Raw genomic sequence first — 53,611 nt, 5'->3', positions numbered from 1 at the left:
TGCGCGCGCTGGCGCTCAACGAGGCGATGGATCCGCTGACCGAAGCGCTGCTGATGTTCGCAGCGCGCCGCGATCACCTGCTGCAGGTGATCGAGCCGGCGCTCGCGCGCGGCGAGGTCGTGCTGTGCGACCGGTTCACGGACGCCACCTTCGCCTACCAGGGCGGCGGCCGCGGCTTCGACATCGCGGTGCTGGAAACGCTGGAGCGCTGGGTCCAGTCCGTGCCGGCGCTGCCGGCGGGCCGCTTGCGGCAGCCGGACCTGACGGTCTGGTTCGACCTGCCGCCCGCCGTCGCTGCGCAGCGCCTGTCCGGCGCGCGCGTGCCGGACAAGTTCGAGGCGCAGCCCCAGGCCTTCTTCGAGCGCGTGGCCGCGGCCTACGCACGGCGCGCGCAGCAGGATCCCGGCCGCTTCCTGCGCGTGCAGGCCGACCAGCCGCGCGAAGAGGTGTGGACCGAACTCGAGTCCGGGCTGCGGTCGCGGGGCATCCTCACATGAACGCGCCCTGGATCCAGTCGCAAGTCCGGCAACTGCTGCAGCAGCGTGGCCACGCGTGGCTGCTGCACGGTCCCTCGGGGCTGGGGCAGTACCGGTTGGCGTTGTCGCTGGCACAGGCGTGGTTGTGCGACCAGCCGACCGCCGAAGGCGGCTGCGGTCACTGCGACAGCTGCCACCAGCTGGAAGTCCGCTCGCATACCGACCTCGCCGTGCTGATGCCCGAGACCATCATGCTGGAACGCGGTTGGCCGCTCTCGGAGAAGGCGCAGGCCGACATCGACGACAAGAAGCGCAAGGCCAGCCGCGAGATCCGCGTCGATGCCATGCGCGATGCGCTGGAATTCGCGCAACGCACCAGCGGCCGGGGCCGCGGCAAGGTGGTGCTGGTCTATCCCGCCGAGCGCATGAATGCGGTCACCGCGAATGCGCTGCTCAAGACGCTGGAAGAGCCGCCGGGCGACGTGCGCTTCGTGCTCGCGACCGAGGCCGCGCACCAGTTGCTGCCCACGATCCGCAGCCGTTGCCTGGGCCACACCCTCACCTGGCCGGGCACCGAAGAGGCGGTGGCGTGGCTGCAGGAAGAGGGCGTCGCCGCCGCAGCCGCAGCCGGCCTGCTGCGGGCGGCGGGCGGCCGTCCGGAAGACGCGCTGCGCCTGCACGCCGCCGGACTGGACGCGCGTGGCTGGTCGCAATGGCCCAAGGCGTTGGTTCGGGGCGACACAGCGCTGCCGGCCGACTGGAGTCCTGGACAACTGGTCGAAGCGCTGCAAAAGCTCTGCCACGACCTGCTGGCCGTACGCACGGGCGCGCCGCCACGCTTTTTCGAGGCCGCGGACCTGCCGGCCGGCGGGTCGGTGGCGGCGCTGACGGCGTGGTGGCGCAGCCTGTCCGAGACTTCCCGCACGGTAGAACACCCGTTCAACGCGGGACTGATGCTGGAAGACCTTGTGGCGCAGGCGAGGACGGCCCTACACTCGAAAGCCTGAGCCATGAGCACCGCCGCCGCCCCGAACACGCCACGCCCCAGCGTCATCCAGCTCGCCATCAAGGAGAAGGCTGCGCTGTACGCCGCGTACATCCCGCTGTTCGCCGACGGCGGCGTGTTCATCCCGACCACGCGCGACTACAAGCTCGGTGACGACGTGTACGTGCTGCTGTCCTTGCCGGACGACCCGCAGCGCTATCCCGTCGCCGGCAAGGTGGCCTGGGTCACGCCGGCACGCGCTGCGGCCAACCGTACCCAGGGCGTGGGAGTGCGGTTTCCGGCGGACGACAAGTCCAAGCTGCTCAAGGTGAAGATCGAGGAAGTCCTCGGCGGCCACCTGAGCTCCGAGCGTCCCACCCAGACCATCTAGCCCGCGTGCGGCCGGGAAACCGGCGCACCTAGAATCGGGGACCGCCAGCAGCGCCGCCCGGCACCGCCGTGCGGCGCCTTCGCATTGGACCCATGTTCGTCGATTCCCACTGCCACCTGAGCTTCCCCGAGCTCGCCTCCCAGCTGCCACAGATCCGCCAGGCCATGGCCGAGGCGCAGGTCGATCGGGCCCTCTGCATCTGCACGATGCTGGAGGAATTCGCTTCGGTCCACGCGCTGGCGACCGGCTACGACAATTTCTGGGCCTCCGTCGGAGTGCATCCGGACAGCGAGGACATCGAGGAGCCCACGGTGGATCGCCTGCTGGAGCTCGCTGCGCTGCCCAGGGTCGTCGCGATCGGCGAGACCGGGCTGGACTACTACCAGATGGAAGAGCGCAAGGGCGGCCGCAGCGTGGCGGACCTGGAGTGGCAGCGCGAGCGCTTCCGCACGCACATCCGCGCGGCGCAACGTTGCCGCAAGCCGCTGATCATCCACACGCGGGCGGCCTCGCACGACACGATCGCGATCCTGCGGGAGGAGGGCGAGGACGGCTCGCCCGGGGCAGCCGGCGGCGTGTTCCATTGCTTCACGGAAACCGCGGAGGTGGCGCGCGCCGCGCTGGACCTGGGCTTCCACATCTCGTTTTCCGGCATCCTGACCTTCAAGAGCGCGGCGGACCTGCGTGAGGTGGCGCGCTTCGTGCCGCTCGATCGCATGCTGATCGAGACGGACAGCCCGTATCTCGCGCCGGTGCCGTACCGCGGCAAGGTCAACAACCCGTCCTACGTTCCCTTCGTGGCCCGCCAGATCGCGGAGCTGCGCGGCCTGTCCGCCGAGGCGGTGGGCGAGCTCACCAGCCGCAACTTCGAGGCGCTGTTCACGGGCGTCCAGTCATGAGAAACCGCATCCGCTTCATCGCCGCCCTCGTCCTTGCGTTCGCGCTGCCGTGGTCGTGGGCGGGCTCGTACGACGATTTCTTCGTCGCGATCACGCGGGACGATCCGCAGGCGGTGACCGAGCTGCTGCAGCGCGGCTTCGATGCGAACACGGTCGATCCGAAGGGACGGCAGGGATTGTTCCTGGCCTTGCAGCTCGGCTCGCTAAAGGCCGCCGACGTGCTGATCGCCTGGCCGAAGACCCAGGTCGAATGGCGCAGCGCCAAGGACGAAAGCCCGCTGATGATCGCGGCGTTCAAGGGCTACAAGGAGCAGGTGCGCAAGCTGATCGCGCGCGATGCGGATGTGAACAAGCCGGGCTGGACGCCGCTGCACTATGCGGCCACGGCCGGCCATGTGGACATCATCGCGCTGCTGCTGGACGAGAACGCGTACATCGACGCGGAGTCGCCGAACAAGACGACGCCGCTCATGATGGCCGCCATGTACGGGTCGACGGCGGCCGTGCGGGCGCTGCTGGAGGCCGGCGCCGATCCGACCCTGCGCAACCAGCTGGGCCTGTCGGCCGTCGATTTCGCCCAGCGGGGCAAGCGCCCGGACGCGGCCGAACTCATCGCGGCCGCCATCCGCAACCGCCAGCCCAGGGGCAAGTGGTGACCGAAGCGCCTCCCGCGGGCCTCAGGCGCTCGCGGCGACGCTCACTTGGTCGTGCAGCCGTTGATCAATTCGACGCCGGGCGACATCGAGCTGGTGTCGGCACGGCAGCGCGCCAGGTCGGCATAGTGGCCCTGGACCAGCACGCCGGGCGGCGTATAGCGCAGGGTCGCGCGAGCCTGCAGGCCCGGTGCGGGGCCGGCCTGGCAACGTGCGGCGCGGCCGGCGACGGATTCGACCTTGCGGCAGAACTTGTCGTCGGGATAGTCGAACTGGCGGATCGCGTTCCCGTTGGAGTCCCAGTACACGAGGTGCTTGCCGGGTGGATTGGCGGGGATGTTCGGCGCCGATGCGCAACCCGCGAGGACGGCGATGGCGGCGACGACGGAAAGTCGCGTGGCGAGCTGCATGGAGTCTCCCTTGTGGTGTGTGCAGCGCGGCCTTGTGCAGGCCGGCGAGCGGCTTTTTACAAGAGATCGGCCGGTTCCGGGCCTCACCGTAACTGTCGGTCTCACTGATACGATGCGTATTATGTCAAATCAAGAAAACGAACTGGCAGCGACGGTCCAGGAAGGCACGGTGCTCTGGACGCCCTCTGCCGAACAGGTCCAGGCGACGCGGCTGGCCGAGTACCAGCGCTGGCTCGCGCAGGAGCGCGGCCTGCGGCTGGACGACTACCCATCGCTCTGGCAATGGTCGGTGGACGAGTTGGACAGTTTCTGGCGGTCTGTCTGGGACTTCTTCGAGGTCCAGGCGGATGGTGCGCCCGTGCCCGTTCTCGGCTCGCGGCAGATGCCGGGTGCGCGCTGGTTCCCGAACACGCGGCTGAATTACGCCGAACACGTGTTCCGCAACGCGACCGACCAGCGACCTGCGATCGTCGCGCGCAGCGAAGCCGGCGTGCGCGAGGTGTCCTGGCGCGAGCTGCAGGACCAGGTCGGCGCACTGGCGGCCCGGCTGCGTGCGCTGGGCATCCAGGCCGGCGACCGCGTCGCCGCCTACCTGCCCAACCAGCCCGAGACGGTCGTCGCGTTCCTGGCCTGTGCCAGCATCGGGGCCATCTGGTCCAGTTGCGCGACGGACATGGGCCCGTCGGTGGTCCTCGACCGGCTGCAGCAGATCGAACCCAGGCTCCTGCTCGCCAGCGACAGTTACCGCTACAACGGCAAGACGCACGACCGCGCCGCAGTGGTCGGCGACTTGCTGCGGGCCTTGCCTTGCGTGCGGACCGTGATCCACGTGCCGGGGCCGCTCGCGCAGGAGCGGGTCGTGGACTGGCGCGATCGCATGGACTGGCGCGCTGCCATCGCCGAACCCGCTGAGCTGCGCTTCGAGCGCCTGCCGTTCGACCATCCGCTGTGGATCGTCTATTCCTCCGGCACGACCGGCCTGCCCAAGGCGATGGTGCACGGCCACGGCGGCATCGTGCTGACGCACCTGAAGACGATGGCGCTGCAGCACGACGTGCGTCCCGGCGACCGCATGATGTTCCTGGGCAGCACGGGCTGGATCGTCTGGAACCTGCAGGTGGGCGCCTTGCTGCTGGGCGCGACGGTGGTGCTCTATGACGGCAATCCCGCGTGGCCGGATGCGCAGGCGCTCTGGCGCTTCGTCGACGAGCAGGGCGTCACCCTCCTCGGCTGCGGCGCGGCCTACCTGGCCAATTGCATGAAGGAGGGCGTGCGGCCCGGCGAGTTCGCGCGCTTCGAACGCCTGCGGGCGATCAACTCCACCGGCTCGCCCCTGCCCATCGAGGCCTACCTGTGGGTCTACGCAGCCGTGAAGAAGGACCTCTGGCTGGCCTCCATCAGCGGCGGCACCGACATCGCTTCGGGCTTCGTCGCCTGTGCGCCTTCGCTGCCGGTCACTGCGGGCGAGATCCAGTGCCGCGAGCTCGGCGTGGCGGCGTACGCCTTCGACGAGGGCGGCCACGCCGTGGTCGACGAGGTGGGCGAGCTGGTCGTGACCCAGCCGATGCCTTCCATGCCGCTGTTCTTCTGGGGCGACGCGCAGGGCCAGCGTTACCGGGAAAGCTATTTCGAGACCTTCCCCGGTGTCTGGCGGCACGGAGACTGGATCCGTTTCACCGGGCGCGGCACGGCGGTGATCTATGGCCGCTCGGACAGTACGATCAACCGCTTCGGCATCCGCATGGGGACGGCGGAAATCTATCGCGTGGTGGAGGAACTGCCCGAGATCCGCGACAGCCTGGTGGTGGACCTCGAATACCTCGGACGCCCGTCCTTCCTCGCTTTGTTCGTCGTGCTGCAGCCGGGCCACGCGCTCGACGAGGCGCTCAAGAAGAAGGTGCTGGCGCAGATCCGCACCAAGGCCTCGGCGCGGCATGTGCCCGACCAGGTCTACGCCATCGCGGAGGTACCGCGCACGCTCACGGGCAAGAAGATGGAAGTCCCCGTGCGCAAGCTGCTGCTGGGCGCCGCACCGGGCAAGGTCGCCAGCGCGGACGCGATGGCCAACCCCGCGAGCCTCGACTTCTTCGTGAAGCTGGCGCGCGAGCTGAATCCCGCGTGATGCAGCTCTCGGCCCTGCGCGAACGCTTGCGTGCCGCCGGTGCAGGGCCGGTGCACGAGCAGCGCGTGCTGCGCCTCTGGAGCAATGCCCTGCCCCAGTCCAGCGGCAAGCGCAGGCCCGAGCACTTCCTGCCGGCCGCCCTGCTGGCCGCCCTGCCCGCCCTGGAATCCGAGCTCGCCGGGCTGGCGCGGCTGCGCTCCGCGCATCCGGCCGACGACGGTTCGGAGCGCTTGCTGGTCGAACTCGCGGATGGCCAGACCGTGGAGAGCGTGCTGCTGCCGCGGGATGGCCTGTGCATCTCCTCGCAGGTGGGCTGCGCCGTGAAGTGCGTGTTCTGCATGACCGGCCGCGACGGGCTGCTGCGGCAACTTGGGAGCGCCGAGATGGTGGCGCAGGTGGCGCTCGCGCGCACGCGCCGCCCGGTGAAGAAGGTCGTTTTCATGGGCATGGGCGAGCCGGCCCACAACCTGGACAACGTGCTGGAAGCCATCGAACTGCTAGGGACGGCGGGCAACATCGGCCACAAGAACCTGGTCTTCTCCACGGTGGGCGACCCGCGGGTGTTCGAGCGCCTGCCGCAGGGACGGGTCAAGCCCGCGCTGGCGCTTTCCCTGCACACGACCCGGCCGGAGCTGCGCGAGCAACTGCTGCCGCGCGCGCCTCGCATGACGCCACAGGAACTCGTCGACGCCGGCGAACGTTACGCGCGTGCCACCGGTTATCCGATCCAGTACCAGTGGACGCTGCTGGAAGGGATCAACGACGGCGCGGACGAGATCGAAGGCATCGTGCGCCTGCTGTCCGGCAAGTACGGCGTGCTGAACATGATTCCGTTCAACCGCGTCGACGGCCTGGATTTCCGCCGACCGAGCTGGGAACGCGCCGCGGAGATCGCGCGCACGCTGCATCGGCGCGGCATCCTCACCAAGCTGCGCCAGTCCGCGGCGCAGGACGTGGAGGGCGGCTGCGGTCAGTTGCGTGCACGTCATGACGCCCCCAGCGCGCCCCAAGAGCGGACGCTGCACTGGCAGCCAGGCGCGCGCGACGCCGGCGGGCTTGCCCGATAATCGACCGGCCATGAACCTGCCCAGGACCAGCCGCCGTGCCGCCGCGCTCGCGCTCGCGTGGTTCGTCCTCTTCCTCGGCGTCGCGGGCCTCTCGCCCGTGTTGCACGCTTCGCCGCTCGACCCGATCTGCTCGGTGGCGGCCGCGGGCCAGGATCTCGGTCATCGGGGCAACGACGGCGCCCCTGGCAGCACGCACACGCTGAAGTGCGCGTTGTGCATCGGCGTCCTCGCGCCGCCGGCGAACTCCGCCACCGCTCTTGCGCGCAGCGCACCGCTGGCCGGCGCGCCGACGCTGCGCGGGGCAGACCGCGTCGCGGTCCGCGCCAGCGCTCCCCTGCCCGCGCGCGGGCCTCCCACTCTCGCCTGATCCGCCACGGCCGGCTGCACACGCGACCGGCCGATAGCGCGCACCGCCCATTGCGACGTCGAAGTCCGCGAATTCCTCGCGGCGCCGCGTCAAACCGCATTCATTCAAGAAAGATCAGTCCATGAAGAAGACCTGGATCGCTGGCGCCCTGCTCTGCGCCGCATTCGCCTCGTTCGCGCAGTCCGCCCCCAAGCTCACGATCGCCCACGCGTGGGCCCGCCCCACCGTGCCGGGCCAGCCGACCTCCGGCGCCTACATGACGCTGACCGCGGGCGAGCCGCTGGTGCTCGTAGGCGCGAGCACGCCGGTGGCCGGCATGGCCGAAGTCCACCAGATGAAGATGGATGGCGACGTCATGCGCATGGGCGGAGTCGATGGCATTGCGCTGCCTGCCGGCCAGCCGGTCGAACTCAAGCCGGGCGGCTACCACATCATGCTGATGCACCTGCATGCGCCATTGAAGGCCGGCACGAACATTCCGCTGACCTTGACGCTGAAGAACGCCAGCGGCGCCCAGGTGCAGGTGCAGGCCTCGGTGCCGGTGAGCGCGCAGCCGCCCGCCCACTGAGCGGCGCCTAACGTTCCCGGCCGCTTCAGGCCGCGTGCAGCCAGGCGCTCACCTGTTGCTGCAACTCGGCCAGCGGCGCGAGCGCGTCCACGGCCAGCACCAGCGGCTCTCCCACGGGCGACTCCAGCGTGGCGAACTGGCTGTCCACCAGGGCCGCCGAAAAGAAATGCGCGCCGCGGGTGGACACGCGCTTCTGCGCGTCCTCGCGTCCGATCTCCAGGAAGACGAAGCGCAGCCCCGGCGCGGCCGCGCGGAGCTGCTCGCGATAGGCGCGCTTCAGCGCCGAACAGGTCAGCACCACGCCTTCGCCATGCGCTGCGAGCTGTTCGCCCAGCACGCGGAGCCAGTCGGCACGATCGCCGTCGGTGAGCGGCACGCCGCCGGCCATCTTCGCCCGGCTGGCGGCGCTGTGGAAGTCGTCGCCTTCCACCAGCGGCAGGTGCTCCGCCCGGGCGACGGCGGCGCCCACGGTGGACTTGCCGCAGCCCGCCACGCCCATGATCACGATTCGGTGTCCCACGGGCCTATCGTAACCGCCGGGCTTGCGTACGGGCGCAAGTCCGGCGCTTGCGCCAGATCAAGCTCGCGCCGACGCGCAGGCCCAAGAATCAGTCTCACAGACTGCCGGTCCTGCCATGAAGCCGATTGCCCCCTCTCCTGACCTCACCAGCCAGCTTGCCGCGCAACTGCGCGAACGCAGGCAGGAACTGCAGTCGCTGCTGCATGCCGCCGCCGAAGCCGCGAAGGCCGGGGACGCGCCCGCCGACGTCGTCGACTTCAAGGATGTCGCCGCGATCGACTCGCGCGCACAGGTGGACGAAGTCGCCCAGACCCACGCCATCGAGGAGCTCGAACGCATCGCCGCCGCCCTGCGGCGCGTCGACGCAGGGACCTACGGTCAGTGCGCGGACTGCGGCGAGGCGATCGACGAGCGACGCCTGCGCGCGCTGCCGGCCACGCCGTTCTGCACCGCCTGCCAGGCCATCCACGAGCGCCCGGCCTTGGGCCGGCGCTGAACTCCCGGGGCACGCTCAGTCGCGCCGCGCCTTCCCGTGACGCCCGCGACCTCGCTCACTGCGGCCTGCCCTGCCGCGCCACCTCGTCGTGCTTCATGCGCAGGTACTCGTCCCGCTGCACCTCGTGCAGTTGCCGCGGATACTTCTCCGTCGCGTCGAACCAGGCCTTGAGCCGGTGTTCCAGCTGCTGGCCGGCGGGAGCCTCCAGCGAATCGAGATACGCGTCGATCGCCAGGTAGTAGCGCATCGTGTTGCGCTCCACCACGCCGCGCATGCCTCCGACATAGCCGTCCTCGCCTTTGCCCTCGGGCGCCCGCGTGAAACCCACCTTGTCTCTTGCGATCGTGCCCAGGTACAGCTGCATGGCGAACTCGCTGGCTCCGCCGTAGCTGGTGGCATAGGCCATGTGGAGGAACGTGTGGTTCGCGTCCAGGGGGATGGCTTCGGCGAGCAGGCGATAGTTGCTGGTGTCGTACGGGCCGTCGGGCGCCTCCATGCTGGCCGCGACATAGTCGGGGCGGACCACCGGCTCCTTCCAGTTGAAGTCCAGCTTCGAGGCCGACGACAGCGACTGCGGCACCTTCTTGCCGACGCGCACGTCGAGCCGCGTCGCGCCCGGTCCGGCTTGCGTATGGCAGTACTTGGTGTTCAGGTGCAGGATGAGGATGTCGCACCACTGGACCGGATCGGACAACGCAGAAGAAACCCGGGCGAACGGATGCTCGAGCACCGCGTACACCTCGCCGTCGATGCGGCGCGAGGCTTCGTCGGAGCGCAGGACCAGCGGCCCGCCGAAGGCGTTGCGCGCGAGCTGGGGCGCCAGGGCGGTGTGCTGGGCCTGCAGCCCGGCGGCGCCGAGCGCGTTGGCCGCCGAAGCGAGGGAAGGAATCAGCAGCGCCAGCAAGAGCGCCGCCCACGTCCAGGATTTATGCATTCCTGCACCATAGGCGCTCGACGTCAACCGGGGTTGACGCCCGTCAATTCCCTCCCTGCCGAGCCGGCTTTGCCGGCTCATCCCGAATGACCGGTGCGCGCGGGATCGGTCGGGCGTCGCGTCTCCTGCAGCACGCGGATGACCTCCTCGTCCTCCAGTTGCGGGAAGGAAGCGTAGAACTGGCCCACCGCGGCGAACCGGCGCGGTACGGAGAGGCAGACCACCTCATCCGCATGGCTGCGGGCCAGCTTCAGGGCTTCTTCCGAAGCGACCGGCACCGCGCACACCAGCCGCGCAGGCCCGCGCTGGCGCACGGCATGGAGGGCCGCCACCATGGTCGCTCCGGTCGCCAGGCCGTCGTCGACCACGATGACGGTGCGACCGGCTGCCGGGATGGATGCGCGACCGGGCGTGTACAGCTCGCGCCGCCGCCGCAGCTCCTCCAGCTGCAGGAGCTTCTGCTCCGTGATGTACGCGCTGTCGGCACCCACCGCGTTGGCGTGCGGCGTCAGGTAGACCCAGCCGGCTTCGTCCACGGCGCCGACGGCGAACTCGGGCGCACCGGGCGCATGCAGCTTGCGCACGAGCACCAGGTCCAGGTCCCCGTCGAGCCGACGGGCGATGCATGCGGCGATGGGCACCGCGCCCCGCGGAATCGCGAGCACCAGCGGATGCTGGCCGCGATAGGCTTGCAGCGCGTCGGCCAGCTGCTCTGCGGCGTCGATGCGATCCTGGAACATGGGCTGCTCCTTCGCCGGCGCTCGCCGGTAACCGTAAGGTACACCCTGCCCGTGCCGCAGCCAACCGTTGCGGCACTCTGGCCGACCGCCGTCGGGCTTCGCACCGCACAGTCGCGCCGAACTCGCTTACGCTAGCCAACCATCCGCGCTGCGGACGCAAGCAGAACGTCGCCGAGGACGCATGAACACGATCATCCTGGCCCTGCCGGGCGCCGAACGCCTGGCGCAGTCGCTGGCCGTACACCTCCACTGCACCGCCGCGACGCTCGAGGTGCACAGATTCCCCGACGGAGAAGCCGTGGTGCGCCTGCCGACGAGCGTCGCCGGCCAGCGGACGCTGCTCGTGGCCCACCTGGACCGCCCCGACGAGAAGACGCTGCCCCTGTTGTTTGCCGCCGATGCGGCGCGCGAACTCGGTGCCGGCGAGCTCGGGCTGGTGGTGCCCTACCTGCCGTACATGCGCCAGGACGCCCGGTTTCGCCCGGGCGAAGCGATCACGTCACGCACCTATGCGCGCCTGCTCTCCTCCACGTTCGATTTCCTGGTGACGGTCGATCCACACCTGCACCGCTGGCCCAGCCTGGATGCCATCTATTCGATCCGGAGTGTGGTCGTGGCTGCGGCGCCGGCCATGGCGGTCTGGATCGCCCGGAACGTCGAACGCCCGATCCTCGTGGGCCCCGACAGCGAAAGCGAGCAATGGGTGGCAGACGTCGCCAAGCGCATTGGCGCGCCGTGGACGGTCATGCGCAAGGAGAGGCGTGGCGACCGCGACGTGACCGTCACGCCGTCGCAATCCATCGATCCTTCGGGCCGCAATCCGGTCCTGCTGGACGACATCGTCTCCAGCGGCCACACCATCGCGGCAGCGGCCGAAGTGCTGCGAGGCGCCGGGTGGAGCCAGCCGCTGTGCGTGGCCGTGCACGCGCTGCTGGATGGGGAAGGGGCCGACTTGCTGCGCCGCGCCGGCGTGAGCCGCGTCGTGAGCTGCGACAGCGTCCCGCACGCGAGCAACGGCATCCCGCTCGCGCCGCTGCTGGCGGATGGCGTGCGCAGCCTGCTGCCCGCCTGAGCGCGAGGCGCTCTAGGCGTGCGGCTCGCGCCAGGGCGTCGGCCCTTCGCGCGGCAAGTGCGGCGGATGCGGCATGTGGGCCTGCAGCCCCCGCAGTTGCTGTTCCAGGTGCGCGATGCGCTGGAGGTAGCCAAGCAGCAGGCTCACGGTGAACAGGTCGAGGTCGTAGTAAGCGCGCAGCCGGATCGCCTCCCGCAGCGGCGGAACGCAGCTGGCACTGAACTGGCGGACGTTCCCGGCCTCCGCGCCCACCGGCACGAGCGCGCCGTACTCGACCAGTTCCTGGATCTCCACGATGGTCAGGCTGCACATCTGCGCCAGTTCCCCCTGCTCGATGCGGCGCTGCGGGTCGAGCCAGGTCAAGTCGCTTTGTTCAGTGGCCATGCATGGGCTCCGTGGCAACGGTAGCGCGCGGATCGAACTTCGACTCGCGCTTGAGCTCCTCGAACAATTCGCGTTCACGCGCCGTCAGCGTGGCAGGCACTTCGATGTGCACGATGGCGTAGAGGTCGCCGCGGGCGCCGTGGCCGTTCGCCATGCCACGGCCCCGCAAGCGCAGCTTACGCCCGGACTGGGTGCCGTGGGGCACGGTGAGGAGCACCTGGCCGTCCAGCGTCGGGACCTCCACCTCCGCTCCCAGCGCGGCTTCCCAGGGCGCAAGCGCCAGGTCGAAAACGAGGTCGTGGCCGTCGGGCCGGAATACCGCGTGCGGCGCCAGCGTGATGTGCAGGTAGATGTCGCCGGCCGGCCCGCCATTGCGGCCGGGTCCGCCCTTGCCGCGCAGGCGCAGCCGCTGGCCGTCGGTGACGCCCGCCGGGACGGTGACCGCCAGCGTGCGCGTGCCGTCCTCGTGGGTGACGTCCAGGTTGATCGTGGTGCCCCGGTGCGCATCCTCCAGCGGGAGACGCACGGAGGTCTCGTAGTCACGCCCACGCAGCGGGACGGTGTGCGACGCGCCGGCGCCGCCGCGTCCCCGTCCGCGCGCCAGGGCGTCCAGCAGGTCGGCCAGGTCGAGATCGGAGAACGAGGCGTCGCCGAAGCCCCCGCCGGCGAATTCGTTTTCCCATTGCGGCGGCGGCCGGAATTCCTCGCCGCCGCGGCGGCTGCCCAGCGCGTCGTAGGCAGCGCGTTTCTCGGGGTCCTTGAGGGTCTGGTAGGCCTCGGCCACTTCCTTGAAGCGTGCCTCGGCCTCGGGTGCCTTGGAGACGTCGGGGTGGTGCTGGCGCGCGAGCTTGCGGTACGCCTTCTTGATGGCCTCCGCGTCGGCATCCCGCGGCACGCCGAGTGCCGCGTAATAGTCCTTGTACTTCATCGAAAGTCCTGGACTCCTGGAGAGTCCGGGTACTTTACTGGACGCGCAGGTCGAATGCTCGCTGCAGACCCGGCAGATCGGTGATTCGCACGTGCTTCTTGTCGACCTCCAGCAGGCGCTGCTGGGCGAAGGCGGAGAACGTGCGGCTGACGGTCTCGAGCTTCATGCCGAGGTAGCTGCCGATCTCGGCGCGGGACATGCGCAGGTGGAACTCGCTTGCCGAGTAGCCGCGCGCCTTCATGCGCTGGGAGATGTTCAGCAGGAAGGCAGCCAGGCGCTCCTCCGCGTTCATGCTGCCCAGGAGCATCATGAGGCTGTGCTCGCGCACGATTTCGCGGCTCATCAGCCGGGAGATCACGTGCTGCAGTTCGGCGCTGGTGGCGGCCAGCTCGCTCAGATGGGCGTACGGGATGGCGCAGATCTCCGCGTCTTCGAGTGCCACCGCGCTGCTCGCATGCTTGCCTGCGGCCAGCCCGTCGAGGCCGAGAAGTTCCCCGGCCATCTGGAAGCCCGTCACCTGCTCGCGCCCGTCCCGCAGGTTCAGCGTGGACTTGAAGGTGCCGCTGCGCACCGCGTAGATGAACTGGAAGCGGTCGCCCTCGTGATAAAGCGCCTGCCCTTCCTTCACGCGGCGGCGGGCGAACTTCAGGCCGTCGAGCCGCTCGAGGTCCACGCCGTTCAACCCGCACGGAAGGCACAGGTCCTTCAGGTGGCATGTCGAGCACAGCGCCCGCGTCGCCGCGGACTCGTCCCCGACGGCGCGCTGCGCGCGTTCGAAGAAGCGGATGGGGGCGGCGGTGGTGGCGGGGGTCGGGGTGGCGGTTTGCATGGTGGCCTCTATCGTCTTGGGGTCTGGGTACTCAATGAACGGCACGCCGGCCGGCTTTCGCGACGGCCTCTGCAAGCTGGTCGAACTCGGTGCTCTTGTCCAGGAACTGCGCCGCGCCCTCCTGGAGGTAGCGTTTGCGATACGCGGCGGCGGCGTTGTTGCTGAAAACGACGAAGGCGACGCCAGGATCGGCGGAACGCACGGCCTTCAGGACTTCGAGTCCGGTGCCGCCTTCGAGCTGGACGTCGAGCACCACGACGTCCGGATGCAATTGCAGGATGCCGGCGACGCAGCTGTCCGGGGTGGCGCCTTCACCGACGATGTCCATGTGCGCCGCGCCCAGGATGGAGTTCACGCGCTCGCGGATCTGCTGCGAGTCGTCTGCGAGGAACACCTTGATCGAACCGTTCGACATCATGGGACGAAGCATCTCGCAGCCTCGCGCTTCGCAACATCGGCCACGCCTGAAACACAGGCTCGGAGAACTCCGAATCGGGCCTGCCGCCGCGACTAGGGCGGCTAGGAATCGTCCTAGCCTGAGCCGCAAAGTCCGCTCTGGTTGACGGGCCTCAAGTGCCGTCGCGCAGGCTGCGCCAAGATGGATTCACCGCTTTTGGAGATCGACATGTACAAGCGCATCCTCGTGCCGGTGGACGGCAGCGAAACCTGCGAAAAGGCACTGGCCTCGGCCCTGCAACTGGCCAAGGAAAGCCAGGGGCGCGTGCACCTCGTGCATGTGCTCGACGAACTGGCCTATCTCACGGGCTACGAATACAGCGCCGACTTGCTGCAGGTCGCGCGCGACTTCGCCCAGAAGGTGCTGGTGGACGCCGCGGACAAGGCCCGCGCTGCGGGCGTCCCCGCCGACACGAAGCTGATGGAACTGCCGGGCGGCCGCCTGGGCGAGTTGATCGCCGGCGAAGCCCGCAACTGGGACGCCGACCTGGTGGTCGTGGGAACGCACGGCCGCCGCGGGGTGTCGCGCGTGCTGCTCGGCAGCGGCGCGGAGCAGGTGTTGCGCCTCTCGCCGGTTCCCGTGCTGGCCGTGCGTTCCAGCGAACCGGCCTGAGGCCCAGACCCACGGGCGGAGGGGCTCTGGCCGACGGACGGTCGGCAAGCCTCACCGTCCGTTACCAAGCTCTGCGGTTTGCGCGGCGCGTTCCGTGAACTCTGTCACTGCCCAGGCTTGCCAGCCTCGGCCGCTGGAGGGTACCTTCGGTTCACAAGAAACGTTGGCGAGAGCAAGTATGCGTTGGTTCAAAGGCAGTCTGCGTGACAGCATCTATGGTTTGCTGGGCAATCCCGTCCTCCCGAGCGACTCCGTCCTCGAGACCGGGACGGAGGACATCCGCGAGGCGATGCTTGCCCTGTTGGCCGAACCCGGCGGCCGCTCGTTCGCGAACGTGACGCGCCGCGTGCGTTACGCCCAGGACGTGCAGGCGCTCTGGTATCTGCGCGGTGACGTGCTCGCCGCCCTGGCCACGCTCCATGGAGAAGCCACGGCACGCCACAAGGTGCAGCGCCTCACCGCGATGTTCCAGGGGCTGCTGCCCGTCAGCCTGAATTCCCGGCCCAGCCCGCTCGTGAGCTGAGGGCGCACGGGCGAGCAGGAAAGCGCGGGACGGCCCGCGCTTTTTTCATGGAGCCGCTCAGTGCGTATGGCCCCAGAGCAGGAAAGCGTCCCGGCCTTCGGCGGCCAGCGTGACGTTCGCGCCGACCGGCAGGCAGACCTTGGTCGGCACGTGCCCGAACGGCAGCCCGGTCAGCACCGGCGCCTTCACTTGCTGGCGCAGCCAGTCGATCACCGTCTTCAGCTTGAAGCCCTTGTCGTGCGGCACCGGAACCCAGTTCGTGAAGTGCCCGAGCAGGATCGCCTTCTGCTTCTGCAGCACGCCCGTATAGAGCAACTGGGTCAGCATCCGCTCGATGCGGTACGGGTGCTCGTGCACGTCCTCCAGGAACAGGATGCCGCCCTTGACCTGCGGCATCCAGGGCGTCCCCGCGAGCGCGGACAGCACGGCGAGGTTGCCGCCCCAGAGCACGCCCTTCGCCTGCAGCGGCCGCTCGACGCGTTCGCTCGTGGGCAACTGCCAGCCCGTGCCCTCGCCCTGCCCGCTCGCGAGGTCCTCGAAGCAGGCCTGCATGATCTCGTCGGGCTCGGACTCCACGCCGAAGTCCTCGCCGACGGCCGGCCCCGACCAGCTCACCCGCCCGGTTTGCGCGAGCACGGCGTTCTGGAACGCCGTGAAGTCGCTCAGGCCCACGAACTTCATCCCGCGGTCGATGGCCTTCGCAATCTTCTTGTAGGGAAGCGCAGGCAGCAGGCGCGTGAGGCCGTAGCCGCCGCGGGTGATGATCGCGATGTCCGCGCCGCTGGCCGCCGCACGCTCGATCCCGGCGAGCCGCGTCGCGTCGTCGCCCGCGAAGCGCATGTGCGTGGCGAAAACGTCGGGGTCGAGTTGGACTTCGTGGCCCAGCGCCTTCAGGCGCGCGATGCCGCGCCGCACGGCGGCCGTGTTGCGCACGGCACTGGAGGGCGAATAGATGTAGATGCGTTGCGTCACGCCCGGAAGTATCCCACTGCCTCGCGTGCGATCTCCTCGCCGTGCTCCTGCACGAAGTGCCCCGCTTGCGGCAGCACCAGCGGCGCGGGGCAGTTGCGGATCTGCGCGCTCAGCGCTTGCATCACGGGAACCCCGAGCACCGGGTCCTGCGCGCCGATCGCCATCAGCGTCTGGCCTTTCCACTCGGTCGCGAGGAAGTGGCGCGCCTGGCGCGAGATCGCAGCGCCGTTCGCATCGGGGTGATCGGGCACCATGGCGGGAAAGGCACGCAGCGCGGCGCGGTGGCCCGCGTCCGGGAACGGCGCGTTGTAAGCGGCGCATTCTGCCGCGCTCATGTGCGGATTGCCGCGGGCGAACAGGCGCGCGACATCGAAGCCCGGGTTCTTCGCGTTCATCTCGCGCCAGGCGAGGAAGCCCGGCGACAGCGGCACGTCCCCCGTGCCGAGCGTCGTGTTCATCACCAACAGACCGCGGTAGCGGTCCGGGTCTTCCATCGGCAAGGTGAGCCCGAGCAGGCCGCCCCAGTCCTGCACGACCAGCACGATGCCGCGCAGGTCCAGCCGCTCGACGAACTCGAGCAGCACCTGCCGGTGCCATTCGAAGGTGTGCGCCGCATCGCGCTTGGGCTTGTCGCTCTTGCCGAAGCCGACCAGGTCCGGCGCGACCACGCGGTCGCCGTTGGCGAGCAGCACCGGAATCATGCGCCGGTACAGGTAGCTCCACGCCGGATTGCCATGCAGGCACAGCCAGGTGCGCGGCGCATCGCGCGGTCCCTCGTCCAGGTAGTGCATCCGCAGGCCCGCGAGCGACGGGAGATCGCTCACGTAGTGCGGCGCCCACGGATAGCCGGGCAGGTTCGCGAAGCGTTCGTCGGGCGTGCGCAGCGCGTCGTCGCGCAGGGCTTGGGCATTCATGCGGGCCTCCTGCCGGCGGCGGCGGAAGAACTCCGCGAGCAGGCTGCTGCCTTCATCGGCGAGCACGCCACCCGCGACCTCGGTCTGGTGGTTCAGGCGTTTCTGCGCGAACAGGTCGATGACGGAGCCCGCGGCTCCGGTCTTCGGGTCGGCCGCGGCGTACACGACGCGTGCGAGGCGCGCATGGAGCATGGCGCCGCTGCACATGGTGCACGGCTCCAGGGTCACGAACAGCTCGCAGCCGTCCAGCCGGTAGTTGCCGAGCGCCTGGGCCGCCGCGCGCAGGGCGCGGATCTCGGCGTGCGCGGTCGGGTCGTGGCTGGCCACCGGTGCGTTGTGCCCCTGCCCGATCACGGTGTCGCCGTGGACCACCACGGCGCCGACGGGCACCTCGCCGGCCGCGAGCGCGAGCCGGGCCTGCGCGAGCGCCTCGCGCATGAAGTGCGCGTCGCGCTCGCTGCCGGTCACTTCGGGTCGTCGGGCATCGGGCGCGCCTGCTGCATCGCGGCTTCGGCGGCCTTCTGGAACTGCTGCACCTGCTGCTGCGGCGTCGCCGCCGGGCCGCCGGGTGCGCCGGAGACCTGGGGCGCGACGCCTGCCGTCAACTGCTTCTTCGCCACCACGCCGACGATGGCGAGCACGAGCACCAGGCCCACGATACTGAACACCGCACGCATCATTTCCCCTCCATGCCGAGCCGCTCCATCCAGCCGGCGAGCTCCCGCTCGGCTTCGCCGCCGGCCCCGTAAGTCGCATGCTGCGCCGCATGCGCCTCGGGCCGGTGCTGGTTCAGCTTCAGCTTGCAGCTCCATTCCAGCACGTCGAGGCGGAAACCGACGATGCCGGCCAGCATCTTGTGCTGGAAATCCGGGCCGAGGCCTATCCACTGTTTCGCGTACGCCGGCTCGTTGTCGCCAATGAGCTTCTTCAGCAGGGCGTCCTTGCCCGCGTCGTCCTCGACGAGGGTGGCGCGCACCTTGCAATGCACGGTGAGGTAGTTCCAGCTCGGCACGCGCTGCAGGTCCGGGTAGACCTTGGGAGACAGGTAGGCGTGCGGTCCCATGAAGGTCGCCAGCGCTTCGGGGCGCGCCTGCAGGTAGCGCCAGTGCGGGTTGGGCCTGGCGCAGTGGCCCCACAGGACGAATCCGCCGGGGCCCTCTTCCAGGTGCAGCGGCAGGTGCGTGACGAAGGGGAAGCCCGTGTCGTCCGTGGAGATCAGGCTCGCGAACGCGTGCCCGCGCATGAGCGCCGCCGCGATGGCGGGGTCCTGCGACCGGAATTGCGGCGGCTGGTACATGGCGCCGATTGTGCCCGCAAGCGGGCGCCCCACCGCGGCCGCTTCAGCCGGGCGTGTGGATGCAGGGCTCCCAGGGCAGGACGTCGCAGCCGCAGTGCGCAGGCGGCTGCGCGGGACCGGTGCGAGGCGCCTTCGCCGGGGTGGTCGCCGGTGCGACCGCGGGCGCGCCCGGTTCGCGCAGCCAGCGCGCGAAGGCGCCGAGGTCCCGGTCCTGGACGTACCAGCACTTGCGGGCGGGATCCCAGCGGGCGCCGAGCGCCTTCGCCTCGTCCTTCTCGGCGAACGGGACGTTCAGGTTGGTGCGCATGGTGTCCCCGTCACTCCCACTCGATGGTCGCGGGCGGCTTGCTGCTCACGTCGTAGGTGACGCGGTTGATCCCGCGCACCTCGTTGATGATGCGGCTGGAGACCTTCTTCAGCAGCGCGTAGGGCAGTTCCGCCCAATCCGCGGTCATGAAGTCGCTGGTCTGCACGGCCCGCAGCGCCACGACGTAATCGTAGGTGCGGCCGTCGCCCATCACGCCCACGCTCTTGACCGGCAGGAAGACGGTGAACGCCTGGCTGGTGAGCTCGTACCAGGTCTTGCCGCTGTTGCCGTCGCGGAAGTTGCGCAGTTCCTCGATGAAGATCGCATCGGCGCGCCGCAGCAAGTCCGCGTACTCCTTCTTCACCTCGCCCAGGATGCGTACACCGAGGCCCGGGCCGGGGAAAGGATGGCGATACACCATCTCCGGCGGCAGGCCCAGCGCCACGCCCAGCTCGCGCACTTCGTCCTTGAACAGGTCGCGCAGCGGCTCCAGCAGCTTGAGCCCGAGCTGCTCGGGCAGCCCGCCCACGTTGTGGTGGCTCTTGATCGTCACGGCCTTCTTGCTCTTGGCCCCGCCGGACTCGATGACGTCCGGGTAGATCGTGCCCTGCGCCAGCCAGGCGACGTGGCGCTGGTGCGTCTGCTTGATCTTCGCGGCCTCGGCCTTGAAAACGTCGACGAACAGGCCGCCGATGATCTTGCGCTTGGCTTCGGGGTCGCTGACGCCGGCCAGCTTGCCCAGGAACAGGTCGGCGGCGTCCACGCGCACGACCTTCGCGTGCAGCTTGCCCGCGAACATGTCCATCACCATGTCGCCTTCGTCCAGCCGCAGCAGGCCGTGGTCCACGAACACGCAGGTGAGCTGGTCGCCGATGGCGCGGTGGATCAGCGCCGCAGCCACCGACGAATCGACCCCGCCGGACAGCCCGAGGATCACCTCCTCGTCGCCCACCTGCTTGCGGATGGACTCCACGGCTTCGGCGATGTGGTCGCGCATCACCCAGTCGGGTTGCGCCTGGCAGATGCCGCGCACGAAGCGTTCCAGGATGGCGTGGCCCTGGACGGTGTGCGTGACCTCCGGATGGAACTGCACCGCATAGAAGCGGCGCGCTTCGTCGGCCATGCCGGCGATCGGGCAGCTCTCGGTCGATGCCATCAGCCGGAAGCCGGGCGGCATCTCCACGACCTTGTCGCCGTGCGACATCCACACGTTGAGCATGCCGTGGCCTTCGGGCGTGGTGAAGTCGGCGATGTCGCGCAGCAGTTCGGTGTGGCCGCGTGCGCGGACCGACGCGAAGCCGAACTCGCGCTTGTGGCCGCTTTCGACCTTGCCACCGAGCTGGTGCGCCATGGTCTGCATGCCGTAGCAGATGCCCAGCACCGGCACGCCCAGCTCGAACACGGCCTGGGGCGCCTTGTCGGTGGACTCCTCGTACACCGAAGCATGGCTGCCGGAGAGGATCACGCCCTTCAACTTGCCGTCGGCCGCGTACTCGCGCACCCAGGCGTCGCTCACGTCACAGGGGTGCACTTCGGAATACACGTGCGCCTCGCGCACGCGGCGGGCGATCAGCTGGGTAACCTGCGAGCCGAAGTCGAGGATGAGGATCTTGTCGTGTTGCATGGCGGTTCAGAAGCTGAGGCAGACGATTCCGCAGGCGCGCGCCGCATCGAGAAGCTGGCGGTCGCGGGAGGCCAGCTGGCCGTTGAGCCGGAGCACCAGTTCCAGGTACGCGGCGTCGTAATAGGTCAGGTCGTGGGTTTGTGCAAGGCGCAGGATCTGCAGCTGGCGATGCAGGTCGGGCGCCGCATCGAACTGGAGCCGTACGGCCGCGAGCGCCTGCAAGGCGTCCTCGGCGGCGCCGGACACGATGCGGTTGCGCCGCTGCGCGACCAGCAGCATGTTGCCCATCTCCCACTGCCACAGCAGCGGGGCGTGGAATTCGGCGTCCTCCATGCAGGCATGCGCATAGAGCTGCTTGGCCGAGTCGCTCGATTCATCGGGCAGCACCCAGGCCGCGGCGGCGGAGGCGTCCAGGACGGTAGGCTTCACTTGCGATCCGTGTCCCTGAGGCTCTTCCAGTCGGTGTAGCCCTCGATCGCGGGCTGCACCTGCGCGCGCTGCTGGTACGCCTCGAGACGCGCGATGGCCTCGCGGTGCACGCGTTCACGCTCGCTATCGGAGGGAACCGCTTCCGTCTCCTTGACGATGCGGGCGATCCGCTTGCCGTGCCGCGTGATGACGATTTCCTCCCCCTCCTCGACGGCCTGCAATAGCGCCGAGAAGCGGTCCTTCGCCTGGTGGACGGGGATGGTCTGCATGAGTCTGGCCAGAAATAAAATTCTGGCCTGATCATAAAGGATCAGGCCAGACCGCGCAATTCTGGCCAGATCAGTCGGCCCGGTAGTTCGGCGCTTCCTTGGTGATCTGCACGTCGTGCACGTGGCTCTCGCGCATGCCCGCCGCCGTGATCTGGACGAACTCGGCGCGCTGGCGCATCTCCTCGGTGTTCGCGCAGCCGCAGTAGCCCATCGCCGCGCGCACGCCGCCGGCCAGCTGGTACACGATGGAGACGAGCGAGCCCTTGTACGGCACGCGCCCCTCGATGCCTTCCGGAACGAGCTTGTCCGCGTTCGGGTTGGTGCTGGTCGCTTCCTGGAAGTAGCGGTCCGCGCTGCCCTGCTGCATGGCGCCGATGGAGCCCATGCCGCGGTAGCTCTTGTAGCTGCGGCCCTGGTACAGGACGATCTCGCCCGGCGCTTCCTCGGTGCCGGCGAACATCCCGCCCATCATCACCGTGTGCGCACCGGCGGCGATGGCTTTCGCGATGTCCCCGGAGTAGCGCACGCCACCGTCCGCGATCAGCGGCACGCCGCTGCCCGCCAGCGCCGTGGCGACGTTGTCGATGGCGGTGATCTGCGGCACGCCGACCCCCGCGACGATGCGCGTCGTGCAGATCGAGCCCGGGCCGATGCCCACCTTCACCGCATCGGCGCCGGCTTCGATCAGCGCCCGCGCCGCGGAGCCGGTGGCGATGTTGCCGCCGATCACGTCCACCTGCGGATAGTTCTGCTTCACCCAGCGCACGCGTTCGATCACGCCCTTGCTGTGGCCGTGCGCCGTGTCGACGACGATCACGTCGACACCCGCCTTCACGAGCGCTTCGACGCGCTCCTCGGTGCCCTCCCCCACGCCGACGGCCGCGCCCACGCGCAATCGGCCGCTCGCGTCGCGCGCGGCGTTGGGGAAGCTGGTCTGCTTCGTGATGTCCTTGACCGTGATCAGGCCCTTGAGCTCGAAGGCGTCGTTGATGACCAGCAGGCGTTCCAGCTTGTGCTTGTTCAGGAGCGCCTTGGCCTCGGCCGCGCTGGTGCCTTCGCGGACGGTGATCAGCTTGTCGCGCGGGGTCATGATCTGGCTGACCGGTACGTCGTAGCGCGTCTCGAAGCGCAGGTCGCGCCCGGTCACGATGCCCACCACCTTGCCGCCATCGAGGACCGGGAAGCCGGAGATCCCCAGTTGCTCCTGCATCGCGATCACCTGCCGCACTGTGTGCTGCGGCGTGATGACCACCGGGTCGCGCAGGACACCGGACTCGTAGCGCTTGACGCGCGCGACTTCGGCAGCCTGCTGCTGCGCCGTGAGGTTCTTGTGGACGATGCCGATGCCGCCTTCCTGGGCGATGGCGATCGCGAGGCGCGCTTCCGTGACGGTGTCCATGGCGGCGGACACGAGCGGCAGGTTCAGCTGGATGTTTCGGGACAGCTGGGTCGCGAGGGAGGTGTCCTTGGGCAGGACCTGGGAGAACGCCGGCACCAGCAACACGTCGTCGAAGGTGAGCGCTTTTCCAAGAAGGCGCATTCTGATAGCTCCAAAAAAAGGATTGTACCCGCGTGCAATTTCGCACGGCACCGCTGGGGCTTGCGCGCCACGGAGAGGCAATTCGCCCTGCTGCTTCGCGGGCCTGCCGAGCTACACTGAAACGCATGAAAGCTGCCCGCATCGCCCTGCTCGCCCTTGCATGTGCCCTGCCCCTGGTCGCGTCCGCGCAATGGATCTGGGTGGACAAGGACGGCCGCAAGGTGTTCAGCGATCGCGCACCGAGCCCCGACGTTCCGACGGAACACATCGTGAAGGCGCCCAGGGGCGTGGCGCTGCCCGCGCCGTCGGCCACCCCCGCGACCGTCGCTGCAGCGCCTGCCGAAGCGGCAGCGGACAAGTCCGGCCCCACGCCCAAGCCGGCCGGCAAGGACAAGTCGCTCGAGGAGCGCAGGAAGCAGCTTGCCGCCGCCGAGGCCGACAAGAAGAAGGCCGAACAGGCAAGCTACGTGGCGCTGCGCAACGACAACTGCAACCGGGCGAAGGCGTCGAAGGCGGGCTTCGACACCGGCGCGCGCATCACGCGCTTCAACAGCCAGGGCGAACGCGAGTACCTCAGCGACAGCGACCGGGCCGCCGAAGTGAAGCGGCTGAACGACATCATCGCGCGCGACTGCACTCCTCAGTAACCGGGCTTGCTGCCAGGCCGCCGCGTCGCGAACAGTCCGGCGGCCCGCGCACCCTGCTTGCGGAAGCGCTCCCGGCGCGCCACCTTCGGGTCGGCCACCAGTTCCCGGTAGATCTCCACCCGATCGCCATCGCGCAGCAAGTGCTGCGGCCCGCAGCACCGACCCCACACGCCGACGTCGGGCACCGCCGTTGCGGGAACGGCGTCGCGCCAGCCGCTCGCGAGCACCGCGTCGCGCACGGTCGCACCCTCGGGCAGGTCCAGGTTCCATTCCAGCACCTCGCGCGGCGCAGGCGAGTACAGGACGCTCACGTGCACCGTCTTCACCCGTAGACCTGTTCGGCGCGCTTGACGAAAGCATCCACCAGGTTGCCGGCGATGCGGTCGAACACCGGGCCGACGAGCGCAGCGAGTGCCGCGTTCTTGAAGCCGTACTGCAGTTCGAGGGTCACCTTGCACGCCCGCTGGCCCGTGCCCAGCGGCACGAATTTCCAGCAGCCATCCAGGTTGGAGAACGGGCCGTCGACCAGTTTCATTCGCACCTCGCGCCCGGGCACATGCGTGTTGCGCGTGGTGAAGGTCTGGTGGATTCCGGAAATGGCGATGCCGATCTCGGCCTTCATGCCGTCCGGCTCGAGCGCAAGGACCTTCGACCGGTCGCACCAGGGAAGGAACTCGCAGTACTTCGCCACGTCGGTGACCAGCGCGAACATCTCTTCGGCGCTGTACCAGATGAGCACGGACTTGTGGACGGTTTTCATGGAGAATTGCGGACCCGCGCGGGATTGTAGAGAGCCGGCAGCGCCCTCACCTGTCAGCCGGATCCCTGTTCCGCCGTGCCGCCCGAGCGGCCCGCCTCGTCGACTGCGCGCGAGCCTGCAGCGCAGCCCCCAAGACCCATGTCCGCCAAAAAAGAAGCCCCCTCCCGCATCGCCGACAACAAGAAGGCCGCGTTCGACTATTTCTTCGAGGAGCGCCACGAGGCGGGGATCGTGCTGCAAGGCTGGGAAGTCAAGGCGGCGCGCGAGGGCAAGGCGCGGATCACCGAGGGCTACGTGGTGATCCGCGACGGCGAGCTGTTCCTGATCGGCTGCCACATCGACCCGCTGAAGACCGCCTCGACCCACGTCAATCCGGAGGCCGCCCGCACCCGCAAGCTGCTGATGCACAAGGACGAAATCCGCCGCCTGATCGGCAAGGTGGAGCAGAAGGGCCATACCCTCGTGCCCATCCAGCTGTATTGGAAGGCCGGCAGGGTGAAGGTCGAAATCGCCCTGGCGCGCGGCAAGGCCACCCACGACAAGCGGGACACGATCAAGGACCGCGAGGGCAAGCGCGAAGTCGAGCGCGCCATGAAGCAACGGCACCGCTGACCGGTCCGGCGGAATAAACCGCGGCAGCAAAGCGTTCATCCGGCAAGAACACCCACCGGAGAACACGATGCGCTTGCTGCCCCGCCTCGCCCCCGTTGCCGCCGCCCTGGTGCTCGCGGCCTGCACTTCCATGACCTCCGCTGGCACGCCAGCCACCGTCGCCGACGGCGTGCTGGTCGGCTCGAACGGCATGACCCTCTACACCTTCGACCGTGATCCCATGGGAGCGGGGAAGTCGATGTGCAACGGCGGCTGCGCGACCAACTGGCCGCCGCTGATGGCCACTGCGGCCGACACCGGTTCGGGCGACTGGTCGGTGGTCGTGCGCGATGACGGCAGCCGCCAGTGGGCCTGGCGCGGCAAGCCGGTGTACTACTGGGCGAAGGACACCAAGCCGGGTGACCGCACGGGGGACGGCTTCAACAACATGTGGCACGCGGCCCGTCCCTGAGCATGGCCAGGCGGCGTGGCTGGATGGTCGGACCCGTCCCGCGGGTCGCAATCTTCGGCCGGCCGGCGTGGCTTAGTCAACGGGTGGTCGACGCGCCTGTTTCGCGGCCGGCGCGGCTGGAGTAGGCTCACTCCATGCCCTCCTCCGCGCCGAACAGCCTCGTGGGGCACATCCCGGACCTGAGACGCTATGCGCGCTCGCTCACCGGAGACTCCTGGGCAGCCGACGACCTGGTACAGGACACGCTGGAACGCGCCTGCCAGCGCTGGAGCCTGTGGGCGGCCGGCAGCGACCTGCGCGCATGGCTGTTCACGCTGATGCACAACCTGTTCATCGACGGCGCGCGGCGGGCGGTTCGGCAGCAGGCCTCCAGCCGCGTGGACGTGGACGACGTCGCGCACGAACTCACCGCTCCGGACGGCATCCCGGACCAGGCGCTGGACCTGCAGCGATGCCTGTTGCGCCTGCCCGCGGAACAACGCGAGGTGCTGCTGCTCGTCACCCTGCAAGACCTCGGATACGAAGAGGCGGCACGCATCACGGGCGTGCCGATCGGCACCGTGATGTCGCGCCTCTCTCGTGCCCGCGCCCGCCTGCGCGACCTCATGGACGGCAAGCCCGTGCCGGCGGCACCGGCGGCGCCGGCCCTGCGGCGATTGAAATGACATGACTAACAAGGAAGACACCCCCCTGCAGCCCGGCGAGGCCGAACTGCACGCGTACGTGGACGGGCGGCTGGATGCGTCGCGCCGGGCCGCGGTCGAAGCGCGCCTGGCGAGCGACGCCGGCGCGGCGCAGCGGGTGCGCGCCTGGGCGGCACAACGCGAGGCCTTGCGCGCCTTGCATGCGCACCTGCTGGCCGAGCCCGTCCCGGAGCACCTGCTGCATGCCGCCGACCAGTTGAACGAGCGCAGCCGGCGCTTCGCCCGCTGGCAGCGCTGGGGCGGCATGGCGGCGTCGGTGCTGTTCGCGTTCGCGCTCGGCTGGGCCGGCCACGTGCAATGGGAGGCGCGGCTGCCTGGCGGAAGCGCCCGCCCCACCCTCGCGTTCGCCCACCAGGCGGCCGTCGCCCACGCCGTGTACATGCCCGAGGTGCGCCATCCGGTGGAAGTGGATGCGACGCAGCAGCAGCACCTGGTGCAGTGGTTGTCCAAGCGGCTGAACCGGCCGTTGAAGGTGCCCAACCTGTCCGCCACCGGCTACGAACTGGTGGGCGGCCGGCTGCTCCCGGGGGATGGCGGGGCCCGCGCACAGTTCATGTACCAGAACGCTGGCGGCGAACGCGTGACGCTCTACATCGGCGCGGTGGAAGGCGCGAAGCAGAAAGGCATGGAAGAGACCGCGTTCCGCTACGCCAAGGAAGGCAGCATCGACACCTTCTACTGGGTGGACCAGGGTTTCGGCTACGCCCTGTCCGGCAAGCTGCCCCGGCCAGTGCTGCTGCAGATGGCCGAGGTCGTCTACAAGCAGCTCTGAGCGGACGGCGCGGCTGCGCTCAGGCCCGCAGGCGCCAGCTGGCCAGCTCGTTGGCGACGAGCGCCCCGATCACCAGTGCGCCGCCCGCGAGTACCGCCTGGCCCGGGATCTCGTCGGCGCCGATCCAGGCCAGCAGGATCCCGAAGATCACCTCCAGCAGCGCGAGCAGCGCGATCTCCGGCGCCTTCAGAACGCGCGCGCACAGCACCGCCAGCGCGCACGGGATGGCGAGTTGCACCAGTCCCAGCAAGGCCAGCAGGCCGACGTCGTGCGCGGACGCCTGCAGCGGCATGGCCAACGGCAAGGTCAGGACACAGGAGATGGCCGCGCCGACCAGCACCGCCGGGACGAGGTCGACCTGTCGCCCGTGCGCGGACGAGCGCTGCGTCACGGTCCAATTCACGCCGGAAGCGACCGGCACGCACAAGGCGACCAGCGTGCCCGCGAGCTGGCCGCCCTGCAGCTGGGTGCCATACATCCAGGCGATTCCGGCGCCGGCCACGACGATCGCCGCCCAGGTGCGCGCGGGAATGCGGTTGCCGATGAAGACGCGGGAGATCAGCGCGGTGAGGAAGGGCGCGATGGCCATGGTCACCAGCACGTTGGCCACGCTGGTCAGCGTGAGGGCCACCATGAAGGCGGTGAACATCACGCTCCAGCAGACGCCCGAGAGCCAGAGCGCCCAGCCGCCGCGGCGGATGTTCGCGAACGCCGCCCGGCCCTGGAATGCGGGCAGGATGACCAGCAGCGACAGGGCGGTGAAGAAGCTGCGCCAGAACGTCACCTCGAAGCTGCGCGCATGCTCCAGGTGGCGCGTGATCACGCCGGCGATGGACCACATCGCCGTCACCGCCACCATGCCGAACACCGCTTGCGAGTGCGTGAGTTTCATTCTTCTTGTTTCGCGCCGGACGAATGCGCAAACGAACGCAGAGGACGCAAAGGATACGCAAAGGACGCAAAAGAAACCTGGAGGAAGATTTTCCTGGATTTCTTTGCGTCCCCTGCGTCCTTCGCGTCCTTCGCGTCCTCTGCGTCCCGTCGTTGGCGGTCCGCCCCCGCCCTTGCCCCTTTACGCCGCTTCGCGCAGGGAACGCTTGCGCTCGTGCTCCTTCAGGTAGCGCTTGCGCAGGCGGATCGTCTTGGGCGTGATCTCGACCAGCTCGTCGTCCTCGATGAACTCGACGCCGTATTCCAGCGTCAGGTCGATCGGCGGGGTGATCTTGATTGCGTCTTCCTTGCCGGAGACGCGGAAGTTGGTGAGCTGCTTGGTGCGCGTGGCGTTCACCACCAGGTCGTTGTCCCGGTTGTGGATGCCCACGATCATGCCTTCGTAGACCTTGTCGTTCGGCTTCACGAACATGCGGCCGCGGTCGTCCAGCTTGCCCAGGGCGTAGGTGAAGATCTCGCCTTCGTCCATCGAGATCAGCACGCCGTTCTTGCGGCTGGCGATCTCGCCCTTGAACGGCTCGTAGCCGTCGAAGATGTTCGAGATCAGGCCGGAGCCGCGCGTCAGGTTGAGGAATTCGTTGGAGAAGCCGATCAGCCCGCGCGCCGGGATGCGGTACTCCAGGCGCACGCGGCCGCGGCCGTCCGGCTCCATGCCCACCAGCTCGCCCTTGCGCTCGCCCAGGGCCTGCATGACGCCGCCCTGGTGCTGCTCCTCGATATCCGCCGTCACGAGCTCGATCGGCTCGCTGCGCACGCCGTCGATGTCCTTGAACACCACGCGCGGCTTGGAGACGGCCAGCTCGTAGCCCTCGCGGCGCATGTTCTCCAGCAGGATGGTCAGGTGCAGTTCGCCCCGGCCCATCACCTCGAACACGCCCTCTTCGTCGGTCTCGCTCACGCGCAGGGCGACGTTGGATTGCAGTTCCTTCTGCAGTCGGTCCCACAGCTGGCGGCTGGTCACGAACTTGCCTTCCTTGCCGGCGAAGGGCGAGGTGTTGACGCAGAAGTTCATGGTCAGCGTCGGCTCGTCGATCTTCAGCATCGGCAGCGGCTGCGGATCGAGCGGGTCGGTCACGGTCACGCCGATGCCGATGTCCTCGATGCCGTTGATCAGGACGATGTCGCCGGGACCGGCTTCCTTGACCTGCACGCGCGTCAGGCCCTCGAAGGTCAGCACCTGGTTGACGCGGCCCTTGACCTGCTTGCCGTCCGGACCTTCCATCACCAGGACTTCCATGGACGGACGGATCGTTCCCTGGTTGATGCGGCCCACGCCGATGCGGCCGACGAAGCTGGAGTAGTCCAGTGCCGAGATCTGCAGTTGCAGCGGCGCGGCGGCGTCGCCCGCGTGCTCGGGCACGTGCTTCAGGATGGTGTCGAACAGGGCGGACATGTCGGGGCCCCATTGCTCGCCCGGCTTCCCCTCTTCCAGCGACGACCAGCCATTGATGCCGGAGGCGTACACCACCGGGAAATCGAGCTGGTCATGGTCGGCGCCAAGCTTGTCGAACAGGTCGAAGGCGGCGTTGACCACTTTGTCGGGATTGGCGCCGGGCTTGTCCACCTTGTTCACGACCACGATGGGACGCAGGCCGAGGGCCAGCGCCTTCTTGGTCACGAAGCGGGTCTGCGGCATCGGGCCTTCCTGGGCGTCGATCAGCAGCAGCACGCCGTCGACCATGGACAGGGCCCGCTCCACCTCGCCGCCAAAGTCGGCGTGGCCGGGGGTGTCCACGATGTTGATGTGCGTGCCCTTCCAGCTGACGGCGCAGTTCTTGGCCAGGATGGTGATGCCCCGCTCGCGTTCGATGGCGTTGTTGTCCATCACGGTGTCCTGCACCTTCTCGTGCTCGGCGAAGGTGCCGGACTGGCGCAGCAGCTGGTCCACCATGGTGGTCTTGCCGTGGTCCACGTGGGCGATGATGGCGATGTTTCGGATTTGCGTCATACGTTCTCTGGCTCGGCCACGCCGAGGATTTGCTGGATTTCGATCGGGCTCAGCAGGCGCGAGGGGATCAGTTCCCCCGCCTTTGCGTGAGCGGTGCCGAGGAGCGCGCGCGGAGCCTCCCCGAAAACTGCAATTTGTTCTGCATCGCGCCAGGTACCGCGCCGGCGCAGGCCGCTGAGGAAGCGGGCCGCATCTTCCGTGCCCAGCGTGACCGGCACGTGACCGGGCAGCAGGGACTCCACCGGCAGCAGCCGGGACATCCTGTCTGACTCGGATAGCGCCTCGAGTTCCGCCAGCGTCAGGCACTGCGAAGCATCGAACGGCCCCGTGGCAATTCTTCGCAGCGAGCGCAGGTGCGCCCCGCAACCCAGCGCCTGGCCGATGTCCTCGCCCAGGGTCCGGATGTAGGTACCCTTGCTGACCTGGGCCACGATCTTCAGGAGCGTGGGCGCCACCAGGCTCAGCTGCAGCTCGAACACACGCACGGTCCGCGGCTCGCGTTCGATCTCCACGCCGGCCCGCGCGTACTCGTACAAGGCCTTGCCGTCCTTCTTCAGGGCGCTGTGCATGGGCGGGACCTGGACGATCCCGCCCGTGAACTGCGCCTGGACTTCGGCCAGGCGCTCCGGCGCGATCGCGGGAACGTCCCGCTGCTCGATCACGTCGCCTTCGCTGTCGCCGGTCGACGTGCGGACACCGAGCTCGGCGACCGCCTCGTAGCGCTTGTCGGCATCGAGGTGCAACTGGCTGAACTTGGTGGCCGCGCCGAAGCACAGCGGCAGCACGCCGGTGGCCATGGGGTCGAGCGTGCCGGTATGGCCGGCCTTTTCCGCCCGCAGCAGCCACTTGGCCTTCTGCAGCGCATCGTTGCTGGACAGGCCCAGCGGTTTATCGAGCAGCAACACCCCATGCACAGGGCGCCGCTGCACCCTGGTGCGTGGCGCGTTCACGGGCTAGTCGTCCTTCGACCGGGAGGAGACCGCCTTCGCGATCAGGGCGTTCATGTCGGCCGCGCGCTCGGTCGTGCGGTCGAAGTGGAAGTGCAGCGTGGGCACCGTGTGGATGTGCAGCCGCTTGAACAGGTGGTTGCGCAGGAACCCGTGCGCCTGGTTCAGGGCGTCCTCGGTCTCCTGGGGGTCGCCCACCAGGATGCTGAAGAACACCTTCGCGTGCGCGTAGTCCGGCGTGACTTCGACCGCATTGATCGTGACCATCCCCACCCGCGGGTCCTTCAACTCGCGGGCGATCAGCTCCGTCAGGTCCCGCTGGATCTGGTCCGCGATCTGGAAACCGCGATTGGGTTTGGTCGACTTCTTGGGCATGGTGCGCTGGCGCTTTCCTGACTACCAACATCCGGACGCAGAGGACGCAGAGATTTCGCAGAAGACGCAGAAGGAGCCGAGAAATCCTTTAACGGATGTTCTTCTGCGTCCTCTGCGCAACTTTTGCGTCCTCTGCGTCCGGTTGTCCGCCTTTCGGTATTACAAGGTCCGCGCGATCTCCTTGACTTCGAAGAATTCGAGCTGGTCGCCTTCCTTGATGTCGTTGTAGTTGCGCAGCTTGATGCCGCACTCGAAGCCTTCCTTGACTTCGCGCACGTCGTCCTTGAGCCGCTTCAGCGATTCGAGCTCGCCCGTGTAGATCACCACGTTGTCGCGCAGCAGGCGGAAGTGCGCGCTGCGGGTGACCTGACCGGACGTGACGTAGCAGCCGGCCACGGTGCCGATCTTGGACGCCACGAACACGGTGCGGATCTCGGCGGAGCCGATGACCTCTTCCCGCTTCTCGGGCGCCAGCATGCCGGACATCGCCGCGCGCAGTTCGTCGACCGCGTCGTAGATGATGTTGTAGTAGCGGATCTCGACGCCGTTGCCCTCGGCCAGCTTGCGCGCGCCGGAGTCGGCCCGCACGTTGAAGCCGATGATGACGGCCTTGGAGGCGATCGCCAGGTTGACGTCCGACTCGCTGATGCCGCCGACGGCCGCATAGACCATCTGCACCTTGACCTCGTCGGTCGACAGCTTCAGCAGCGACTGGGACAGCGCTTCCTGCGAGCCCTGCACGTCCGCCTTCACGATGATGGGCAGCGTCTTGACCTCGCCGGCCGTCATGTCCGAGAACACGTTCTCCAGTTTGGCCGCCTGCTGCCTGGCCAGCTTGGTGTTGCGGAACTTGCCGGCGCGGTAGGTCGCGATCTCGCGGGCGCGGCGTTCATCCAGCATCACCATGAACTCGTCGCCGGCTTGCGGGACTTCGGTGAGGCCCTGGATCTCCACCGGGATGGAGGGACCGGCCGACTTGATGCTCTTGCCGTTCTCGTCCAGCATGGCGCGGACGCGGCCGAAGGTCTGGCCGGCCAGCACCACGTCGCCGACCTTCAGCGTGCCGGACTGCACCAGCACCGTGGCGACCGGGCCGCGGCCCTTGTCCAGCTGCGCTTCGATCACGAGGCCCTTGGCCATCGCGTCCACCGGCGCCTTCAGCTCCAGCACTTCCGCCTGCAGCAGCACCTGCTCCAGCAGTTCGTCGATGCCCTGGCCGGTCTTGGCGGACACGGGCACGAAGGGCGACTCGCCGCCGTACTCTTCCGGCACGACTTGCTCGGCCACCAGTTCCTGCTTGACGCGCTCCGCGTTGGCATCGGGCTTGTCCATCTTGTTGATGGCCACCACGATGGGAACTCCCGCCGCCTTCGCGTGCTTGATGGCTTCGCGCGTCTGCGGCATGACACCGTCGTCGGCCGCCACCACCAGGATCACGATGTCGGTCGCCTGGGCGCCACGGGCACGCATGGCGGTGAACGCCTCGTGGCCGGGAGTGTCCAGGAAGGAGATCACGCCGCGCGGCGTCTCCACGTGGTACGCGCCGATGTGCTGCGTGATGCCGCCGGCTTCGCCCGCCGCCACCTTGGCGCGGCGGATGTAGTCCAGCAGCGAGGTCTTGCCGTGGTCGACGTGGCCCATCACGGTCACGACCGGCGCGCGCGGCAGGGATTCCGCCGTCTGCGCCGCCGTGTCTTCCTCGGTGAAGGCTTCCGGGTCGTCCAGGGCGGCCGTGACCGCCTTGTGGCCCATTTCCTCCACCAGGATCATCGCGGTGTCCTGGTCCAGCGACTGGTTGATCGTGACCAGCTGGCCCATCTTCATCAGGACCTTGATCACTTCCGACGCCTTGATCGCCATCTTGTGCGCGAGCTCGGAGACCGTGATGGTCTCGGGCACGTGCACTTCGAGGATGCGCTGTTCGGCCGGTGCGGTCGCCACGTGGTCGTCGCGGTCGCGGTGGTCCTTGCGGCCGCCACGCGGGCCGCCGCGCCACGAGTTGCGCCCGACGCCGCCGGACGTGTCGCCGCGCGTCTTGATTTCCTTCTTCTTGGTCGGATCGCTCGCCCAGCTGGAGGACAGCTTGGCGGACTTCACTTCCTTGCCGGCGCCCGGTGCGCCCGGAGCGGCCGTGGCAGGCGCGCCGGGGCGAGGCGGTTGCGCCGGCGGCTTGTGCAGCGTGCCCTTGACGCCCGCCTTGCCGGGTTCCGGCGCCTTGGCGACGGGCTTCTCCGGCGCCTTGGCGACCAGGACCTTCTTGGGCGCGCTCATCATCGAGCGGATGGCAGCGGCCTCCGCTTCGGCCTTGCGGCGGCGCTCCTGCAGATCGTTGGCGCGCAGGGCCTCTTCGTCGGCACGGGCCTTCGATTCGGCAGCGGCCTTCTCGCGCGCTTCGGCTGCGGCCTTGTCGCGGGCTTCGGCCTGCGCCTTGGCGACCGCCTGGGCGGCTTCCTGTTCGGCCGCCTTGGCCGCCGTGGCGCCAGCTCGCGCGGAGGAGTACGCGTCGGCGCGTTCGGCCGCCTCGCGTTCCTTCTGCGCGACGGCAGCGCGGGCTTCTTCCTCGGCGCGCTGGCGCGCTTCCGCTTCCTCGCGCTCGCGGCGCTTGGCGGCCAGTTCTTCTTCCTGGCGGCGGATCAGTTCGGCCTGGCGGCGGGCTTCCTCTTCGCGGCGGGTGAGCTCGGCCTCGTCCGGGCCTTGCGGCGCCGGCGGCTGCGCGACCTCGGGCGCTTCCACCACGGCGGTGTCGGAGCCTTCGTCACGCTTGATGAACGTGCGCTTCTTGCGCACTTCCACCTGGATCGTGCGGGCCTTGCCGCTGGAGTCGGCCTGCTTGATCTCGCTGGTGGACTTCTTCACCAGGGTGATCTTCTTGCGCTCGGGCGTGGCGGTGCCGTGGCTGGCCTGGAGGAATCCCAGCAGCTTCTGCTTGTCGGCGTCGGTCAGCGAATCGGTGGGGGCCGACTTGGTGACGCCAGCGCTGCGGAGTTGCTCCAGCAGCGTTTCGGGCGATTTCTTGAGTTCGTTCGCGAACTCGGCGACGGTGGTACTAGACATGTTCTGTGCGTCCCCCTCCCTTTACTCATGGGCCGCTGCGGCAGGCTGGTTGGTGAACCAGTGCTCGCGCGCCTTCATGATCAGGGCCTTGGCCTCGTCCGCGGACTGGCCGGTGATATCCGTGAGTTCGTCGACGGCCAGGTCGGCCAGGTCGTCGCGGGTGTGCACGCCGTTTTCGGCGAGCTTGCCGATCAGCTGCGGGGACAGGCCGCCGAGGTCGCGCAGGTCCTGCGACACCTCCTCGACGCTTTCCTCGCGGGCGATCTCCATGGTCAGCAGCGCATCCTTGGCGCGCGACCGCAGTTCGTTGACCGTGTCCTCGTCGAAGGACTCGATCTCCAGCATCTCGGAGATGGGCACATAGGCCACTTCCTCCAGGCTGGTGAAGCCCTCGACGATCAGGATGTCGGCGATTTCCTCGTCGACGTCCAGCTTCTCCATGAACAGCGCGCGGATCGTGGACTGCTCCTCGGCCTGCTTCTGGGCCGACTCGTTGGCGTCCATGATGTTGATCTTCCAGCCCGTGAGCTCGGAAGCCAGGCGCACGTTCTGCCCGCCGCGGCCGATCGCGATGGCGAGGTTTTCCTCGTCCACCACCACGTCCATGGCGTGCTTCTCCTCGTCAACGACGATGGAGCTCACGTTGGCCGGGGCCAGCGCGCCGATCACGAACTGCGCCGGGTCCTCGGACCACAGCACGATGTCCACGCGCTCGCCGGCCAGCTCGTTGGTCACGGCGTTCACGCGGGAGCCGCGCACGCCCACGCAGGTGCCGATGGGGTCGACCCGCTTGTCGTGGGAGACCACGGCGATCTTGGCGCGCGAACCGGGGTCCCGGGCGCAGCTCTTGATCTCCAGCAGGCCCTGCTCGATCTCGGGCACTTCCTGGCGGAACAGCTCGATCATGAACTCGGGCGCGGAGCGCGACAGGATGATGGGCGCGCCCCGCAGCGTCAGGTCCACTTCCATGATCATGGCGCGGACGCGGTCGCCGTTGCGCAGGTTTTCCTTGGGGATCATCTCGCCGCGGCGCAGCCGGCCTTCGACGCGGCCGCTCTCGACGATGATGTCGCCCTTGTCCATGCGCTTGACGGTGCCCACGAAGATCTTGTCGCCGCGCGACATGAAGTCGTTCAGCAGCATCTCGCGCTCGGCGTCGCGGATCTTCTGCAGGATCACCTGCTTGGCGGCCATGGCGCCGATGCGGCCGATCGGCAGCGACTCGATGCCTTCCTCGATGTACTCGCCGGGTTCGACTTCACCGTCGCCGCCGACGCGCTCCTTGGCGTCCATCAGCAGCTCTTCGGCGTCCGGGTTCTGCAGGCCCTGTTCGTCGGGCACGACCAGCCAGCGACGGAAGGTCTCGTAGTCGCCGGTATCGCGGTCGACGGCCACACGGATGTCCACCTCGCCCTGGTACAGCTTCTTGGTCGCCTGGGCCAGGGCAGCTTCGACTGCGCCGAACACCACGTCGCGCTCGACGTTCTTCTCACGCGAGATGGCATCGACCAGCATCAACAGTTCGCGATTCATTTCCCTTGCTCCTGAACCCCGGCGCGCTTGCGCCCCTTGAAATCCACAATCGGTGCCAGACGCGCCTCCTTCAGCTCGTCCAGCGTGAAACCCAGGACCTGCACCGGCGCAGGCTCCTTCTTCTTCGAGACCTTCTTGCCCGGCACCGGCGGCGGCTCGTCGCTCCAGGCCACCTGCCAGCCGCCCTGCTCGCCCTTTTCCAGCGTGCCGCGGAACTTGCGGCGGTTGGCGGCGACCTGGCCGGCCGCGGCCGCGCCCATCGGCGCCTTCAGCGTGATGTCGACGAGCTCGCCGGCATAACGCTCGAAATCCCGCTCCGTACGCAACGGCCGATCGATGCCAGGCGACGACACCTCCAGCCGCTTGTAGTCGACTTCCTCGACTTCCAGCGTGTACTGCAGCTGGCGCGTGACCCGCTCGCAGTCCTCGACGTTCACGAACTTCTCGTCCCCCGGTTCCCAGGGGAAATCGATCGTCACGCGCAGCGTGCCCCCGGCGGAACGTTCCAGTTCCACCAGTTCGTAGCCGAGCCCGGCCACGGTTTGCGCGACGATTTCCTGTAGAGCCAAGTGTGTAAGTCGATCAACCAAAAAAAACGGGCGGTTGGTACCCGCCCGTTTGGTCGTGAAGCTCGTATTGTAACGACGAATGCCTTGCGCTGCAAGGCTGGAGGGTCCGTTCCGCGGGGGTGTGGAGCAACCCCGGCCGACCCTAGCTGGCTGCTGCTGCGCGGTTTTCAAGTCCGCCGCCGGCATGCACGCGCGGGGCCGTGGCTCAAGCGGACGACCGCCTGCACCACGCTCACGCCGGCTACTCCGATCGGCCGTGGCCCGCAAGCGCATTTGCGCGCGCGGCGGGCTTGACTCCGCGCGCCGGACGTCCAGTATGGAAGTTCCCATGTCCGAGGAGCCGCCATGACCGAAACCCTGCGCCCGGACCCGACCTTCCACCCCTCGCCTCGGCTGGCGATGGAGGCCGAGCCCGAACACCTCTGCTACACCGCCCTGCTCTCGCCCGACCGCTCGCGGCCCGATGCGATCGCCGTCGTGGATCTCGACCCCGCATCGAGCAGATACGGGCAGGTGCTCACGAAGGTGGAGCTGCCGAACAAGGGCGACGAGCTGCACCACTTCGGCTGGAACGCCTGCAGCTCGGCGCTGTCGCCCCTGTCCGGCCACCCGTTCCTGCAGCGCCGGTACCTGGTCGTGCCGGGCATGCGCTCGTCCCGCATCTACATCCTCGATACGCAGCCGGATCCGGCGCAGCCCAGGCTCGTCAAGACGATCGAACCCGACGAGATCCTGCGCAAGACCGGCTACTCGCGCCCTCACACCGTCCACTGCGGCCCCGAAGGCATCTACGTCAGCACCCTGGGCGGAGCCGGCCCCGATGGCACCCAGGGGCCGCCCGGCGTCTTCATCATCGACTGCCAGACCTTCGAGGTACTGGGGCGCTGGGAGATCGACCGCGGACCGCAGAAGCTGCACTACGACTTCTGGTGGAACCTGCCGCGCGACTACATGGTGTCGAGCGAATGGGGATTGCCGCCGCAGTTCGAGAACGGGATCGTCCCCGAGGACCTGCTGGGCAACAAGTACGGGCACGCGCTGCACTTCTGGGACCTGCGCGAGCGCAGGCACGTCCAGACGATCGACCTGGGCGCCAACCACCAGATGGCGCTGGAGGTCCGGCCGGCCCATGACCCGGCGCGCGAGTATGGCTTCGTCGGCGTGGTCGTCGACACGACCAACCTGGAAGCCTCGATCTGGACCTGGGTCCGCGAGAACGGAAAATTCCAGGCCCGCAAGACCGTCACCATTCCGCCCGAGCCGGCCAGGGCCGAGAACCTTCCGCCGCTGCTGCAGGGCTTCGGCGCCGTGCCTCCGCTGGTGAGCGACATCGACCTGTCCCTGGACGACAAGCACCTGTACGTCGCCTGCTGGGGCACCGGCGAGCTGCGCCAGTACGACGTGAGCGATCCGATGGAGCCGGAGCAGACGGGCAGCGTGCGCGTCGGCGGCATCGTGCAGCATGCGCCGCACGCGAACGGCAGGCCTTTCGGCGGCGGACCGCAGATGATCGAGATCAGCCGCGATGCGAAGCGGGTCTACTTCACCAACTCGCTGTACAGCAGCTGGGACAAGCAGTTCTATCCGCAAGGCGTCGCGGGCGTGCAGGCCATGTGCACGGTCAACGGAGGCTTCCAGCTCGATCGCGAGTTCTACGTGGACTTCGGCGCGCAGTACGGCGCGCACCAGGTGCGGCTGCAGGGCGGGGACTGCTCCACCGATTCATTCTGCTACCCCTCGGCTTGAGCGGCGCGGTGGCGCTCTGGCTCACCGTCGTCGGGCTCGGCCTGTATCACGGCCTGAGCCCCGCGATGGGCTGGCCGCTGGCCGTGGCCAATGGACTGACCGAGCGTCGCTCCGCCGCCGTGTTCCGCACGCTGCTGCCCCTGGGCGGCGGGCACTTCGCGGCCATGGCGGTGGTTCTGGTGCCCGTCGCCTTCCTGGGCTGGCTGGTCGCGTGGAGCACCGCGATCCGCGTTGCGGCCGCCAGCCTCGTGCTGCTGTTCGGGCTCGTCCGGCTGCTCTGGCGCCGCCATCCGCGCGCGCTCGCCCGCATTCCGCCGACCCGGCTCGCCTGGTGGTCCTTCCTGATGGCGACCGCGCACGGTGCGGGACTGATGCTGGTGCCCTTCATGCTGGGCCTGTGCGGGCCGCCGGAGGCGGCGCACGCGCGCGTCGAGCAGGCCCTGGCACGCTCGGACCTCGCGACCGCCTTGCTGATCGCCGCGGTGCACACGGCGGCCATGGTGCTGGCCGGGCTCGCGATGGCCTGGGCCGTCTACCGTTACCTCGGGCTGCAGTTCCTGCGCCGGGCCTGGTTCAACCTCGACCTCGCCTGGGCCGGCAGCCTGGTCCTGGCGGGGGCTGCAGGCTTGTGGATGGCGGTCTAGGAGTCTGCTCTAGGTCGCGGCTGCCACCAGTGCCTGCGTGTACGCGTTGCGCGGGCGCTCGAGCACCTCGTCCACCGAGCCTGATTCCAGGATCGCGCCGTCCTTCATCACCAGCACTTCATGGGCCATGGCGCGGATCACGTCCACGTCGTGCGTGATCAGCAAGTACGACAGTCCCCGCTCGCCCTGCAAGCGCTGCAGCAGCCGCAACACCTGTTTCTGGATCGTCACGTCCAGCGCGCTGGTCGGCTCGTCGAGCACCAGCACCTCCGGCTTCACGATCAGGGCGCGGGCGATGGCGAGCCTCTGCCGCTGGCCGCCGGAGAACTCGTGCGGATACCGGTCCAGCAGGCCCGGGAACTGCGCTTCGGTGAGGCCCACCTCGTCGAGCGTCTGCAGGACCCGCTCGCGCCGGCCGCGCAGCGGCAGGCCGGGCTCGTGCACCAGCAGGCCTTCCCCGACGATCTCCTCCACGGTCATGCGCGGCGAGAGCGACGAGAACGGATCCTGGAACACCACCTGCACGAGCCGTCGGATGGCGCGGTTGCCCGCGGCATCGGGGCCCCAGCGCTTGCCGACGACCTGCAGGTCGCCGCGATGCGGGATCAGGCCCAGCGCAGCGAGGGCCAGCGTCGATTTGCCCGAGCCCGACTCCCCGACGATGCCCACCGTGCCGCCCGGCGGCAGCGCGAATTGCGCGCCCTGCACGGCGACGAATTCGCCCTTGCGGAACCAGCCCTTGAAGCCGGCAATCGGCACGGGGTAGATCACCCGCAGCCCCTCGGCACGCATCACGGGCGGCTCGCCGGCGCGCGGCGGCTGCACCTCCCGCGGCGGCCGGCTCTCGATCAGCTTGCGCGTGTAGGCGTGCTGCGGGTTGCGAAAGACTTCGTCCACCTTGCCCTGCTCCACCAGGTAGCCCGACTCCATCACTGCCACCCGGTCGGCGAAGCGGCGCACGAGGTTCAGGTCGTGCGTGATGAGCAGGACGGCCATGCCCGTCTCGCGCTGCAGGTCGGCCAGCAGCTCGAGGATCTGCTGGCGCAGCGTGACGTCCAGCGCGGTGGTGGGCTCGTCGGCGAGCAGCAGGCGCGGCCGGCAGGCGAGCGCCATGGCGATCATCGCCCGCTGGCGCTGGCCGCCCGAGAGCTGGTGCGGAAAGGCGCCGGCGCGGCGGGCCGGCTCCGGAATGCCGGTGGCCGCGAGCGCATCGATCGCTCCCTGCCAGGCCTGCCGGGGCGTCAGCGCCTGCTTGATCTGCAGGACCTCCGCGATCTGGTCGCCCACCGTGTACAAGGGGTTCAGGGCCGTCATCGGCTCCTGGAAGATCATGGCGATGTCGCGTCCCCGGATGGCGAGCAGCTCGCGCTCGGAGGCTTGCAGCAGTTCGACGGGAGCGCCGCCGGGACGGGCCGGGGCGAGCCGTGCCGAACCGGTCACCCGCGCGCCTTGCACCAGTCGCACGAGGCTGAGCGCCGTCACTGTCTTGCCCGAGCCCGATTCCCCGACCAGCGCCAGCTTTTCGCCGGGAGCGATGGCCAGGTCCACCCCGTGCACTACCTCCTTGTTGCCGAAGGAGACCCGCAGGTCCTTGGCGTCCACGAGCAGGTTCATGGGCGCCCTCCGTCGCCCGCTCGCGCGCATGCCGGAACAGGAAGAATTCGCGGGCCCCGGATCATGCGTCGGCCTTGCGTGGGTCGAGCGCATCGCGCAGCGCGTCGCCCATGAAGGTCAGCAGCAGCAGCGTGACCACCAGCACGGCAAAGGTGGACAGCGAGATCCACCAGGCGTCGAGGTTGGCCTTGCCCTGGTTCAGGAGCTCGCCCAGGGACGGCGTCCCCGGCGGTACGCCCAGTCCGAGGAAGTCCAGCGAGGTCAGCGCCAGGATGGCGGCGCTCATGCGGAACGGCAGGAAGGTCACCACGGGAGTCATGCTGTTCGGGAGGATGTGCTTCCACATGATCCGGCCATTGCCCACGCCCAGAGCCCGCGCCGCGCGCACATAGTCCATCTGCCGATTGCGCAGGAATTCCGCCCGCACGTAGTCGGACAGGCCCATCCAGCCGAACAGAGACAGCAGCACCAGCAGCAGCCCGACGCTGGGCGCCAGCACCGCGCTGAAGATGATGAGCAGGTACAGCTCCGGCATCGAGCCCCAGATCTCGATGAAGCGCTGGAACGCGAGGTCGGTCTTGCCGCCGAAGAAGCCCTGGACGGCGCCGGTCAGGATGCCCAGCGCGACGCCGGTCACCGTCAGCGCCAGCCCGAACAGCACGCTCACCCGGAAGCCGTAGATCAATTGCGCCAGCAGGTCGCGGCCGCGATCGTCCGTCCCGAAGAAATTCTCACGGGAGGGCGCCGCCGGGTTCGGCTGGCTGGCGAAGTAGTTGAGCGTCTTCGGTCCGTACGGGTTGGGCGGGTACAGGGCGAAGTTGTGGCCCTCCTTCAGTTGTCGCCGGATGAACGGGTCGAGGTAGTCCGTCGGCGTCGGGAAGTCGCCGCCGAACGTGGTCTCGGCGTAGTCCTTCACGATGGGAAAGTACCAGTGCCCGTCGTAGCGGACCACGAGCGGCCGGTCGTTCGAGAGCAGCTCCGCGAACAGGCTGAGGACCACCAGCACCACGAAGATCACCAGGCTGACGAACCCGAGCCGGTTGCGCCGGAAGCGGATCCACGCGCGCCGTCCGGGCGACATGTGCAGAGGGGGCGGCGCAGCGGCCGCCGGCAGCTGCGGCTCCTGCGCCTGTACCGGCGGCATCTCAATCAAACTTGACACGCGGGTCCACCAGCACGTAGGAGAGGTCGCTGACCAGCTTGGTCACCAGGCCGATCAGGGTGAAGAGGTACAGCGTTCCGAGCACGACCGGATAGTCGCGCCGGATCACGCTCTCGTAGCTGAGGAGCCCCAGGCCGTCGAGCGAGAACAGCGTCTCGATCAGCAGCGAGCCCGTGAAGAAGGCGCCGATGAAGGCAGCCGGGAATCCGGTGATGATGGGGATCAGCGCGTTGCGGAAGACGTGCTTCCAGAGCACCCGGTGCTCGTCCAGGCCCTTGGCCCGGGCCGTCAGCACGTACTGCTTGCGGATCTCCTCGAGGAAGGCGTTCTTGGTCAGCATGGCCGTGATCGCAAAACTGCCGAACACCATCGCCGTCACCGGCAGCACGATGTGCCACAGGTAGTCGATGACCTTGCCCAGCACGCTGAGCTGCGACCAGTTCGGCGAGGTGAGGCCGCGCAAAGGGAACCACTGCAGCTGGCCGCCGAACACCACCAGCAGCGCCACGCCGAGGACGAAGCCGGGAATGGCATAGCCCACCAGCACGACGAGCGTGGTGACCAGGTCGAAGCGCGAGCCCGCCCGCACCGCCTTGGCCACGCCCAGCGGAACCGCGATGCCGTAGCTGAGGAAGAAGGTCCACAGGCCGAGGCTGATGGAGACCGGCAGCTTCTCCTTCACCAACTGCCAGACGGCCTTGTGCTGGTAGAAGCTCTCGCCCAGGTCGAAGCGGGCGAACTGGCGCAGCATCTGCACGAAGCGCTCGCCCGGCGGCTTGTCGAAGCCATAGAGCCGCCGGATCTCGGCGATCTGCTTCTCGTCGATGCCCTGCCGGCCGCGGTAGCCTCCCGCGCCGCCCGGAACGCCGCCTCCGCCTGCCCGTTCGCCGCCGCCGCTGCCGCCCTGCAGCTGGGCGACCATCTGCTCCACCGGCCCGCCGGGCACGAACTGGATCACCACGAAGGTCAGCAGGAGCACGCCGAACAGCGTGGGAATCATCAGCAGCAGTCGCTTGAGGATGTAGCTCGCCATGGTGGGTCCTTCAGCGATTGTCGGCGGACGCCCACCACGTGGACATCGCCCAGCCGTGGACGTCATAGTAAGGCGGGATCACCGGCGGCAGGACGAAGCGCCGTGGCCGGTAGCCCACCAGGAAGTCGCTGCCGTACCACTGCGGGATCGAATACCAGCCGGTCGTCAGCACCCGGTCCAGCGCGTGCATGGCGGCGTCGAGCTCGGGCCGGGTCTGGGCGGTGATCACCTTCTGCAGCAGCGCGTCCACGGCCGGGTCGGCCAGTCCCCAGATGTTGCTGGATCCACGCGTGTGCGCCGCCTTCGATCCCCAGCGGTCCAGCAATTCGCTGCCGGGAGCGACGCTGCCGACCAGCCGGCGGGACGTGAGTTCGAACTGGAACTGGTCCATCCGCTGCTTGGCCAGCGAAGGGTCCACGATCCGGTAGGTCAGGCGGATCCCCAGTTTCTGCAGCGCCAGCTCGAAGGGCGCCACGATCCGGTTGCCGGAAGGCTGGTCGTTCAGGAACTCGATGGTGAAGGGTTCGCCCGCGGCGTTGCGCAGGGCGCCGTCGCGATAGGTCCAGCCGGCCTCCTTCAGCAAGGCCTGGGCGTGCCGCAAGTTCTCGCGCAGGCTGTGGGGCGGCACGGTGGTCGGCATCTGCGGCATCGGGCCGAAGACTTCCGGCCGCAGTTGCGCACGCAAGGGTTCCAGCAGCGCGAGTTCGTCCGGCTTGGGCAGGCCCTCGGCGCGGAACTCGGAATTGGGGAAGTAGTCCTCGACCCGCTTGTAGATCCCGTAGAACAGGTTGCGGTTCAGCCAGTTGAAGTCGAAGGCGTAGTTCAGCGCCTCGCGCACGCGGATGTCCTGGAACTTGGGGTTGCGCAGGTTGAGGATGTAGCCCTGGAAGTCGCCCGGGTTGTGGTTCGGGAAGGCCCGCTTGACCACCTCGCCGGTGCGGAACGGCTTGCCGTAGTACTGGCGCGCCCAGTTGCGCGAAATGAATTCCCGCATGAAGTCGAACTCGCCGGCCTTGAAGCCCTCGAAGCGCGCGGTGTCGTCCAGGTAGATGCGGAAGGTGATGCGGTCGAAGTTGAACATGCCCTTGCGCACGGGCAGGTCACGGGCCCAGTAGCCGGGATCGCGCACGTAGGTCACGTCGCGGCCGCCCAGGTGCGGGTCGGCCAGCTTGTACGGTCCGGAGGCGATCGGCACTTCGGTGACGACCTCGTCGAACGGCTTGCCCTTGCCCCACTCGCGGCTGAACACCGGCAGGCCGCCGACGATGAGGGGCAGTTCCCGGTTCGGGTGCAGGAAGTCGAAGCGGACCGTGCGCTCGTCCAGCGGCCTGGCGTCCTTCACTTCGGCGAAGTACACCCGGTACTGGGGCGCGGCCTTGTCGCTGGTGAGGGTGCGGAAGCTGTGCACGACGTCGGCCGCCAGCACCGGCGTGCCATCCTGGAAGCGCGCCTTCGGATTCAGGTGGAAGGTGGCGGACAGCCGGTCCGGTGCGACGGAGACGTCATCGGCCAGCAGGCCGTAGGCCGTCGTCGGCTCGTCCGAGTTGCCCGTGAGCAGCGTCTCGAACAGCAGGTCGCCCTCGCCTGCCGGTTCGAAGCCCTTGAGCGTGAACGGGTTGAACTTGTCGTAGTTGGTCGGCGTGGTGGGCGGAACCATGCGGATCTCGCCGCCCTTCGGCGCGTCCGGATTGACGTAGTCCCAGTGCTGGAAACCCGCCGGATACTTGATGTCGCCGAACTGGGCGTACGCATGCGCGGCCGAGGCGGGCCCCGCGACTAGCAGGCCCAGGGCCATGACCAAACCTCGCATGCGACAATTCTGCCGAGTTTTTACAGAAGAGAGATCCATGGGCTTCCTGGCTGGCAAGAAATTCTTGATCACGGGCGTGTTGTCCAACCGCTCCATCGCCTACGGCATCGCGCGCGCCTGCCACGCGCAGGGGGCCGAGCTGGCCTTCAGCTACGTCGGTGAGCGCTTCAAGGACCGCATCACCGAATTCGCGGCCGAATTCGGCTCGAAGCTCGTGTTCGACTGCGACGTCGGCGACGACGCCCAGATCGCGAAGTTGTTCCAGGACCTGTCGGCCACCTGGCCGAAGTTCGACGGCTTCGTGCACAGCATCGGCTTCGCGCCGCGCGAGGCGATCGCCGGCGATTTCCTCGACGGCCTGTCGCGCGAGGCCTTCAAGGTGGCGCATGACATCAGCGCCTACAGCTTTCCGGCGCTGGCCAAGGCGGCCCTGCCCTACCTCAATGCGCAGTCGGCGCTGCTCACGCTGACGTACCTCGGGTCCGTGCGCATCGTCCCGAACTACAACACCATGGGCCTGGCGAAGGCGTCGCTGGAGGCGTCCGTGCGCTACCTCGCAGGCTCGCTGGGACCGAAGGGCATCCGCGTCAACGGCATCAGCGCCGGCCCGATCAAGACGCTGGCGGCCAGCGGGATCAAGGACTTCGGCAAGCTGCTGAAGGTGGTGGCGGACATCGCGCCGATCCGCCGCAACGTGACCATCGACGACGTCGGCAACGTCGCCGCCTTCCTCCTGAGCGACCTGGCCGGCGGCGTCACCTCGGAAATCACGTACGTGGACGGCGGCTTCAGCCACACGGCCATCGCCGTCGACGAGTGAGCCGGGCCCGCCCCTGAAAAAGCGGCCCGCGGGCCGCTTTTCACTGGGCAACGCAGTCCGCGAAGTAGCGCAGCTTGCCGTCCGGTCCGGCTTCCGCCACCAGGCCGTGGATGTCGGTCTCGAAGCCGGGGCACTCCTCGTTGAAGGCACGGGCGAACTTCAGGTACTCCACGATGCGCTTGTTGAACACCTCGCCCGGGATCAGCAGCGGGATGCCCGGCGGGTAAGGCGTGATCAGCGCGGTCGTGATGCGCCCCTCCAGCTCGTCGATCTCCACCCGGTCCGTCTTGCGATGGGCGATATGGGCGAAGGCGTCGCTGGGCCGCATGGCCGGCTGCAGGTCGCTCAGGTAGATGTCCGTGGACAACTTGGCGATGTCGTACTTGGCGTACAGCTCGTGGACGTACTGGCACAGGTCCGCCAGGCCCATGCGCTCGTAGCGCGGGTACTGCTGGCAGAACTCCGGGAGGATGCGCCACATCGGCTGGTTCTTGGCGTAGTCGTCCTTGAACTGCTGCAGCGCCGACAGCAGCGTGTTCCAGCGGCCCTTGGTGATGCCGATCGTGAACAGGATGAAGAAGCTGTAGAGGCCGGTCTTCTCCACGATCACGCCGTGCTCCGCCAGGAACTTGGTGACGATCGCGGCCGGGATGCCCGTCTTGGCGAACTTGCCGTTCAGGTCCAGGCCCGGCGTGACCACCGTGCACTTGATGGGGTCCAGCATGTTGAACCCCTCGGCCAGGTTGCCGAAGCCGTGCCACTTGGCGGTGCGCGCCTCCCCCTTGATGATCCAGTCGTCGGCGCGCCCGATGCCCTCTTCCGCCAGCTTGTCCGGGCCCCAGACCTTGAACCACCAGTCCTTGCCGTACTCCTGGTCCACCTTGCGCATGGCGCGGCGGAAGTCCAGGGCTTCCAGGATGGACTCCTCCACCAGGGCGGTGCCGCCGGGCGGCTCCATCATCGCGGCGGCCACGTCGCAGCTCGCGATGATCGCGTACTGCGGACTGGTCGACGTGTGCATCAGGTACGCCTCGTTGAACAGGTGGCGGTCCAGCTTGTTGTCGACGGCGTCCTGCACCAGCACGTGGCTGGCCTGGCTGATGCCGGCCAGCAGCTTGTGGATGGACTGGGTCGAATAGACCAGCGACGTCTGTGGCCGCGGGCGCTTCTTGCCCATGGCGTGGAAGGTGCCGTAGAACGGGTGGAAGCAGGCGTGCGGGATCCAGGCCTCGTCGAAGTGCAGCGCCTCGACGTAGCCATCGAGCAGGCCCTTGATGGTTTCCGTGTTGTACAGGACACCGTCGTACGTGGACTGCGTGAGCGTCAGGATGCGCGGCTTGACCGTTTCGGGATCCACACCCTGCAGCAAGGGGTGGGCCTTGATCTTCGCCTTGATCGCCTCCGGGCTGAACTCGCTTTGCGGGATGGGCCCGATGATGCCGAAGTGGTTGCGGGTCGGCTTCAGGAACACGGGGATGGCCCCGGTCATGATGATCGAGTGCAGGATCGACTTGTGGCAGTTGCGGTCCACCACCACCACGTCGCCGGGCGCGACCTCGTGCGACCACACCATCTTGTTGGAGGTGCTGGTGCCGTTGGTGACGAAGAAGCAGTGGTCGGCGTTGAAGATCCGGGCCGCGTTGCGCTCGCTCGCCGCGATGGGGCCGGTGTGGTCCAGCAATTGACCCAGCTCGTCGACCGCATTGCAGACGTCCGCGCGCAGCATGTTCTCGCCGAAGAACTGGTGGAACATCTGGCCCACCGGGCTCTTGAGGAAGGCGACGCCGCCCGAGTGCCCGGGACAGTGCCAGGAGTACGAGCCATCCTCCGCGTAATCGAGCAGGGCCTTGAAGAACGGCGGCTGGATGCCTTCCAGGTACGACTTGGCTTCCCGGATGATGTGGCGCGCCATGAATTCCGGCGTGTCCTCGTACATGTGGATGAAGCCGTGCAACTCGCGCAGGATCGCGTTGGGCAGGTGCTGCGAGGTCTTGGTCTCGCCATACACGTAGATCGGCACGTCCGGGTTCTTGCGGCGCACTTCGGAGATGAAGTTGCTCAGGTTCAGCACCGCCGGGTCGAGATCGGGCCCGGGCGTGAACTCCTCGTCGTCGATCGACAGGATGAACGCACTGGCGCGGCTCTGTTGCTGCGCGAACTGGGACAGGTCGCCATAACTGGTGACGCCCAGGACCTCGAACCCCTCGGCCACGATCGCCTCGGCCAGGGCACGGATGCCCAGGCCCGAGGTGTTCTCCGAGCGGTAGTCTTCGTCGATGATGACGATGGGGAAACGGAATTTCATGCGGGCGGTCCAGGGGCAAAAAGGCGAACGAGCGGCGAAGTGTATGAAATCCGTGGCACCGGAAAGTTGCACGCCCGGGGAAATCGCCCACAATCCGGCGAAAGGGGACTTATGGCCGACTCGACTCTGTGGTGGCTGCTGGCCGGCGCGGCCGTGGCTGTCGAACTGCTGACGGGCACGTTCTACCTCCTGATGCTCGGCATCGGCATGGCGGCCGGCGCGATCGCTGCCCATGCCGGGGGCTCCACCCCGGTGCAACTCGTGATCGCGGCCTTCGTGGGCGGCGGCGCGGTGGCTGCCTGGCACACCGTGCGCCGGCGGCACTTCGCCGCGACGCCCGGCACCAGCACCAACATCGATTTCGACGCCGGCGAGGCGGTGCACGTGGATGCCTGGACCCCCGACAACACCTCCATCGTCCGCTACCGCGGCACGGTGTGGACCGCCGTCCCGGCCGGCGGGGTTCCGCAGGGCACCGGTGCGCACCGCGTCCGCCGCGTGGATGGCAGCCGGCTGATCGTCGAAAAAATCTGAGGAGAAGAAGAAATGGAAGTCGCCGTCATCCTGTTCGTGATCGCCGTCATCTTCGTGGTGCGGTCCATCAAGGTCGTCCCGCAACAGAGCGCCTGGGTGGTGGAGCGCCTGGGCAAGTACCACGCCACGCTGACCCCGGGCCTGAACCTGCTCGTCCCCTTCGTGGACAACGTCGCCTACAAGCACAGTCTGAAGGAGATCCCGCTGGACGTCCCCAGCCAGGTCTGCATCACGCGCGACAACACGCAACTGCAGGTGGACGGCATCCTCTATTTCCAGGTGACGGACCCGACGCGGGCGAGCTACGGCTCCTCCAACTACATCATGGCGGTCACGCAGCTCGCGCAGACCTCGCTGCGCAGCGTGATCGGCAAGCTGGAACTGGACAAGACCTTCGAGGAGCGCGACATCATCAACGCGCAGGTCGTGCAGGCGATCGACGAAGCTGCCCTCAACTGGGGCGTGAAGGTCCTGCGCTACGAGATCAAGGACCTCACGCCGCCCAAGGAGATCCTGCATGCCATGCAGGCGCAGATCACGGCGGAACGGGAGAAGCGCGCGCTGATCGCCGCCTCCGAGGGCCGGCGCCAGGAGCAGATCAACATCGCGACCGGCGAGCGGGAAGCCTTCATCGCCCGTTCCGAAGGCGCGAAGCAGGCAGAGATCAACAAGGCGCAGGGTGAGGCGGCGGCGATCGTGGCGGTGGCCGACGCGACGGCGGACGCGATCCGCAAGGTGGCCGACGCGATCCGGCAGCCGGGCGGCGAGCAGGCGGTGCAGCTGAAGGTGGCCGAGCGGGCCGTGGATGCGTTTGGAAAAGTCGCGGAGGACGCAAACACCACGCTGGTGATTCCCGCCAACATGACCGAGGTGTCCGGCCTGATCGCCTCCGCGATGAAGATGATCGCCACCGGCCGGGCGGGCGCCGTTGCGGCGGCAGCCCCGTCCGGGGCCGCGGCGCCTCAGGTGTCGTCCGAGTGGGGGCGGGACGCGCGGTAGTCGTCGGAGGGCGGGCGCGAGTTGCGGTAGGAAGTATCCAGCGGGCTCGGGCGCGAACGCAGCCCCCTGGGCAGCAGGTCGGTGAAGAGGGACGTGAGTTCGTCCACCTTCTCCCGGGCCGCCAGTTCGCCCTCGTTGCGCGCCAGCAGCTGCATCAGCTCGCCGCGCATGAACCACAGGGCCTGCAGGTCGGTCGCATAGCGGATCCGCCGCGCGAGGCCCGCGGTGCGCTCGCGGGGGTCGTCGCCGGTCATCTCCAGCATCGCTTCGCGGATGTGGTCCATGGTGGCTGCGTCGTCGATCCGCGACGAGCTCGCGCTGACGCTGAACAGGGCGTAAATGCTGCTCCTCAGGTCTTTGGTCTTGAACCAGCGCATGGGGAATCCTTTCCGAATCAGCCTTCTTGGGGGCGAGGGTTGCTGTTGTTGGGGGGAAGCAAGTCGAAGAGTTCGGCGGCTGCAAGGCCCGCCACCCGGGCCGGCACGGCCTCGGGGGCGGCGATGTCGGCGAGTCGTGCAAACGTGGAGAGAAGCGGTGGCTCGGCGCGCGTGCCGTCCAGGCGCGGGACGCCGAAGCGCAGGCGCTGGCGTTGCTCGTTCGGCAACTTGCCCAGCAGGCTGCGGGTCACCAGGATGGCGCCCATGCGGCTCACGCGGGAAAGCTGCTCCGCGTGGTCGGCCGTATCGCCGACCACGCGGAGAGCCCCCTCCCCCGTCGCTCCCACGACGCCCATCCACTCTTGTCCTTCGTCGATGCCGATGTTCATCGCGAGCTCGACGTCCCAGCCCTTGCGCGCCTGCCAGCGCTGCGAGATCTCGCGCATCAGTTCGCGCGTCTGCTGCGCGGCGGCCAGCGCGTTCCAGAGATGGCTGCTGTCCTGCTGCGGCACGAAGTAGCAGACGAGCACCTCGCCGCCCTGGGGCCCGGCGCGCCCGCCATGGCGACGGAAGACGCGATCGAGTTCGGCCCAGATCTCGTTGAGCAGTTCGAAATATTCCTGTGCGGTCAGCCGCACCCAGAGGCCGCTGGCGTCCTGCAGCGTGCTCACCAGCACGGCCACGGGGGTCACGGCCGGCGCCGCCGCGGGACGTTGCGCCGGCACCGGCACCGCCACGGAGCCGAGTTCGTCCTGCTTCGCATAGGCGATCAGGACGCCCTCGCGGAACTGCACGGCATACACGATGCGCGCCGGCAGCCCGGCACCGGCGGGGATGCCGGCTTGCATCAGGAGGCCCGATTCGCCGCGCCGTGGCTCGTCGAACATCCGCTGCAGGCGGGCGGCCTCGTCCGGCGGCAGGTCGCGGAACAAGGCCCCGGTGGTGGCGCCGCGCGCCTGCGCAACCTGGAGGTGAAAGCGCAGGATCGCGTCGCCCCCCTTGGCGGGGTCCACCGAGAGCAACTGGCTGAAGATGCTGGTGCCCTGCACGCCGGCGCGGCTGGCCAGCGGCGACAAGGCGTCCGAGCGGGTCTGCTCGTTCGCCCAGGTGATGCGGAATGCGTCGTTCAGCAGGTAGGCCGCGTGACCGACCTGGCCTGCACGCACCGTCAGGGAAAGCGTCGCGTCGCGACCGTTCTCGGGCCGCGTCGCCGCGACGACGGCCGTGGCCACGGCGGTCACGGGCGCAGGCGCCGCACCCGCGGGCTGCGCACCGGGCGCCTGGCCGGGGGGATGAGCAGCCAGGTGCTCCGAGATCCGCGCGATGCTCCAGCCCTGGCCTTTCAGCCGCTGGATCTCCTGGACGCGCGCCACCGTGTCGTCCGGGAAGTAACCGATGCGAGGCGCTGCGCCATGCTCCGGCCCCGGCGGCAACACCTGGGGCCGCGGCACCAAACCGCTGGCAATGTAGTTGTTGAGAGTGGCACGCGAGATGCCTGTTCTCTCCAGAATCTCTTTGCTGGTGAGCAAGAGCGCCTCATCTGTGGACTGTTCAGGCCGACTGTATAACTGAGCAATTAGACCGTCAAGTAAAGTTGCGTAGTCTGCCTAGACAATGTCACACAGGAAAACCCCTAGACACGTCTACGCCGTTGATTTTACAGGGTCTGGACAGACAAAAGAATGATGGAGACAGTCCTAAGCAGTCTACGCGCGGCGCAGCGACTGTCTATGCGTCGATGTCTATGTGTCTAATTGACTGTCTGATGTTGATTAGACAGTCTTAGTCAGGCTGTCGTCGTGTGGCTGCCCCGACACACTGTCGAGCGGCCGATGGCGTCGCGTCCCGCGGCGACTCAGCGTTGGTGTGGGCCGGCCAGGCGCGCGAGCACGCGCTGGACTTGCAGGAGCGACCACGTCCCGCCGGCCGCGGTGGGAATGCCGTCGTGATTCAGGGCTTCCACCATCCGCCGCTGGGTGAGGCCCGCGGCACGGTACGCCTCGAGGATGGGCGCCAGGCGCGCCGCGAAGGCCTGCGCTGATTCGCTGCGGCCGCTGTTGCCCGGCTGGAGGGTGCGGGAGTTGCCGAGCGGATTGGGCAAGCCGCGGGCGAGGGCCGCCCTCTTCTTTGCCTGCAGCGCGGCGGAGATCCTGCCGGCCGCGTGCTCGCGTTCCCGCTGCGCGACCGCTGCATAAGCGTGCAGCATCGCCGCGTCCGCCTCCGGCGTGTCGGCCGCGACGAAAGCCACGCCCGAGGCGATCAGGTCGGCGATGAGCGCCGCGTTGCGCGAGAGGCGGTCCAGCCGGGAGACGACCAGGACCGCAGCGCGCCTGCGCGCGGTCGCGATCGCTTCGCGCAACTGCGGCCGGCGGTCCATGCCGTCGCTGCCCTTGCCGGCCTCATGCTCCACGAAGTCCTGCAGCAGCACCCCGTGCCGCGATTGCACGAATCGCAGGATGGCCGCGGCCTGCGCCTCGAGGTCGAGCCCGGCCCGTCCCTGCTCGGACGCGGTCACCCGACGGTATGCGACGAACTCCTGCATGGCGGCCTCCTGACTACACTCCGAAGTGTAGTTCGTGTGTAGTCAGACCGCCAAGGGAAACCGGCGTCGGCGAAGTCGGGCGTCGTGGGATGTTTGAAGGCGAGCCACGCGAAAAGGCACGGCCCCAAATGCACAAGGCCCGCGATGCGGGCCCTGTCTGTCCTGGCGGAGGGGGCGGGATTCGAACCCGCGGTGGGCTATTAACCCACACACGCTTTCCAGGCGTGCGACTTAAACCGCTCATCCACCCCTCCGGCGAGCCCGAGATTGTAGCTTACGCGCTTGCGACGGCCTTCCGCGCTTCCTGAGGATTTGCCAACATGGACAGCAGCAGGTTCACGTCGGCCGGCTTGACCATGTGGAAGTCGAACCCGGCCTGGGCCGAGCGGCTGCGGCTCTCCGCTTCACCGTACCCGGTCAACGCGATCAGCAAGGCGTCGCGCGACTCGGGCTGCTTGCGCAGGCCGTAGGCCACTTCGAACCCGTTCATGCCCGGCAGGCCGATGTCCAGCAGGACCACGTTCGGCTGGAACTCCCGCGCGATGCTCAATGCCTCCTGGCCGTCGTGCGCCACCCGAACCTGGAAGCCTTCCATCTGCAGCAGCGTGCTGAGCGTTTCCGCGGAGGCCTGCAGGTCGTCGACGACAAGGATGCGCGACCCGCCGCTGGGCACGTCCACCGGTTGGTGCAGCACCCCCGGCAAGGCGGGCTCGGCCTCGCCGCCCACCTGCGCCGGCAGCGCGATGCTGACTTCAGCGCCCTTGCCCAGCCCCTCGCTGGCGGCCCACACGCGGCCACCGTGGAGTTCGACGAGATGCTTCACCAGCGTCAGGCCGATGCCCAGGCCACCTTGCGAACGGTCCAGGGACTGGTCGGCCTGGGCGAACAGGTCGAACATGTGGGGGAGGAATTCCGCCGCGATGCCCGCGCCTTCGTCCTTGACCGACAGGCGCAGTTCGCCTTCCTCGTAGCTCGCTTCCAGCCGGATGCGGCTGCGCGGCGGCGAGAACTTGCTGGCGTTGTTGATCAGGTTGGAGAGCACCTGGGACAGCCGCACCGAATCGCCCTCGAGCTCGATGCTCTGCTTGGGCAGGACCACGTCCAGCACCTGTTCGCGGGCCCCGAGGCGCGGCGAGCTCGCCTCGACGGAACGCTCGATGAGCGACGCGAGCTGCAGCTTCTCCAGCTTGACGGCCACCTTGCCTTGCACGATGCGCGACACGTCCAGCAGGTCGTCGATCAGCCGGGCCATGTGGTCGGCCTGCCGACCGATGACGTCGCGCGCCCAGGCGAGCTTGGGCGGCAGCTCCTGCGCGCTGGCAAGGATGTGCACGGCATTGCGGATCGGCGCGAGCGGGTTGCGCAGTTCGTGCGCGAGCATCGCCAGGAACTCGTTCTTGCGGCGGTCCGCTTCCTGCACGGCGGAGTACAGGCGTGCGTTCTCCATCGCGATGGACGCGCGGCTGGCGAATTCCCGCATCAGCGCGATGCGCGCCGAATCGAACTGCGCCGCCGGCCCCAGCAGCGCCAGCGCGCCCCGGATCTCGTCCCCCGCCGTCAGCGGGAAGATCGCCGCGGCGCGCTCGTCGCGGCGCCACAGGTAGAACTGGCGCGTGCGGATCACCTGGTCCGCGGCCGCCCGAAGCTCCGGCGTGAACGCCTCCGCGTCGTCCACGCTCGGCGCCGGATGCATGTCGAGGCGGCGGACGCCGCCTTCCTTGTCCGGAATGCCCAGGATCGCCCGCTCGGCGAGCACGGGCACGCAGAGATCCAGGACGGCCGCAGTCGTGTCGTCCAGGTTCAGCGACCGCGAGAGCGTGCGGCTCGCCTCGGCCAGGAAGTCCGCGCGCTGGATCGCCTCCTCGGCCGCGGCGCGTGCCGCTTCCGATCGCGCGAGTTCCTCGCGTTGCGCCGCCT

Annotated in this window: 58 protein-coding genes and 1 tRNA gene (2 of these 59 cut by a window edge); 23 read left to right on the top strand and 36 right to left on the bottom strand. The window is 68.5% G+C overall.

Annotation, left to right across the window (positions count from 1 at the left end):
• The 5 genes from tmk to JJB11_RS16830 all read left to right on the top strand — a co-directional run.
• Positions 1 to 497: the 3' portion of a dTMP kinase gene (gene tmk / locus JJB11_RS16850; RefSeq protein ID WP_201173896.1), read on the top strand. The gene continues 145 nt to the left of window position 1, outside the view; 497 of the gene's 642 nt are visible here — the last part of the coding sequence; the start codon falls outside the window, past its left edge; the stop codon is at positions 495 to 497.
• Positions 494 to 1,483, top strand: coding sequence for a DNA polymerase III subunit delta' (locus JJB11_RS16845; RefSeq protein ID WP_201173893.1), 990 nt, complete (start codon positions 494 to 496; stop codon positions 1,481 to 1,483). The genes tmk and JJB11_RS16845 overlap by 4 nt, the downstream gene beginning before the upstream one ends.
• A gap of 3 nt (positions 1,484 to 1,486) precedes the next feature.
• The gene (locus JJB11_RS16840) at positions 1,487 to 1,852 is read left to right on the top strand and encodes a PilZ domain-containing protein (protein ID WP_201173890.1); all 366 of its coding nucleotides are present in this window, start codon (positions 1,487 to 1,489) and stop codon (positions 1,850 to 1,852) included.
• Between the two features lie 92 nt (positions 1,853 to 1,944).
• Positions 1,945 to 2,751 (top strand): TatD family hydrolase, encoded by an 807-nt coding sequence (locus JJB11_RS16835; RefSeq protein WP_201173885.1) that lies wholly within the window; start codon positions 1,945 to 1,947, stop codon positions 2,749 to 2,751.
• Positions 2,748 to 3,407: an ankyrin repeat domain-containing protein gene (locus JJB11_RS16830; protein WP_201173882.1), complete on the top strand. Its 660-nt coding sequence runs from the start codon at positions 2,748 to 2,750 to the stop codon at positions 3,405 to 3,407. The genes JJB11_RS16835 and JJB11_RS16830 overlap by 4 nt, the downstream gene beginning before the upstream one ends.
• A gap of 41 nt (positions 3,408 to 3,448) precedes the next feature.
• Here JJB11_RS16830 and JJB11_RS26590 read toward each other — a convergent pair whose 3' ends face one another.
• Entirely contained in the window at positions 3,449 to 3,814 is a 366-nt protein-coding gene (locus tag JJB11_RS26590; RefSeq protein WP_201173880.1) for a hypothetical protein, read from the bottom strand.
• Between the two features lie 121 nt (positions 3,815 to 3,935).
• On the opposite strand from JJB11_RS26590, the gene JJB11_RS16820 reads away from it, so the two are divergent.
• From JJB11_RS16820 to JJB11_RS16805, 4 genes are all read left to right on the top strand, one after another.
• Positions 3,936 to 5,936 carry an acetoacetate--CoA ligase gene (locus JJB11_RS16820; protein WP_201173877.1) on the top strand — a complete coding sequence of 667 codons (2,001 nt, stop codon included), beginning with the start codon at positions 3,936 to 3,938 and terminating at the stop codon, positions 5,934 to 5,936.
• Entirely contained in the window at positions 5,936 to 7,003 is a 1,068-nt protein-coding gene (locus tag JJB11_RS16815) for an RNA methyltransferase (protein WP_201173874.1), read from the top strand. The genes JJB11_RS16820 and JJB11_RS16815 overlap by 1 nt, the downstream gene beginning before the upstream one ends.
• Before the next feature lie 10 nt (positions 7,004 to 7,013).
• Positions 7,014 to 7,370, top strand: a complete 357-nt coding sequence (locus tag JJB11_RS16810) for a DUF2946 family protein (RefSeq protein WP_201173872.1) — start codon at positions 7,014 to 7,016, stop codon at positions 7,368 to 7,370.
• Positions 7,371 to 7,491: 121 nt separating this feature from the next.
• A complete protein-coding gene (locus tag JJB11_RS16805; protein WP_201173869.1) occupies positions 7,492 to 7,938 on the top strand; it encodes a copper chaperone PCu(A)C in 447 nt (148 codons plus the stop codon).
• A 25-nt stretch (positions 7,939 to 7,963) separates the two neighbouring features.
• Here JJB11_RS16805 and JJB11_RS16800 read toward each other — a convergent pair whose 3' ends face one another.
• Positions 7,964 to 8,437 (bottom strand): gluconokinase, encoded by a 474-nt coding sequence (locus tag JJB11_RS16800; RefSeq protein ID WP_201174321.1) that lies wholly within the window; start codon positions 8,435 to 8,437, stop codon positions 7,964 to 7,966.
• Between the two features lie 136 nt (positions 8,438 to 8,573).
• On the opposite strand from JJB11_RS16800, the gene JJB11_RS16795 reads away from it, so the two are divergent.
• A complete protein-coding gene (locus tag JJB11_RS16795; protein ID WP_201173866.1) occupies positions 8,574 to 8,954 on the top strand; it encodes a TraR/DksA family transcriptional regulator in 381 nt (126 codons plus the stop codon).
• A 55-nt stretch (positions 8,955 to 9,009) separates the two neighbouring features.
• On the opposite strand, the gene JJB11_RS16790 is transcribed toward JJB11_RS16795, so the two are convergent.
• Together JJB11_RS16790 and JJB11_RS16785 are read right to left on the bottom strand one after the other, a co-directional pair.
• Positions 9,010 to 9,888 (bottom strand): hypothetical protein, encoded by an 879-nt coding sequence (locus JJB11_RS16790; RefSeq protein WP_201173864.1) that lies wholly within the window; start codon positions 9,886 to 9,888, stop codon positions 9,010 to 9,012.
• 77 nt (positions 9,889 to 9,965) lie between these two features.
• Positions 9,966 to 10,628 carry a phosphoribosyltransferase gene (locus JJB11_RS16785; RefSeq protein ID WP_201173862.1) on the bottom strand — a complete coding sequence of 221 codons (663 nt, stop codon included), beginning with the start codon at positions 10,626 to 10,628 and terminating at the stop codon, positions 9,966 to 9,968.
• A 181-nt stretch (positions 10,629 to 10,809) separates the two neighbouring features.
• Here JJB11_RS16785 and JJB11_RS16780 point away from each other — a divergent pair, with 181 nt between their 5' ends.
• Positions 10,810 to 11,700 carry a ribose-phosphate pyrophosphokinase gene (locus JJB11_RS16780; RefSeq protein ID WP_201173859.1) on the top strand — a complete coding sequence of 297 codons (891 nt, stop codon included), beginning with the start codon at positions 10,810 to 10,812 and terminating at the stop codon, positions 11,698 to 11,700.
• A gap of 12 nt (positions 11,701 to 11,712) precedes the next feature.
• Here the strand turns inward: JJB11_RS16780 and JJB11_RS16775 are convergent, their stop codons facing one another.
• Genes JJB11_RS16775 through JJB11_RS16760 form a run of 4 tightly spaced genes read right to left on the bottom strand, consistent with a single transcriptional unit; the run spans position 11,713 to position 14,259 of the window.
• A complete protein-coding gene (locus JJB11_RS16775) occupies positions 11,713 to 12,084 on the bottom strand; it encodes a chaperone modulator CbpM (RefSeq protein ID WP_201173856.1) in 372 nt (123 codons plus the stop codon).
• Entirely contained in the window at positions 12,074 to 13,012 is a 939-nt protein-coding gene (locus tag JJB11_RS16770; RefSeq protein WP_201173854.1) for a DnaJ C-terminal domain-containing protein, read from the bottom strand. The genes JJB11_RS16775 and JJB11_RS16770 overlap by 11 nt, the downstream gene beginning before the upstream one ends.
• A 34-nt stretch (positions 13,013 to 13,046) precedes the next feature.
• The gene (locus JJB11_RS16765; RefSeq protein WP_201173848.1) at positions 13,047 to 13,841 is read right to left on the bottom strand and encodes a helix-turn-helix domain-containing protein; all 795 of its coding nucleotides are present in this window, start codon (positions 13,839 to 13,841) and stop codon (positions 13,047 to 13,049) included.
• A gap of 31 nt (positions 13,842 to 13,872) precedes the next feature.
• Positions 13,873 to 14,259: a response regulator gene (locus tag JJB11_RS16760; protein ID WP_201964897.1), complete on the bottom strand. Its 387-nt coding sequence runs from the start codon at positions 14,257 to 14,259 to the stop codon at positions 13,873 to 13,875.
• Positions 14,260 to 14,466: 207 nt separating this feature from the next.
• Between JJB11_RS16760 and JJB11_RS16755 the strand changes: the two genes are divergently transcribed.
• Both JJB11_RS16755 and JJB11_RS16750 read left to right on the top strand, forming a co-directional pair.
• The gene (locus tag JJB11_RS16755) at positions 14,467 to 14,910 is read left to right on the top strand and encodes a universal stress protein (protein ID WP_201173847.1); all 444 of its coding nucleotides are present in this window, start codon (positions 14,467 to 14,469) and stop codon (positions 14,908 to 14,910) included.
• Positions 14,911 to 15,088: 178 nt separating this feature from the next.
• A complete protein-coding gene (locus tag JJB11_RS16750; RefSeq protein ID WP_201173845.1) occupies positions 15,089 to 15,433 on the top strand; it encodes a hypothetical protein in 345 nt (114 codons plus the stop codon).
• 57 nt (positions 15,434 to 15,490) lie between these two features.
• Here the strand turns inward: JJB11_RS16750 and JJB11_RS16745 are convergent, their stop codons facing one another.
• The 9 genes from JJB11_RS16745 to guaB all read right to left on the bottom strand — a co-directional run bounded on the left by JJB11_RS16745 (position 15,491) and on the right by guaB (position 22,785).
• Positions 15,491 to 16,405, bottom strand: a complete 915-nt coding sequence (locus JJB11_RS16745; protein ID WP_201173832.1) for an LD-carboxypeptidase — start codon at positions 16,403 to 16,405, stop codon at positions 15,491 to 15,493.
• Positions 16,402 to 17,787 carry a tRNA adenosine(34) deaminase TadA gene (tadA, locus tag JJB11_RS16740; RefSeq protein WP_201964895.1) on the bottom strand — a complete coding sequence of 462 codons (1,386 nt, stop codon included), beginning with the start codon at positions 17,785 to 17,787 and terminating at the stop codon, positions 16,402 to 16,404. Before tadA ends, JJB11_RS16745 begins: the two co-directional genes overlap by 4 nt.
• Entirely contained in the window at positions 17,784 to 17,996 is a 213-nt protein-coding gene (locus JJB11_RS16735; protein WP_201174309.1) for a hypothetical protein, read from the bottom strand. Before JJB11_RS16735 ends, tadA begins: the two co-directional genes overlap by 4 nt.
• Positions 17,996 to 18,616, bottom strand: coding sequence for an FMN-binding negative transcriptional regulator (locus tag JJB11_RS16730; protein WP_201173822.1), 621 nt, complete (start codon positions 18,614 to 18,616; stop codon positions 17,996 to 17,998). Before JJB11_RS16730 ends, JJB11_RS16735 begins: the two co-directional genes overlap by 1 nt.
• A 43-nt stretch (positions 18,617 to 18,659) precedes the next feature.
• Positions 18,660 to 18,923: a DUF5710 domain-containing protein gene (locus JJB11_RS26070; protein ID WP_201964893.1), complete on the bottom strand. Its 264-nt coding sequence runs from the start codon at positions 18,921 to 18,923 to the stop codon at positions 18,660 to 18,662.
• Positions 18,924 to 18,933: 10 nt separating this feature from the next.
• Entirely contained in the window at positions 18,934 to 20,547 is a 1,614-nt protein-coding gene (gene guaA / locus JJB11_RS16720; protein WP_201173819.1) for a glutamine-hydrolyzing GMP synthase, read from the bottom strand.
• A 6-nt stretch (positions 20,548 to 20,553) separates the two neighbouring features.
• On the bottom strand, positions 20,554 to 20,976 hold the full coding sequence (locus tag JJB11_RS16715) for a PIN domain-containing protein (RefSeq protein ID WP_201173816.1): 423 nt from the start codon (positions 20,974 to 20,976) through the stop codon (positions 20,554 to 20,556).
• Positions 20,973 to 21,245 carry a type II toxin-antitoxin system Phd/YefM family antitoxin gene (locus tag JJB11_RS16710; RefSeq protein ID WP_201173813.1) on the bottom strand — a complete coding sequence of 91 codons (273 nt, stop codon included), beginning with the start codon at positions 21,243 to 21,245 and terminating at the stop codon, positions 20,973 to 20,975. The genes JJB11_RS16715 and JJB11_RS16710 overlap by 4 nt, the downstream gene beginning before the upstream one ends.
• 70 nt (positions 21,246 to 21,315) lie before the next feature.
• Positions 21,316 to 22,785, bottom strand: a complete 1,470-nt coding sequence (gene guaB, locus JJB11_RS16705; protein WP_201173811.1) for an IMP dehydrogenase — start codon at positions 22,783 to 22,785, stop codon at positions 21,316 to 21,318.
• A gap of 125 nt (positions 22,786 to 22,910) precedes the next feature.
• On the opposite strand from guaB, the gene JJB11_RS16700 reads away from it, so the two are divergent.
• A complete protein-coding gene (locus JJB11_RS16700) occupies positions 22,911 to 23,432 on the top strand; it encodes a DUF4124 domain-containing protein (protein WP_201173804.1) in 522 nt (173 codons plus the stop codon).
• Here the strand turns inward: JJB11_RS16700 and JJB11_RS16695 are convergent.
• On the bottom strand, positions 23,426 to 23,743 hold the full coding sequence (locus JJB11_RS16695) for an RnfH family protein (RefSeq protein WP_201964892.1): 318 nt from the start codon (positions 23,741 to 23,743) through the stop codon (positions 23,426 to 23,428). The two genes, JJB11_RS16700 and JJB11_RS16695, sit on opposite strands and share 7 nt — an antisense overlap.
• An 11-nt stretch (positions 23,744 to 23,754) precedes the next feature.
• The gene (locus tag JJB11_RS16690; protein ID WP_201173802.1) at positions 23,755 to 24,192 is read right to left on the bottom strand and encodes a type II toxin-antitoxin system RatA family toxin; all 438 of its coding nucleotides are present in this window, start codon (positions 24,190 to 24,192) and stop codon (positions 23,755 to 23,757) included.
• Between the two features lie 138 nt (positions 24,193 to 24,330).
• Here JJB11_RS16690 and smpB point away from each other — a divergent pair, with 138 nt between their 5' ends.
• The 4 genes from smpB to JJB11_RS16670 all read left to right on the top strand — a co-directional run bounded on the left by smpB (position 24,331) and on the right by JJB11_RS16670 (position 26,731).
• On the top strand, positions 24,331 to 24,804 hold the full coding sequence (gene smpB, locus JJB11_RS16685; RefSeq protein WP_201173799.1) for an SsrA-binding protein SmpB: 474 nt from the start codon (positions 24,331 to 24,333) through the stop codon (positions 24,802 to 24,804).
• Positions 24,805 to 24,871: 67 nt separating this feature from the next.
• Entirely contained in the window at positions 24,872 to 25,255 is a 384-nt protein-coding gene (locus JJB11_RS16680) for a COG4315 family predicted lipoprotein (protein WP_201173791.1), read from the top strand.
• A 134-nt stretch (positions 25,256 to 25,389) separates the two neighbouring features.
• On the top strand, positions 25,390 to 25,920 hold the full coding sequence (locus JJB11_RS16675) for an RNA polymerase sigma factor (protein WP_201173788.1): 531 nt from the start codon (positions 25,390 to 25,392) through the stop codon (positions 25,918 to 25,920).
• Position 25,921: 1 nt separating this feature from the next.
• Positions 25,922 to 26,731 (top strand): anti-sigma factor family protein, encoded by an 810-nt coding sequence (locus JJB11_RS16670; protein ID WP_201173786.1) that lies wholly within the window; start codon positions 25,922 to 25,924, stop codon positions 26,729 to 26,731.
• 19 nt (positions 26,732 to 26,750) lie between these two features.
• On the opposite strand, the gene JJB11_RS16665 is transcribed toward JJB11_RS16670, so the two are convergent.
• The 7 genes from JJB11_RS16665 to rimP form a co-directional block, all read right to left on the bottom strand.
• Entirely contained in the window at positions 26,751 to 27,623 is an 873-nt protein-coding gene (locus JJB11_RS16665) for a DMT family transporter (protein WP_201173784.1), read from the bottom strand.
• A 180-nt stretch (positions 27,624 to 27,803) separates the two neighbouring features.
• Positions 27,804 to 29,630 carry a translational GTPase TypA gene (typA, locus tag JJB11_RS16660; protein ID WP_201173782.1) on the bottom strand — a complete coding sequence of 609 codons (1,827 nt, stop codon included), beginning with the start codon at positions 29,628 to 29,630 and terminating at the stop codon, positions 27,804 to 27,806.
• Complete coding sequence (gene truB, locus JJB11_RS16655) at positions 29,627 to 30,580, bottom strand: tRNA pseudouridine(55) synthase TruB (RefSeq protein WP_201173779.1); 954 nt, start codon at positions 30,578 to 30,580, stop codon at positions 29,627 to 29,629. Before truB ends, typA begins: the two co-directional genes overlap by 4 nt.
• A 3-nt stretch (positions 30,581 to 30,583) precedes the next feature.
• Positions 30,584 to 30,952, bottom strand: a complete 369-nt coding sequence (gene rbfA, locus JJB11_RS16650; RefSeq protein ID WP_201173776.1) for a 30S ribosome-binding factor RbfA — start codon at positions 30,950 to 30,952, stop codon at positions 30,584 to 30,586.
• Between the two features lie 159 nt (positions 30,953 to 31,111).
• Positions 31,112 to 34,006 carry a translation initiation factor IF-2 gene (gene infB / locus JJB11_RS16645; protein WP_201173774.1) on the bottom strand — a complete coding sequence of 965 codons (2,895 nt, stop codon included), beginning with the start codon at positions 34,004 to 34,006 and terminating at the stop codon, positions 31,112 to 31,114.
• 21 nt (positions 34,007 to 34,027) lie between these two features.
• Positions 34,028 to 35,539 carry a transcription termination factor NusA gene (gene nusA / locus JJB11_RS16640; protein WP_201173772.1) on the bottom strand — a complete coding sequence of 504 codons (1,512 nt, stop codon included), beginning with the start codon at positions 35,537 to 35,539 and terminating at the stop codon, positions 34,028 to 34,030.
• Positions 35,536 to 36,108 (bottom strand): ribosome maturation factor RimP, encoded by a 573-nt coding sequence (gene rimP, locus JJB11_RS16635; protein WP_201174305.1) that lies wholly within the window; start codon positions 36,106 to 36,108, stop codon positions 35,536 to 35,538. The genes nusA and rimP overlap by 4 nt, the downstream gene beginning before the upstream one ends.
• 345 nt (positions 36,109 to 36,453) lie before the next feature.
• Between rimP and JJB11_RS16630 the strand changes: the two genes are divergently transcribed.
• Positions 36,454 to 37,854 (top strand): selenium-binding protein SBP56-related protein, encoded by a 1,401-nt coding sequence (locus tag JJB11_RS16630; RefSeq protein WP_201173771.1) that lies wholly within the window; start codon positions 36,454 to 36,456, stop codon positions 37,852 to 37,854.
• Positions 37,855 to 37,862: 8 nt separating this feature from the next.
• Entirely contained in the window at positions 37,863 to 38,498 is a 636-nt protein-coding gene (locus tag JJB11_RS16625) for a hypothetical protein (protein ID WP_201964890.1), read from the top strand.
• Between the two features lie 9 nt (positions 38,499 to 38,507).
• Here JJB11_RS16625 and JJB11_RS16620 read toward each other — a convergent pair whose 3' ends face one another.
• The 4 genes from JJB11_RS16620 to JJB11_RS16605 all read right to left on the bottom strand — a co-directional run bounded on the left by JJB11_RS16620 (position 38,508) and on the right by JJB11_RS16605 (position 44,117).
• Positions 38,508 to 40,142: an ABC transporter ATP-binding protein gene (locus JJB11_RS16620; RefSeq protein WP_377371978.1), complete on the bottom strand. Its 1,635-nt coding sequence runs from the start codon at positions 40,140 to 40,142 to the stop codon at positions 38,508 to 38,510.
• A 31-nt stretch (positions 40,143 to 40,173) separates the two neighbouring features.
• Positions 40,174 to 41,193, bottom strand: coding sequence for an ABC transporter permease (locus tag JJB11_RS16615; RefSeq protein WP_201964920.1), 1,020 nt, complete (start codon positions 41,191 to 41,193; stop codon positions 40,174 to 40,176).
• 64 nt (positions 41,194 to 41,257) lie between these two features.
• Entirely contained in the window at positions 41,258 to 42,307 is a 1,050-nt protein-coding gene (locus JJB11_RS16610; RefSeq protein ID WP_201173764.1) for a microcin C ABC transporter permease YejB, read from the bottom strand.
• 10 nt (positions 42,308 to 42,317) lie between these two features.
• Positions 42,318 to 44,117, bottom strand: coding sequence for an extracellular solute-binding protein (locus JJB11_RS16605; RefSeq protein ID WP_201173762.1), 1,800 nt, complete (start codon positions 44,115 to 44,117; stop codon positions 42,318 to 42,320).
• 37 nt (positions 44,118 to 44,154) lie between these two features.
• On the opposite strand from JJB11_RS16605, the gene fabI reads away from it, so the two are divergent.
• Entirely contained in the window at positions 44,155 to 44,937 is a 783-nt protein-coding gene (gene fabI, locus JJB11_RS16600) for an enoyl-ACP reductase FabI (RefSeq protein ID WP_201173760.1), read from the top strand.
• A gap of 40 nt (positions 44,938 to 44,977) precedes the next feature.
• Here fabI and JJB11_RS16595 read toward each other — a convergent pair whose 3' ends face one another.
• Positions 44,978 to 47,242 (bottom strand): arginine/lysine/ornithine decarboxylase, encoded by a 2,265-nt coding sequence (locus JJB11_RS16595; protein WP_201173759.1) that lies wholly within the window; start codon positions 47,240 to 47,242, stop codon positions 44,978 to 44,980.
• Positions 47,243 to 47,353: 111 nt separating this feature from the next.
• Between JJB11_RS16595 and JJB11_RS16590 the strand changes: the two genes are divergently transcribed.
• Positions 47,354 to 47,776 carry an NfeD family protein gene (locus JJB11_RS16590; protein WP_201173757.1) on the top strand — a complete coding sequence of 141 codons (423 nt, stop codon included), beginning with the start codon at positions 47,354 to 47,356 and terminating at the stop codon, positions 47,774 to 47,776.
• Between the two features lie 12 nt (positions 47,777 to 47,788).
• On the top strand, positions 47,789 to 48,775 hold the full coding sequence (locus JJB11_RS16585; RefSeq protein WP_201173755.1) for an SPFH domain-containing protein: 987 nt from the start codon (positions 47,789 to 47,791) through the stop codon (positions 48,773 to 48,775).
• Here JJB11_RS16585 and JJB11_RS16580 read toward each other — a convergent pair.
• The 5 genes from JJB11_RS16580 to JJB11_RS16560 form a co-directional block, all read right to left on the bottom strand.
• Positions 48,739 to 49,152, bottom strand: a complete 414-nt coding sequence (locus tag JJB11_RS16580) for a hypothetical protein (protein ID WP_201173753.1) — start codon at positions 49,150 to 49,152, stop codon at positions 48,739 to 48,741. The genes JJB11_RS16585 and JJB11_RS16580 overlap by 37 nt on opposite strands.
• Positions 49,153 to 49,169: 17 nt before the next feature.
• Positions 49,170 to 50,681: an adenylate/guanylate cyclase domain-containing protein gene (locus JJB11_RS16575; protein WP_201173750.1), complete on the bottom strand. Its 1,512-nt coding sequence runs from the start codon at positions 50,679 to 50,681 to the stop codon at positions 49,170 to 49,172.
• A 326-nt stretch (positions 50,682 to 51,007) separates the two neighbouring features.
• Positions 51,008 to 51,694 (bottom strand): recombinase family protein, encoded by a 687-nt coding sequence (locus tag JJB11_RS16570; RefSeq protein WP_201173747.1) that lies wholly within the window; start codon positions 51,692 to 51,694, stop codon positions 51,008 to 51,010.
• Between the two features lie 163 nt (positions 51,695 to 51,857).
• Positions 51,858 to 51,948 (bottom strand) — tRNA-Ser (locus tag JJB11_RS16565).
• Positions 51,949 to 51,968: 20 nt separating this feature from the next.
• Positions 51,969 to 53,611, bottom strand: the 3' portion of a protein-coding gene (locus JJB11_RS16560) for a response regulator (protein ID WP_201173744.1). It continues 427 nt past the right edge of the window; the window shows 1,643 of its 2,070 coding nt (coding positions 428-2,070); the start codon falls outside the window, past its right edge — the gene reads right to left on this strand; the stop codon is at positions 51,969 to 51,971.

It is taken from the genome of Ramlibacter ginsenosidimutans, from assembly GCF_016654015.1.
In the GTDB taxonomy this organism is placed as follows: domain Bacteria; phylum Pseudomonadota; class Gammaproteobacteria; order Burkholderiales; family Burkholderiaceae_C; genus Ramlibacter; species Ramlibacter ginsenosidimutans.
The sequence above is the reverse complement of the archived record's forward strand: the minus strand, read 5'-3'. Positions and strand labels throughout refer to the sequence as shown.

What these genes read in the sequence shown, in the direction of transcription:
- JJB11_RS16845 (WP_201173893.1), top strand. Translation starts at nt 494, where the DNA reads ATGAACGCGCCCTGGATCCAGTCGCAAGTCCGGCAACTGCTGCAGCAG.
- JJB11_RS16840 (WP_201173890.1), top strand. Translation starts at nt 1,487, where the DNA reads ATGAGCACCGCCGCCGCCCCGAACACGCCACGCCCCAGCGTCATCCAG.
- JJB11_RS16835 (WP_201173885.1), top strand. Translation starts at nt 1,945, where the DNA reads ATGTTCGTCGATTCCCACTGCCACCTGAGCTTCCCCGAGCTCGCCTCC.
- JJB11_RS16830 (WP_201173882.1), top strand. Translation starts at nt 2,748, where the DNA reads ATGAGAAACCGCATCCGCTTCATCGCCGCCCTCGTCCTTGCGTTCGCG.
- JJB11_RS26590 (WP_201173880.1), bottom strand. Translation starts at nt 3,814, where the DNA reads ATGCAGCTCGCCACGCGACTTTCCGTCGTCGCCGCCATCGCCGTCCTC.
- JJB11_RS16820 (WP_201173877.1), top strand. Translation starts at nt 3,936, where the DNA reads ATGTCAAATCAAGAAAACGAACTGGCAGCGACGGTCCAGGAAGGCACG.
- JJB11_RS16815 (WP_201173874.1), top strand. Translation starts at nt 5,936, where the DNA reads ATGCAGCTCTCGGCCCTGCGCGAACGCTTGCGTGCCGCCGGTGCAGGG.
- JJB11_RS16810 (WP_201173872.1), top strand. Translation starts at nt 7,014, where the DNA reads ATGAACCTGCCCAGGACCAGCCGCCGTGCCGCCGCGCTCGCGCTCGCG.
- JJB11_RS16805 (WP_201173869.1), top strand. Translation starts at nt 7,492, where the DNA reads ATGAAGAAGACCTGGATCGCTGGCGCCCTGCTCTGCGCCGCATTCGCC.
- JJB11_RS16800 (WP_201174321.1), bottom strand. Translation starts at nt 8,437, where the DNA reads ATGGGCGTGGCGGGCTGCGGCAAGTCCACCGTGGGCGCCGCCGTCGCC.
- JJB11_RS16795 (WP_201173866.1), top strand. Translation starts at nt 8,574, where the DNA reads ATGAAGCCGATTGCCCCCTCTCCTGACCTCACCAGCCAGCTTGCCGCG.
- JJB11_RS16790 (WP_201173864.1), bottom strand. Translation starts at nt 9,888, where the DNA reads ATGCATAAATCCTGGACGTGGGCGGCGCTCTTGCTGGCGCTGCTGATT.
- JJB11_RS16785 (WP_201173862.1), bottom strand. Translation starts at nt 10,628, where the DNA reads ATGTTCCAGGATCGCATCGACGCCGCAGAGCAGCTGGCCGACGCGCTG.
- JJB11_RS16780 (WP_201173859.1), top strand. Translation starts at nt 10,810, where the DNA reads ATGAACACGATCATCCTGGCCCTGCCGGGCGCCGAACGCCTGGCGCAG.
- JJB11_RS16775 (WP_201173856.1), bottom strand. Translation starts at nt 12,084, where the DNA reads ATGGCCACTGAACAAAGCGACTTGACCTGGCTCGACCCGCAGCGCCGC.
- JJB11_RS16770 (WP_201173854.1), bottom strand. Translation starts at nt 13,012, where the DNA reads ATGAAGTACAAGGACTATTACGCGGCACTCGGCGTGCCGCGGGATGCC.
- JJB11_RS16765 (WP_201173848.1), bottom strand. Translation starts at nt 13,841, where the DNA reads ATGCAAACCGCCACCCCGACCCCCGCCACCACCGCCGCCCCCATCCGC.
- JJB11_RS16760 (WP_201964897.1), bottom strand. Translation starts at nt 14,259, where the DNA reads ATGATGTCGAACGGTTCGATCAAGGTGTTCCTCGCAGACGACTCGCAG.
- JJB11_RS16755 (WP_201173847.1), top strand. Translation starts at nt 14,467, where the DNA reads ATGTACAAGCGCATCCTCGTGCCGGTGGACGGCAGCGAAACCTGCGAA.
- JJB11_RS16750 (WP_201173845.1), top strand. Translation starts at nt 15,089, where the DNA reads ATGCGTTGGTTCAAAGGCAGTCTGCGTGACAGCATCTATGGTTTGCTG.
- JJB11_RS16735 (WP_201174309.1), bottom strand. Translation starts at nt 17,996, where the DNA reads ATGCGTGCGGTGTTCAGTATCGTGGGCCTGGTGCTCGTGCTCGCCATC.
- JJB11_RS16730 (WP_201173822.1), bottom strand. Translation starts at nt 18,616, where the DNA reads ATGTACCAGCCGCCGCAATTCCGGTCGCAGGACCCCGCCATCGCGGCG.
- JJB11_RS26070 (WP_201964893.1), bottom strand. Translation starts at nt 18,923, where the DNA reads ATGCGCACCAACCTGAACGTCCCGTTCGCCGAGAAGGACGAGGCGAAG.
- guaA (WP_201173819.1), bottom strand. Translation starts at nt 20,547, where the DNA reads ATGCAACACGACAAGATCCTCATCCTCGACTTCGGCTCGCAGGTTACC.
- JJB11_RS16710 (WP_201173813.1), bottom strand. Translation starts at nt 21,245, where the DNA reads ATGCAGACCATCCCCGTCCACCAGGCGAAGGACCGCTTCTCGGCGCTA.
- guaB (WP_201173811.1), bottom strand. Translation starts at nt 22,785, where the DNA reads ATGCGCCTTCTTGGAAAAGCGCTCACCTTCGACGACGTGTTGCTGGTG.
- JJB11_RS16700 (WP_201173804.1), top strand. Translation starts at nt 22,911, where the DNA reads ATGAAAGCTGCCCGCATCGCCCTGCTCGCCCTTGCATGTGCCCTGCCC.
- JJB11_RS16690 (WP_201173802.1), bottom strand. Translation starts at nt 24,192, where the DNA reads ATGAAAACCGTCCACAAGTCCGTGCTCATCTGGTACAGCGCCGAAGAG.
- smpB (WP_201173799.1), top strand. Translation starts at nt 24,331, where the DNA reads ATGTCCGCCAAAAAAGAAGCCCCCTCCCGCATCGCCGACAACAAGAAG.
- JJB11_RS16680 (WP_201173791.1), top strand. Translation starts at nt 24,872, where the DNA reads ATGCGCTTGCTGCCCCGCCTCGCCCCCGTTGCCGCCGCCCTGGTGCTC.
- JJB11_RS16675 (WP_201173788.1), top strand. Translation starts at nt 25,390, where the DNA reads ATGCCCTCCTCCGCGCCGAACAGCCTCGTGGGGCACATCCCGGACCTG.
- JJB11_RS16670 (WP_201173786.1), top strand. Translation starts at nt 25,922, where the DNA reads ATGACTAACAAGGAAGACACCCCCCTGCAGCCCGGCGAGGCCGAACTG.
- JJB11_RS16665 (WP_201173784.1), bottom strand. Translation starts at nt 27,623, where the DNA reads ATGAAACTCACGCACTCGCAAGCGGTGTTCGGCATGGTGGCGGTGACG.
- typA (WP_201173782.1), bottom strand. Translation starts at nt 29,630, where the DNA reads ATGACGCAAATCCGAAACATCGCCATCATCGCCCACGTGGACCACGGC.
- rbfA (WP_201173776.1), bottom strand. Translation starts at nt 30,952, where the DNA reads ATGCCCAAGAAGTCGACCAAACCCAATCGCGGTTTCCAGATCGCGGAC.
- infB (WP_201173774.1), bottom strand. Translation starts at nt 34,006, where the DNA reads ATGTCTAGTACCACCGTCGCCGAGTTCGCGAACGAACTCAAGAAATCG.
- nusA (WP_201173772.1), bottom strand. Translation starts at nt 35,539, where the DNA reads ATGAATCGCGAACTGTTGATGCTGGTCGATGCCATCTCGCGTGAGAAG.
- JJB11_RS16630 (WP_201173771.1), top strand. Translation starts at nt 36,454, where the DNA reads ATGACCGAAACCCTGCGCCCGGACCCGACCTTCCACCCCTCGCCTCGG.
- JJB11_RS16620 (WP_377371978.1), bottom strand. Translation starts at nt 40,142, where the DNA reads ATGCGCGCGAGCGGGCGACGGAGGGCGCCCATGAACCTGCTCGTGGAC.
- JJB11_RS16615 (WP_201964920.1), bottom strand. Translation starts at nt 41,193, where the DNA reads ATGTCGCCCGGACGGCGCGCGTGGATCCGCTTCCGGCGCAACCGGCTC.
- JJB11_RS16610 (WP_201173764.1), bottom strand. Translation starts at nt 42,307, where the DNA reads ATGGCGAGCTACATCCTCAAGCGACTGCTGCTGATGATTCCCACGCTG.
- JJB11_RS16605 (WP_201173762.1), bottom strand. Translation starts at nt 44,117, where the DNA reads ATGCGAGGTTTGGTCATGGCCCTGGGCCTGCTAGTCGCGGGGCCCGCC.
- fabI (WP_201173760.1), top strand. Translation starts at nt 44,155, where the DNA reads ATGGGCTTCCTGGCTGGCAAGAAATTCTTGATCACGGGCGTGTTGTCC.
- JJB11_RS16595 (WP_201173759.1), bottom strand. Translation starts at nt 47,242, where the DNA reads ATGAAATTCCGTTTCCCCATCGTCATCATCGACGAAGACTACCGCTCG.
- JJB11_RS16590 (WP_201173757.1), top strand. Translation starts at nt 47,354, where the DNA reads ATGGCCGACTCGACTCTGTGGTGGCTGCTGGCCGGCGCGGCCGTGGCT.
- JJB11_RS16585 (WP_201173755.1), top strand. Translation starts at nt 47,789, where the DNA reads ATGGAAGTCGCCGTCATCCTGTTCGTGATCGCCGTCATCTTCGTGGTG.
- JJB11_RS16580 (WP_201173753.1), bottom strand. Translation starts at nt 49,152, where the DNA reads ATGCGCTGGTTCAAGACCAAAGACCTGAGGAGCAGCATTTACGCCCTG.
- JJB11_RS16570 (WP_201173747.1), bottom strand. Translation starts at nt 51,694, where the DNA reads ATGCAGGAGTTCGTCGCATACCGTCGGGTGACCGCGTCCGAGCAGGGA.